At 71.7% G+C, this 44,591-nt stretch carries 40 protein-coding genes and 1 riboswitch (1 of these 41 cut by a window edge); of the genes, 17 read left to right on the top strand and 23 right to left on the bottom strand.

Translation table 11 applies throughout. From position 1 onward, the window contains the following. From HMPREF0063_RS16870 to HMPREF0063_RS15105, 3 genes are all read right to left on the bottom strand, one after another. Positions 1–455, bottom strand: a 455-nt coding sequence (locus HMPREF0063_RS16870; protein WP_007079574.1) for a hypothetical protein, incomplete at its 3' end; no start/stop codon positions are given. Continuing rightward, positions 455–2,053: an S-layer homology domain-containing protein gene (locus tag HMPREF0063_RS16410; RefSeq protein WP_007079573.1), complete on the bottom strand. Its 1,599-nt coding sequence runs from the start codon at positions 2,051–2,053 to the stop codon at positions 455–457. The genes HMPREF0063_RS16410 and HMPREF0063_RS16870, both read right to left, overlap by 1 nt. 72 nt (positions 2,054–2,125) lie before the next feature. After that, a riboswitch (cobalamin riboswitch) is annotated at positions 2,126–2,240 on the bottom strand. Positions 2,241–2,416: 176 nt separating this feature from the next. Further along, positions 2,417–3,670 carry an NADH:flavin oxidoreductase/NADH oxidase family protein gene (locus HMPREF0063_RS15105; RefSeq protein WP_007079572.1) on the bottom strand — a complete coding sequence of 418 codons (1,254 nt, stop codon included), beginning with the start codon at positions 3,668–3,670 and terminating at the stop codon, positions 2,417–2,419. A gap of 91 nt (positions 3,671–3,761) precedes the next feature. On the opposite strand from HMPREF0063_RS15105, the gene HMPREF0063_RS15100 reads away from it, so the two are divergent. Further along, on the top strand, positions 3,762–5,666 hold the full coding sequence (locus HMPREF0063_RS15100; protein WP_007079571.1) for an acyl-CoA dehydrogenase family protein: 1,905 nt from the start codon (positions 3,762–3,764) through the stop codon (positions 5,664–5,666). 97 nt (positions 5,667–5,763) lie between these two features. On the opposite strand, the gene HMPREF0063_RS15095 is transcribed toward HMPREF0063_RS15100, so the two are convergent. Then, positions 5,764–6,264, bottom strand: a complete 501-nt coding sequence (locus tag HMPREF0063_RS15095) for a MarR family transcriptional regulator (protein ID WP_007079570.1) — start codon at positions 6,262–6,264, stop codon at positions 5,764–5,766. Between the two features lie 136 nt (positions 6,265–6,400). Here HMPREF0063_RS15095 and icmF point away from each other — a divergent pair, with 136 nt between their 5' ends. The 6 genes from icmF (at position 6,401) to HMPREF0063_RS15065 (ending at position 13,550) form a co-directional block, all read left to right on the top strand. Then, entirely contained in the window at positions 6,401–9,634 is a 3,234-nt protein-coding gene (gene icmF, locus HMPREF0063_RS15090) for a fused isobutyryl-CoA mutase/GTPase IcmF (RefSeq protein ID WP_007079569.1), read from the top strand. Next, on the top strand, positions 9,631–10,128 hold the full coding sequence (locus HMPREF0063_RS15085) for a thioesterase family protein (RefSeq protein ID WP_007079568.1): 498 nt from the start codon (positions 9,631–9,633) through the stop codon (positions 10,126–10,128). Before icmF ends, HMPREF0063_RS15085 begins: the two co-directional genes overlap by 4 nt. Before the next feature lie 54 nt (positions 10,129–10,182). Continuing rightward, positions 10,183–11,073: a DUF5995 family protein gene (locus HMPREF0063_RS15080; RefSeq protein ID WP_007079567.1), complete on the top strand. Its 891-nt coding sequence runs from the start codon at positions 10,183–10,185 to the stop codon at positions 11,071–11,073. Between the two features lie 427 nt (positions 11,074–11,500). Then, a complete protein-coding gene (locus tag HMPREF0063_RS15075; protein WP_040320337.1) occupies positions 11,501–12,574 on the top strand; it encodes a hypothetical protein in 1,074 nt (357 codons plus the stop codon). Further along, positions 12,571–13,161: a hypothetical protein gene (locus HMPREF0063_RS15070; protein ID WP_007079565.1), complete on the top strand. Its 591-nt coding sequence runs from the start codon at positions 12,571–12,573 to the stop codon at positions 13,159–13,161. Before HMPREF0063_RS15075 ends, HMPREF0063_RS15070 begins: the two co-directional genes overlap by 4 nt. A 56-nt stretch (positions 13,162–13,217) precedes the next feature. Beyond that, positions 13,218–13,550: a nuclear transport factor 2 family protein gene (locus HMPREF0063_RS15065; RefSeq protein WP_007079564.1), complete on the top strand. Its 333-nt coding sequence runs from the start codon at positions 13,218–13,220 to the stop codon at positions 13,548–13,550. Between the two features lie 13 nt (positions 13,551–13,563). Here the strand turns inward: HMPREF0063_RS15065 and HMPREF0063_RS15060 are convergent, their stop codons facing one another. The 12 genes from HMPREF0063_RS15060 to HMPREF0063_RS15005 all read right to left on the bottom strand — a co-directional run bounded on the left by HMPREF0063_RS15060 (position 13,564) and on the right by HMPREF0063_RS15005 (position 27,914). After that, positions 13,564–14,922, bottom strand: a complete 1,359-nt coding sequence (locus HMPREF0063_RS15060) for an NAD(P)/FAD-dependent oxidoreductase (RefSeq protein WP_007079563.1) — start codon at positions 14,920–14,922, stop codon at positions 13,564–13,566. A 77-nt stretch (positions 14,923–14,999) separates the two neighbouring features. Further along, complete coding sequence (locus tag HMPREF0063_RS15055; RefSeq protein WP_007079562.1) at positions 15,000–15,995, bottom strand: hypothetical protein; 996 nt, start codon at positions 15,993–15,995, stop codon at positions 15,000–15,002. Then, positions 15,992–18,610, bottom strand: coding sequence for an ATP-dependent chaperone ClpB (gene clpB, locus HMPREF0063_RS15050; protein ID WP_007079561.1), 2,619 nt, complete (start codon positions 18,608–18,610; stop codon positions 15,992–15,994). The genes HMPREF0063_RS15055 and clpB overlap by 4 nt, the downstream gene beginning before the upstream one ends. Positions 18,611–18,828: 218 nt before the next feature. Beyond that, a complete protein-coding gene (locus HMPREF0063_RS15045; RefSeq protein WP_040320336.1) occupies positions 18,829–19,455 on the bottom strand; it encodes a class I SAM-dependent methyltransferase in 627 nt (208 codons plus the stop codon). 25 nt (positions 19,456–19,480) lie between these two features. Continuing rightward, a complete protein-coding gene (locus HMPREF0063_RS15040) occupies positions 19,481–20,470 on the bottom strand; it encodes a glucosidase family protein (RefSeq protein WP_245527724.1) in 990 nt (329 codons plus the stop codon). Then, positions 20,467–21,180, bottom strand: coding sequence for a class I SAM-dependent methyltransferase (locus HMPREF0063_RS15035; RefSeq protein WP_007079558.1), 714 nt, complete (start codon positions 21,178–21,180; stop codon positions 20,467–20,469). Before HMPREF0063_RS15035 ends, HMPREF0063_RS15040 begins: the two co-directional genes overlap by 4 nt. A 10-nt stretch (positions 21,181–21,190) precedes the next feature. Beyond that, the gene (locus HMPREF0063_RS15030) at positions 21,191–22,420 is read right to left on the bottom strand and encodes a glycosyltransferase family 4 protein (protein ID WP_007079557.1); all 1,230 of its coding nucleotides are present in this window, start codon (positions 22,418–22,420) and stop codon (positions 21,191–21,193) included. A 38-nt stretch (positions 22,421–22,458) separates the two neighbouring features. Then, positions 22,459–24,009: a ferredoxin--NADP reductase gene (locus HMPREF0063_RS15025; RefSeq protein WP_007079556.1), complete on the bottom strand. Its 1,551-nt coding sequence runs from the start codon at positions 24,007–24,009 to the stop codon at positions 22,459–22,461. Continuing rightward, positions 24,006–24,761 carry an FAD:protein FMN transferase gene (locus HMPREF0063_RS15020; protein WP_007079555.1) on the bottom strand — a complete coding sequence of 252 codons (756 nt, stop codon included), beginning with the start codon at positions 24,759–24,761 and terminating at the stop codon, positions 24,006–24,008. The genes HMPREF0063_RS15025 and HMPREF0063_RS15020 overlap by 4 nt, the downstream gene beginning before the upstream one ends. A 76-nt stretch (positions 24,762–24,837) precedes the next feature. After that, positions 24,838–25,317: an FMN-binding protein gene (locus tag HMPREF0063_RS15015; RefSeq protein ID WP_007079554.1), complete on the bottom strand. Its 480-nt coding sequence runs from the start codon at positions 25,315–25,317 to the stop codon at positions 24,838–24,840. Between the two features lie 141 nt (positions 25,318–25,458). Next, positions 25,459–26,859 (bottom strand): phytoene desaturase family protein, encoded by a 1,401-nt coding sequence (locus HMPREF0063_RS15010; RefSeq protein WP_007079553.1) that lies wholly within the window; start codon positions 26,857–26,859, stop codon positions 25,459–25,461. Next, positions 26,856–27,914, bottom strand: coding sequence for an FAD-dependent monooxygenase (locus tag HMPREF0063_RS15005; protein ID WP_007079552.1), 1,059 nt, complete (start codon positions 27,912–27,914; stop codon positions 26,856–26,858). Before HMPREF0063_RS15005 ends, HMPREF0063_RS15010 begins: the two co-directional genes overlap by 4 nt. Before the next feature lie 144 nt (positions 27,915–28,058). On the opposite strand from HMPREF0063_RS15005, the gene HMPREF0063_RS15000 reads away from it, so the two are divergent. The 3 genes from HMPREF0063_RS15000 to HMPREF0063_RS14990 all read left to right on the top strand — a co-directional run bounded on the left by HMPREF0063_RS15000 (position 28,059) and on the right by HMPREF0063_RS14990 (position 31,208). Then, a complete protein-coding gene (locus tag HMPREF0063_RS15000; protein ID WP_007079551.1) occupies positions 28,059–29,429 on the top strand; it encodes an FAD-dependent oxidoreductase in 1,371 nt (456 codons plus the stop codon). A gap of 136 nt (positions 29,430–29,565) precedes the next feature. Further along, positions 29,566–30,591, top strand: coding sequence for an oxygenase MpaB family protein (locus HMPREF0063_RS14995; protein WP_007079550.1), 1,026 nt, complete (start codon positions 29,566–29,568; stop codon positions 30,589–30,591). Then, positions 30,588–31,208, top strand: coding sequence for a TetR/AcrR family transcriptional regulator (locus HMPREF0063_RS14990; RefSeq protein WP_040320334.1), 621 nt, complete (start codon positions 30,588–30,590; stop codon positions 31,206–31,208). Before HMPREF0063_RS14995 ends, HMPREF0063_RS14990 begins: the two co-directional genes overlap by 4 nt. A gap of 132 nt (positions 31,209–31,340) precedes the next feature. On the opposite strand, the gene HMPREF0063_RS14985 is transcribed toward HMPREF0063_RS14990, so the two are convergent. Beyond that, entirely contained in the window at positions 31,341–32,237 is an 897-nt protein-coding gene (locus HMPREF0063_RS14985) for a haloalkane dehalogenase (protein WP_007079549.1), read from the bottom strand. Between the two features lie 49 nt (positions 32,238–32,286). After that, positions 32,287–32,667 (bottom strand): hypothetical protein, encoded by a 381-nt coding sequence (locus tag HMPREF0063_RS14980; protein ID WP_007079548.1) that lies wholly within the window; start codon positions 32,665–32,667, stop codon positions 32,287–32,289. 144 nt (positions 32,668–32,811) lie between these two features. On the opposite strand from HMPREF0063_RS14980, the gene HMPREF0063_RS14975 reads away from it, so the two are divergent. From HMPREF0063_RS14975 to HMPREF0063_RS14950, 6 genes are all read left to right on the top strand, one after another. Then, on the top strand, positions 32,812–33,669 hold the full coding sequence (locus HMPREF0063_RS14975; RefSeq protein WP_007079547.1) for a 3-hydroxybutyryl-CoA dehydrogenase: 858 nt from the start codon (positions 32,812–32,814) through the stop codon (positions 33,667–33,669). 20 nt (positions 33,670–33,689) lie between these two features. Further along, positions 33,690–34,124: a hypothetical protein gene (locus tag HMPREF0063_RS14970; RefSeq protein WP_007079546.1), complete on the top strand. Its 435-nt coding sequence runs from the start codon at positions 33,690–33,692 to the stop codon at positions 34,122–34,124. A gap of 5 nt (positions 34,125–34,129) precedes the next feature. Next, positions 34,130–34,894, top strand: coding sequence for a hypothetical protein (locus HMPREF0063_RS14965; RefSeq protein WP_156794152.1), 765 nt, complete (start codon positions 34,130–34,132; stop codon positions 34,892–34,894). Beyond that, complete coding sequence (locus tag HMPREF0063_RS14960; protein ID WP_007079544.1) at positions 34,887–36,323, top strand: alpha/beta hydrolase family protein; 1,437 nt, start codon at positions 34,887–34,889, stop codon at positions 36,321–36,323. The genes HMPREF0063_RS14965 and HMPREF0063_RS14960 overlap by 8 nt, the downstream gene beginning before the upstream one ends. Beyond that, positions 36,320–36,727 carry a hypothetical protein gene (locus HMPREF0063_RS14955; protein WP_007079543.1) on the top strand — a complete coding sequence of 136 codons (408 nt, stop codon included), beginning with the start codon at positions 36,320–36,322 and terminating at the stop codon, positions 36,725–36,727. The genes HMPREF0063_RS14960 and HMPREF0063_RS14955 overlap by 4 nt, the downstream gene beginning before the upstream one ends. A gap of 198 nt (positions 36,728–36,925) precedes the next feature. Then, positions 36,926–38,446, top strand: a complete 1,521-nt coding sequence (locus tag HMPREF0063_RS14950) for an AMP-binding protein (RefSeq protein ID WP_007079542.1) — start codon at positions 36,926–36,928, stop codon at positions 38,444–38,446. Positions 38,447–38,467: 21 nt separating this feature from the next. Here the strand turns inward: HMPREF0063_RS14950 and HMPREF0063_RS14945 are convergent, their stop codons facing one another. The 3 genes from HMPREF0063_RS14945 to HMPREF0063_RS14935 are packed head-to-tail and all read right to left on the bottom strand — an operon-like array spanning position 38,468 to position 42,642. Then, positions 38,468–39,286, bottom strand: a complete 819-nt coding sequence (locus tag HMPREF0063_RS14945; RefSeq protein ID WP_007079541.1) for an adenylate/guanylate cyclase domain-containing protein — start codon at positions 39,284–39,286, stop codon at positions 38,468–38,470. Between the two features lie 42 nt (positions 39,287–39,328). After that, positions 39,329–42,121, bottom strand: coding sequence for a phosphoenolpyruvate carboxylase (gene ppc, locus HMPREF0063_RS14940; protein ID WP_007079540.1), 2,793 nt, complete (start codon positions 42,119–42,121; stop codon positions 39,329–39,331). Positions 42,122–42,171: 50 nt separating this feature from the next. Then, complete coding sequence (locus tag HMPREF0063_RS14935) at positions 42,172–42,642, bottom strand: RDD family protein (protein WP_007079539.1); 471 nt, start codon at positions 42,640–42,642, stop codon at positions 42,172–42,174. A gap of 219 nt (positions 42,643–42,861) precedes the next feature. Between HMPREF0063_RS14935 and HMPREF0063_RS14930 the strand changes: the two genes are divergently transcribed. Then, positions 42,862–43,869: an alpha/beta hydrolase gene (locus HMPREF0063_RS14930; RefSeq protein WP_007079538.1), complete on the top strand. Its 1,008-nt coding sequence runs from the start codon at positions 42,862–42,864 to the stop codon at positions 43,867–43,869. 97 nt (positions 43,870–43,966) lie between these two features. On the opposite strand, the gene HMPREF0063_RS14925 is transcribed toward HMPREF0063_RS14930, so the two are convergent. After that, positions 43,967–44,341, bottom strand: coding sequence for a heat shock protein transcriptional repressor HspR (locus tag HMPREF0063_RS14925; protein WP_007079537.1), 375 nt, complete (start codon positions 44,339–44,341; stop codon positions 43,967–43,969). A 1-nt stretch (position 44,342) separates the two neighbouring features. Continuing rightward, positions 44,343–44,591 carry the final stretch of a molecular chaperone DnaJ gene (gene dnaJ / locus HMPREF0063_RS14920; protein WP_007079536.1) on the bottom strand. Its footprint extends 882 nt past the window's final position, so only the last 249 of its 1,131 coding nucleotides appear in the window; the start codon falls outside the window, past its right edge; it ends in the stop codon at positions 44,343–44,345.

The raw sequence follows: 44,591 nt of genomic DNA, 5'->3' as shown, positions 1-44,591 counted from the left end.
GGCTGAGGTGCGGGGGCCGGGCCCACCGGCGTCATCGACGGGTTGGTCCGGTTGTCGCTGCCCTGCCACACGAACGCGACCCAGCCGCCAGCCGGGATGCTCAGGCTGTACGCGCCGACGGTGGCGTACTGCCAGCCACCACCGGTGCCGTTGGCGTGGAAGAGCCCCCAGTAGGCGTTGGTCTCGAAGCAGGGCTGACCCGGCGCCGGGAACCCGTTCACCCGGCACACCGCGCCGGGCTGGTTGGGCACGCCGGCGAGCGTGTGGCCCGCCTGTCCGAACTTCGTCGCGGCCGTCCCGCCGCCACCGGACACGCAGCTGACGCTGCCGTTGACGACGACGGTCACCCCGGTCCCCTGCTGGCAGGCGGCGGCCTGCGCCGGAGCCTGCGCGACGACCGTGAGGCCGGCGGCGACCAGGAAGGTCGCCGCCAGCCGCGCGAGGATGCCGTGCATCAGAGGTCGGACTGCTGGTACTGGTCGTAGCGGAACAGGAACGCGGCCATCTGCTCGCGCAGGACGGGCTGGGCGCCGCGGAAGGTGACGGTGTCGCCGGCCTCCTCGTAGCCGGTGGTGATGCCGGTCGTGGCCAGCCACTCGATCTCGTCGAAGAACTCGAACGCCGGGGCCACGTCGGTGAACGTCGCACCGTCGTCGTCGACGAAGTCCTGCTCGTCGAAGCGGTACAGGAACGCGGCCATCTGCTCACGCAGCACCGGCTGGGACGGACGGAACGTGCGGGTGCCGTCGGCCTCGTCGTAGCCGGTGGTGATGCCGGTCGACTCCAGCCAGATGATCTCGTCGTAGAACGTGTCGTCCTCGGACACGTCGGTGAACGGCGACTCCGCCGGACGCTCGACCGTGGGCTCGTCGGCGAACCGGTACAGGAACGCGGCCATCTGCTCACGCAGCACCGGCTCGGCCGGCCGGAACGTCCCGTCCTCGTACCCCGTCGTGATGCCCGTCGCGGAGAGCCAGGTGATCTCGAAGAAGAAGGTCAACGAGGCAGGGACGTCGGTGTACAGGTCCTGGCCCTCGACCAGGTCGAGCGCAGGCGCGGCCTGGGCCGCGGCCCGGATCCACTGGTCACGGGTCGGGACGACGATGCCCTGCTGGAGACCCAGGGCGAACGCTGCCTCGTCGAAGGCGACCGCACCGATCTCGTCGCCCAGTGCGGAATCAGCCAGGTCAGGTCCGACGAACAGCCGGTGCACCCAGGACGACGCAGCGACGGCGGCCCGCTCGCGATCCAGGCTGCTCAGCACGAGCGCCGCCTTGCCGGTGGAGTTGGTGTTGCTGCCGAACGAGCCGTCGGCCGCCTGGACCTCGACGAGGTAGTCGGCCGCCTCGGAGACCACATCCCCGAAGTCACCGACTTCGGCCTGGTCGGCGGCCAGCAGACCCTCCACGGCGAAGGTGGTGGAGTCGACCGAGGACGTGCAGGTCGCGGCGTTGAGGTTGGAGGAGAAGCCGCCGTCGGCGCACTGCTGTGCGGCGAGGTAGCCGGCGGCCTCGTCGGCCAAGTCGCTCTCGGAGCCGACCAGGGCCTTCACGACCCAGGACTGGCCGATGGCGTTGGAGAAGTCGCCGAAGGCGGAGAGGTCGGTGGCACGGCCGGTGTCCTCACCGGCGGTCGCCACGCGCGACTCGATGTCGGCCACCAGATCCCGCCCGCCGAAGGCCCGCGGGTCCGCGCCACTGTCGATGACGGCGGTGCCGAGCTTTCCGGCCGCACCGGCGTACAACTCGCCCGGCGTGTCGAAGGTCAGATAGGTGTCGGCGTTGTCCGCCATCGCCGTGATGATCGAATCCTTCGCCGCACCCTCCACGCCGATGGCGTCGAGCGCGAAGTAGACGTCGAGGCTGAGGCCGAGGTCGTTGGACGTGAACTGCTGGTTGAACACCAGACCATCGGTCAGTTGGTCGGCCAACCAGGAGGCCGCTGCGTCGGACTCGTCGTTGACGGCCTGAGCAGGGGCGGATAGTCCGGCCACCAGCAGAGGCGCGGTGACGGCGGCGACGGTGAGTCGCCGAAAGGGTGCAGTGATCTTCATCAAGGGTCCTTCCCGCTGCTGAGCAGGACGGACCCGATGGATCCATCCGCGCTCGTAGTCCTCGACAGCGTGGAGAGTCAGACGTCCGAGACAGGTGTTCCGGCTCACCGCCACGAGGGCGGCCTACGGTTGCGGGTCAGCGCCGGATTCGGACCGGCTTCCCCTGGACACGGACGTGCATGGAGTTGTCGCCGGAACCGTACCACCGGCCGGCCGCCGCACCCGCATCCCTCTCACCCCCGCCCACCCCCTCCGCGAAGTTACGGAGCCGGCACGGCTCGTTGTCACTGGGCACGGCAGATCTGCCGTGCCCAGTGACAAGTTGCCGTGCCGGCTCCGTAATTTCGCGAGGGGGAGAGGGGGTCAGCCGCGCTTCTGCTTGAGCGAGCCGACGCCGGTGCGGGCGAGCATCGAGCCGACGGTGCGCCACCAGGCACGTCCGGTGTCGGGCTCGCGGCCGGCGCCCATGCGGTGCAGCTGGTCGGTGTGCCACTGCAGGTCCAGCGCTCCGTCCAACGCCCGGAGGTCGGTGACCTTGTCCAGCACCCGGCGCCCCCCGAAGCGCACCGACTGCACCTCGATCCGCTCCACCCCGCCGACGAGCAGATCCCGGGCGGCGTCGGGCGTGGTGCAGGTGCCCCGACCCAGCCCCACCAGGTCGCAGTCCTCGGCCGCGACGGCTGAGTCCATCGCCGCCCGGGTGCGGAACCCGCCGGTGACCGCGATCGGCACGCCGTCCGCGATCGATCGCACGTCGCGGGCGTACTCCAGGAAGTACGCCTCCCGAGCCCTCGTCGACTCCCGCACCGCCGAGCCCATCATGGCCGGCTGCTCGTAGGAGCCGCCGCTCACCTCGATCAGGTCGATGCCCTCGGCGACGAGCGCGCGGACGACCTCGCGCGACTCCTCCTCGGTGAAGCCGCCCCGCTGGAAATCGGCGGAGTTCAGCTTGATGCCGACGGCGAATCCGGGTGCGACCCGGCGACGGACGGCCCGCACGACCTCCAGGACGAAACGGCGACGCCGTTCGGGGTCGCCGCCCCAGTCGTCGTCGCGCCGGTTCGACAGCGGGGACAGGAACTGGGTGACCAGGTAGCCGTGGGCGCCGTGGATCTGCACGCCGTCGAAACCCGCTGCCTCGGCGACGGCCGCCGTGGTCGCGTACCGCTCGACGATGCCCTCGATCTCGTCGGACTCCAGGGCCCGGGGCCGCACGAAGCCCGGCACGTTCGAGGCGATCGCGCTCGGCGCCACCGGCCGGTGGCGGCTGGCCAGCGCCTGGGCCTGACGACCCGGGTGGTTGATCTGCATCCACAGGGGGGTGCCGCCGTCGGCGAAGCCCTTCGCCCAGTGCGCGAGGAGGTCGAGGTGCCGGTCGTCCTCGACGACCACGTTGCCCGGCTCCCCCAGGTGGTGACGGTCGACCATCACGTTGCCGGTGACGACCAGGCCGTAGCCGCCGACGCTCCACCGGGAGTAGAGCCGCTCGAGCTTGGTGGTCGGGGCACCGTCGGGCGCGCCGAGGGCCTCGCTGAGGGCGGACTTCATCAGCCGGTTGGGCAGCAGCTGGCCGCAGGGCAGGGTGACGGTGTCGCCGAGGGTGCGGGACGTGGGCATGGTGGACCTCCGGTTTTCCGGCCGCAGCCTAGCAACCGGGCCGCGCCTGCGGACCGCTGCGCGGCTGCGGCCGCGCGAGTAGCGTGGAGGCATGACGCTGTCCGACGAAGTCCGCATCGCCCTCGACGGCAAGTGGCGCCACATCCGTGAACAGTCCCGGGTCGACCTGGCCCAGATGGACCTGGCGTTCGACCACGACCTCACGATGGACGAGGCGCGCGAGCGCTCGTTCGCCCAGCTCAAGCCGCTGGTCGCCACCGGGATCCCGGCCGCCGGGTTCCGCGCCGAGAACGGTGGCACCGGCGATCCGGGGCTGTCGGTCACCGGCATCGAGATGCTGGCGCAGTTCGACCTCTCCCTCATGGTGAAGGCCGGCGTGCAGTGGGGCCTGTTCGGCGGGGCCGTCGAGAACCTGGGCACCGAGCAGCACCACGCGTTGATCCCCGACATCATCAACCTGGACCTGATCGGCTGCTTCGCGATGTCGGAGTCCGGTCACGGCAGCGACGTGCAGAACCTGGAGACGACCGCCACCTACGACCCGGGCACCCAGGAGTTCGTCATCCACTCGCCCACGGTCTCGTCACGCAAGGACTACATCGGCAACGCCGCGAAGCACGCCACGATCGCGGCGGTGTTCGCGCAGCTGATCACGCGGGGCGAGAGCCACGGCGTGCACTGCTTCCTGGTGCCGCTGCGCGACGAGAAGGGCAACGACCTGCCGGGGGTCACGACCTCCGACGACGGTCACAAGGGCGGGTTGCGCGGCGTCGACAACGGCCGGCTGCAGTTCGACCAGGTGAGGGTCCCGCGCGAGAACCTGCTCAACCGGTACGGGCAGGTCGACGAGGGCGGCGCCTACTCCTCGCCCATCGACGCCACCGGCGCCCGGTTCTTCACGATGCTGGGCACGCTGATCCGCGGTCGGGTGAGCGTGGGTGGCTCCGCCGGGGCCGCCGGCGAGGTGGCTCTCAGCATCGCCGGCCGCTACGCCCTCAAGCGTCGTCAGTTCGGGCCCGAACCGGGCACCGAGATCCTGCTGGCCGACTACCGCATGCACCAGCGGCGGCTGCTGCCGCTCATCGCCCGGTCGTACGCCTACCGGTTCGCGCAGAACCAGCTGACCGCCCGCATGCACCGCCTGCAGACCACCGAGGATCCCGACCCGCAGGAGCAGCGTGAGCTCGAGGGGCGCGCCGCCGGACTCAAGGCCATGAACACGTGGCACGCCTCCCGGGCGGTGCAGGAGTCGCGCGAGATGTGCGGCGGCAACGGCTACCTCGCCGAGAACCGCCTCACGACGCTGCGCGGCGACATCGACGTCTTCACGACCTTCGAGGGCGACAACCACGTGCTGCTGCAGCTGGTCGCCAAGGAGCTGCTCACCGCCTACGCCAAGGAGGTCGGCGGGCTCGACCCGCTGGGCATGGTCCGCTTCGTGGCGAGCACGTTCACCGACACGGTGCGGGAGCGGACGGCGGCGTCCCAGCTGATCCAGCGGCTCATCGACGCCCGCCCCGGCGGCGACGACGAGCACGACCTGCTGGACCGCGGCACGCAGCTGGAGCTGTTCGAGGACCGCGAGCAGCACGTGCTCGAGACCGCGGCCCGGCGGCTGCAGCGGGCGTCGAAGTCCGACAGCGCCGAGGCGTTCATGATCTTCAACAACGCCCAGGACCACGTGATCCGGGCCGGCCGGGTGCACATCGACCGGATCGTGCTCGAGGCGTTCACCGCCGGCATCGCCCGGTGCGAGGACGAGGAGGCGGCCGACCTGCTGCGCGACGTGTGCTCGCTGTACGCGCTGAGCACGGTCGAGGAGGACCTGGCCTGGTTCATGGGCCACAACCGGATCTCCGACCAGCGCGCCAAGGTCGTGACCTCGGAGATCAACGCCCTGCTCGACAAGCTGCGCCCGCACCTGCTCACCCTGATCGAGGGCTTCGGCGTGCCCGAGGAGAGCCTCGGCGCCGCGATGCTGCACGACCTCGACTGACCGCCCGAGCGGTAGGTGAGGTACCGAATCCCGGTGCTGAAGGGTTGCCCACCTACCGCCGCGCGGCGGGAAGGGTTGCCCACCTACCGCCCGGGGGTCAGGCCTCGAAGTCGACGGCGCGCACGGGGCGCAACAGGTCGTACGCCGCCTGCTGGTCGGCCGCGTCGAGCGCACCGACGCCGAAGTCGATCGCCATGATCGCGGCCGTGGCCCCCTCGAGCACCTCGCGACCACGGGGGGTCAGCGACGCCAGGATGCGGCGACGGTCGGCGGTGTCGGCGGCCCGGTCGACCAGGCCGGCCGCCACGAGCCGGTCGATCGCGTTGGTGACCGAGGTGGGGTGCACCATCAGTCGTTCGCCGATCTTGCTGAGCGGCAACGAACCGCTGCGACTGAACGACAGCAGCCGCAGCACCTCGTACCGGGCGAAGGTGATGTCGAAGGGCTTGAGCGTGGCGTCGAGGGTGGCCACGACGATCTGCTGCACCCGCATGATGGTGGTCGCGAGCCGCATCGGACCGGCGGGCCCGACCCGCTCCTCCCACAGCTCTCCCGCACGTTCGATCGGGTCGAACGGCAGTCGACGGGGCGCGGTCACCGCCCTATCGTAGGACGATCGCCGCCTGTGGCCGTGCAGTCGGGACCGGCGGGTTCCATTTACTCGGCCATCCAACTATTGTGGTTCCTAGCAATAGCCGCACGCGCCACCCGGCGCTCCCATCGACAGGGTCGACATGTCCGAGCAGGTCCTCCACACCCCCTCCCACCCCGTACGGATCGTCACGGCCTCCGCCCTGTTCGACGGCCACGACGCGTCGATCAACATCATGCGGCGGATCTTCCAGAGCCAGGGCGCCGAGGTCATCCACCTGGGTCACAACCGGTCGGTCAAGGAGGTCGTCGACGCCGCGATCGAGGAGGACGTGCAGGGCATCGCCGTGTCGTCCTACCAGGGCGGTCACGTCGAGTACTTCGAGTACCTCGTGGAGTCGCTGCGCGAGCAGGGTGCGGGTCACATCCGCGTCGTCGGCGGCGGGGGCGGCGTCATCGTGCCCGAGGAGATCGCCCGCCTGCGCGAGTCCGGCGTCACGATCTTCTCGCCCGAGGACGGCCAGCGGCTCGGCCTCGTCGGCATGGTCAACTCCGTCGTCAAGGACTGTGACGTCGACCTGACCGCCGCCGGCGCCCTCGACGTCGACGCCGTGCTCGCCGGGGACCGGGCCGCGATCGCCCGTGCCATCACCCACGCGGAGGCCGGGTCCCTCAGCGACGACCAGCTGGGCCGGATCCGCGCGGCCGCCGCCGCCCACACGTCCCCGGTGCTCGGCATCACCGGCACCGGCGGGTCGGGCAAGTCCTCGCTCACCGACGAGCTGGTGCGCCGGTTCCGCGTCGACCAGCAGGACAAGCTGCGGGTCGCGGTCGTCGCCGTCGACCCGACCCGGCGTCGTGGCGGGGGCGCCCTGCTGGGCGACCGGATCCGGATGAACTCCCTCGACGGTGAGCGTGCCTACTTCCGCTCGCTGGCCACCCGCGGCTCCCACGAGCTGCCCGACGCCCTCGCCGACGTCATCGACGTCGTGAAGGCTGCCGGGTTCGACCTGGTCGTGGTTGAGACCCCCGGCATCGGCCAGGGTGACGCCGCGATCGTCCCCTTCGTCGACACCTCGCTGTACGTCATGACCCCGGAGTTCGGCGCGGCGTCGCAGCTGGAGAAGATCGACATGCTCGACTTCGCCGACACCGTGGCGATCAACAAGTTCGAGCGCCGCGGCGCCAAGGACGCGCTGCGCGACGTCGGCCGCCAGCTGGTGCGCAACCGCGAGGCGTTCGGCCAGCGCCCCGAGGACATGCCGGTGTTCGGCACCTCCGCCGCGACCTTCAACGACGACGGCGTCACCGCGCTCTACCAGCACCTGCGCGACTCCCTGGCCGAGCGTGGCCTGCCGGTGTCCGAGGGCGTGCTGCCCGCCGTCGACGTCCGGCACTCCAGCGGCATCCGCCAGGTCGTCCCGGCCGACCGGGTGCGCTACCTGTCGGAGATCACGGCGACGGTCCGCGACTTCCACGCCGACACCGAACGCTTCGCCGACGCCGCCGCCCGGGCCCAGCGACTCGAGGCCACGGCCGCCGAGCTGAGCGATGCCGACCTCGACACGACCGGCGTCGAGGAGCTGTTGGCCGCGGCCCGCAAGGCCGTCCCGGCGGAGATCGCCGACCAGGTCCAGGCGTGGCCGGACGTCGTCGAGCAGTACTCCGGCGACGAGATGGTCGTGACCGTCCGCGACCGCGAGATCCGGACCCGCCTCACCCGCGAGTCACTGTCGGGCCTGAAGATCCCCCGTGTCTCGCTGCCCCGGTTCACCGACCACGGCGCCCTCGTGCGGTTCTGGCGCCGCGAGAACCTGCCGGGCCACTACCCGTTCACCTCCGGCGTGTTCGCGTTCAAGCGCGACGGCGAGGACCCGGCCCGCATGTTCGCCGGCGAGGGCGACCCGTTCCGCACCAACCGCCGGTTCAAGCTGCTCTCCGAGGACGGCGACGCCACCCGCCTGTCGACCGCCTTCGACTCCGTCACGCTCTACGGCCGCGACCCCGACCCCCGCCCCGACGTGTACGGCAAGGTCGGTACGTCCGGCGTGTCCGTCGCGACGCTGGACGACATGCGCGCCCTCTACGACGGGTTCGACCTGGTGTCGCCGTCGACCAGCGTGTCCATGACGATCAACGGGCCGGCCCCGACCGTGCTCGCGTTCTTCCTCAACACCGTCATCGACCAGCAGGTCGAGAAGTTCCGCGCCGAGCACGAGCGCGAGCCCGACGAGGCCGAGTTCGCCGAGCTGCGATCGTTCGCGCTGAAGAACGTCCGCGGCACGGTGCAGGCCGACATCCTCAAGGAGGACCAGGGCCAGAACACCTGCCTGTTCTCGACGGAGTTCAGCCTGCGGATGATGGGCGACATCCAGCAGTACTTCATCGACGAGGGCGTGCGGAACTTCTACTCCGTGAGCATCTCGGGCTACCACATCGCCGAGGCCGGGGCGAACCCCATCAGCCAGCTGGCGTTCACGCTGTCCAACGGGTTCACCTACGTGGAGTCGTACCTGGCCCGCGGCATGGACATCGACGACTTCGCTCCCAACCTGTCGTTCTTCTTCAGCAACGGCATGGACCCGGAGTACTCCGTCCTCGGTCGCGTCGCCCGGCGCATCTGGGCGGTCGCGATGAAGGAGAACTACGGCGCCAACGAGCGGTCGCAGAAGATGAAGTACCACGTGCAGACATCGGGCCGGTCCCTGCACGCTCAGGAGATGGACTTCAACGACATCCGCACCACGCTGCAGGCGCTCATCGCGATCTACGACAACGCCAGCAGCCTGCACACCAACGCCTACGACGAGGCCGTCACGACCCCGTCCAGCGAGTCGGTGCGGCGCGCCCTGGCGATCCAGATGATCATCAACCGCGAGTGGGGCGTCGCGATGAACGAGAACCCCACCCAGGGCGCCTTCCTCACCGACGAGCTGACGGACCTGGTCGAGGCGGCCGTGCTGGCCGAGTTCGACGCCATCAGCGAGCGCGGCGGCGTGCTGGGGGCGATGGAGACCGGCTACCAGCGCGGTCGCATCCAGGACGAGTCGATGCTGTACGAGCACCGCAAGCACGACGGGTCGCTGCCGATCATCGGGGTCAACACCTTCCGCAAGCCCGAGTCCGACACCGAGCCCCCCACGGTCGAGCTGGCCCGTGCCACCGAGGCCGAGAAGAAGAGCCAGCTGGACCGCGTCCACACCTACCAGGAGACGCACCGCTCGGAGGCCGACGAGGCCCTCGCCCGTCTCAAGGAGGCGACCATCCGCGGCGACAACGTCTTCGCCGTGCTCATGGACGCCGCCCGGGTGTGCTCGCTGCAGCAGGTGACCGAGGCGTTCTTCGAGGTCGGCGGCCAGTACCGTCGCAACGTGTGAGCACCTTTCCCACCGTCGAGCAGGTCCTCGAGCTCCCGGCCGTCACCGAACGGACGGTCCCGGCCGAGTACCTCGACGAGAACCAGCACATGAACATCGGCCACTACCTCGAGCTGGCCGCCCGGGCTCTCGGTCGGGTCTGTGGCCAGTCGGGCATGGACCAGGCCTACATCGACGACCGGCGCCTGACGATCTTCACCGCCGAGCACCACCTGCGGTACCTCGGCGAGCTGCGACAGGACGACGAGCTGTCGGTGCACGTGCAGCTGGTCGAGCGGTCGTCGAAGGCCCTGCACGCCATGGCGTACATCCTGGACCGCTCGCGCGACCGGCTCGCGTTCACGTTCGAGGCGGTGCTGGTGCACGTCGGCATGGACACCCGCCGGCCCGAGAACTTCCCGGCCGACGTCGCGGCGGCCCTCGACGAGCGTCTGGCCCGGCACGCCACCGGCTGGGCGCCGCCGGTGTGCGGGGCGATGGGCATCCGCCGTTGAGCGACGGCCGCACCGCCCTTCCCCTCCCGGACGGATGACCCTAGGATGCGAGCCATGACTCGTGTCATCGTCGCTGTCGCGGCCTGCGCCCTGGGCCTCGGCCTGCTGACCGCTCCCGCCGCGGCGCGCTCGCCGATCGACCCGGTGATCGACATCCTGCCGCCGGCACCCGTGCCGTACCGGCCCAGCACCGAGACCGCCTGCGCCGACGGTGACCCGGCGTGCATCGACGCCACGATCGAGCAGATGCAGGCGCGCTACGACGACCTGCGATCACGGTGCGACCACGACGCGGTGTTCGCGCTGGCCTACCTGCGGGTCACCGAGAACGTGCGGGACGCCGCTGCCGAGGGTCTCTACCGCGACCCGGCCTGGCTGCACCACCAGGACGCGGTGTTCGCCGAGGACTACTTCGAGGCCTACGACCACTGGCACGCCGGCCGGCGTCACCTCGTGCCCGTGGCGTGGCGGATCGCCCTGCAGGCTGCCGACGACCAGTCGGTCACCGCGCTCGGCAACTTCATGCTCGCGATGAACGCCCACATCAACCGCGACTTCCCGTACCTGCTGGCCGCGGTGGGCCTGACCGGCGCCGACGGCGTCTCGCACAAGGCCGACCACAACGCGTTCAACGCTCGCCTCGACAGCCTGTACCAGCCGGTGTTCGCCGAGCAGGCCGCCGAGCTGGACCCGACCTTCGACGACGCCGACATCGGCGGGCTCGACGACCTCGGCGTGGGTCTGGTCATGCGGGGGTGGCGCGAGATGGTCTGGCGGCACGCCGAGGCGCTCGTCCTCGCCCGCACCCCCCTCGCCCGGCTCCTGGTGCGGGCCCAGATCGAGACGTACGCCGCGACCCAGGCGACCCTCTACCGGACGCTGTTCAGCACCACTCCGGGCGCAGTCCGTGACCGCAACGCCTTCTGCACCGCCCGCCACGGCTGAGCTCCCGAGGTCGCCTGAAGTTCGCCTCGCTCCGCTCACGTCCGCTCGTCCCTCGCGGACTGGCGAACACGGGGTCGCGCATCCTCGGTGGTTGAGGTGCTGCGAGGAACGAGCAGCCTCGAAACCACACCCCCTGCGGTCGCCAGGGAGCGCAGCGACCGTGAGGGCGAAGCCCGAGGCGACCCCCGCGTCAGTTCGCCTCGCTCCGCTCACGTCCGCTCGTCCCTCGCGGACTGGCGAACACGGTTGCGGTCGCCAGGGAGCGCAGCGACCGTGAGGGCGAAGCCCGAGGCGACACTCACGTGGGGTTCGCCTCGCTGCGCTCACGCCCTCGTCCCTCGGGCTGGCGAACGCATGGTCGCGACCGTGAGGGCGAAGCCCGAGGCGACCCCCACGGGTGCTCCGCCGGCCCTCGTAGGCTGACCGGGTGACCATGGTGCCGCACCGCCTCCGCCTGGCCACCCGTGTCCCGGCGCCGCACCGACGGTGGGCCCGACGGGTCGGCCTCCGGGGCGTGCTGGGCGACCTGCACCGCCGCGCCACGCCCACCGACGTGCCGGGCCGGGCGGCAGGCACCGGCCTCACATGGGAGGCCCGCGACAGGGCCAGCACCCGCTGGTACCCGCAGGGCATCACCACCTCGGCGGACGCGTACGGTCCCGACTCCGGCGGACAGGGCACCTTTGACGACCGCTCGGTCGTCGTCACCAGCTGGTACGCCCGCGGCTTCGTCGGCCGGGTGTTCCTGGGTTCGCGTCTGTCGGTCCTCGACGTCACCGACCCCGACGTCCGCTACCGGCACGTGCTGCTCGTCGAGCCACGCCGCCTCGGTCCGGTGCGGTGGCTGCACCCGGTACGGGTCCACGCCGGCGGCATCGTCTGGTACGGCGACCACCTGTTCGTCGCCGGGAGCGCCAGCGGGATCAGGGTGTTCGCGCTCGACGCGGTCGAACGGGCCCGGGTCCCGTGGCGGGGCTACCGGTACCTGCTGCCCCAGGTGACCCGGTACGTCGCGGAGCACGACAGGGGCACCCGTCCGATGACCTACTCCTTCATGTCGCTCGACCGATCGGGTCCGACCGACCACCTCGTCGTCGGCGAGTACGGCCGGGCCGGCGGCAGCCACCGACTGATGCGGTACGCCCTGGACCGCGCCACCCATCTGCTCGCCCACGACGAGGAGGAGCTCGCGCGGCCGGTGGAGCAGTTCGAGCGGCAGGTGCCCCGCATGCAGGGAGCAGCCGTGGTCGACGGCACCTGGGTCGTCACGGCGAGCGCCGGCGAAGGCAACCCCGGCGACCTGTGGGTCGGGCGTCCCGACGCGTTCGTCCGTCACCGAGGGGTCCTGCCCACCGGTCCGGAGGACATCACCTGGTGGCCCCAACGGGGCGAGCTGTGGTCGTTGACCGAATGGCCGGGACGACGCTGGGTCTACCCCGTCGACGCCCGGCGTTGGCTCACCGAGCCGAAGCGGCCCGACGTGCCTACCGTGGAGGAATGATCTCCCGCTATGCGTTGCTGGTCGCCGTCACCGTCCCACCGCTGATCACGGCCGCCACGGGACTCACCCACCCGCCGGTGCTGACGGTCGAGGACGCACCGCACTGGCAGATGATGCACACCGTGCTGCTGCCGATCTTCCCCCTGCTCGCGCTGGGACCCTGGCTCGTCGCGCGCGAGGTCGACCGGGGGCTCGCCGTGCTGGTCGGCGTGCTGGGCTTCGTCTACGCCTGCTTCTACACCTCGCTCGACGTCCTGGCCGGCATCGGCGGTGGCGCGATCAAGGCGGCGGAGGCCGGCGGGCTGGGCATCATCTTCCCCGTCGCAGGCGACCTCGGCGCGATCGGCTCCTACGCCTACTTCGGCGCCGCGGCGATCGCCTGCGGCATGGCCGCCCGGCGCACCGGCTGGTTCCGGGCCGCACCGGGCATCGTCCTGGTGCTCGTCGGCGCCTGGATGTTCTGGCAGGAGCACGTGTACCGGCCGTGGGGCGTCCTGTCGATGGTGCTGCTGGCCGCAGGCTGGGCCTGGCTGGCCCTCGGCGTCACCCGCGACCGTGAGTCGCACCAGGAGCCGGCCACCGTCTGACCGGGGCTACGGTGGGAGCGACACCGGATCAGCACGCCCTCTCGGAAGGCAGCACCATGACCGCACCCGTCCTCCCCGCCCCCGCCCAGCGCTTCGTCGACGCGGTCAACGCCGCCGACACCGACGGCTTCGTGGCGACGTTCACCGACGACGGCCACGTCGACGACTGGGGGCGCGTGCTGCGCGGGCGCGACGGCGTCCGCAGCTGGGCCGACACCGACGCGATCGGTCAGGGCGCGCAGATGGAGGTGCTCGACGCCGAGACCGACGGCGACACCGTGCGCATCCGCTTCTCGTGGACCAGTCGCCGTTTCACCGGCACGTCCGACGGCATCTTCGTGGTCGACGGCGACCACCTGGCGAGCTTCACGATCCCGCCGCACTCCTGACCGGCGGGTACGGTCAGCGGCCGCGCTTGGCCGCGGTCTTGCGCGCCTCGATGACCCGCTCCTTGGCCAGCTTGTCGCTCGGCGAGATGGTCAGCTCGTGCTTGGCCACGACGTAGGGCGTCTCGCCGACGATCGCGTTGTGGGTGCGACGGAACAGGTACTTGCTCGACAGGTTGATCATCGTCGCGAACCGGTTGCGGTTGCCCAGCAGGGTGGCGACGTGCAGCCCGACCCAGATGATCCACGCGGGGAATCCCTTGAGCCGGGGCAGTCCCTTGATCTCGGCGATCGCCGAGGACTTGCCGATCGTGGCCATGGTGCCCTTGTCGGAGTACTTGAAGGGCTTGACGGTGCGGCCCTTGATCTCCGCGCGGATGAACTTGGCGACGTGCTTGCCGCCCTGGATGGCCGGCTGCGCGAGCTGCGGCAGCGGGTCGGGCCCGATCGAGATGTCACCGATCGCGAAGGTGTTCGGCAGACCCTTGACGCGCTGGTGCTCGTCGACCTCCACCCGGCCGCCACGACCCTGCGGCACGTTCCAGTCCAGGACGGTCGGGTGGGCGGTGACGCCGGTGGCCCACACGACGATGCCCGCGGGCAGGAACTCCTCGACACCGTCGCGCTCGACGACGACGCCGTCGGCGCGCACCTCCTTGACGGCCGTCCCGAGCCGCAGGTCGACGTGCCGCTTCTCGAGCGACTTCTTGGCGTAGTCGCGCAGCTTCTCGTGGAACGGGCCCAGCACGTGCGGAGCCATCTCGAGCAGGGTGATGTGGATCCGGCTGCGGTCGAGCTCGGGGTAGGTGGTCGGCATGTCGTCGTTGCGGAACTCCGCGAGGGCACCGGCCGTCTCGACGCCGGTGGCGCCGCCGCCGACGACGACGAGGCGCAGGTCGGAGTCCTGGCCGTTGATGGCGAACTCCTCGAGGTTGGCGAACATCGTGTCGCGGACCTTGAGTGCGTCGGACCGCTTGTACAGCGGGATGCCGAACTCCTCGGCGCCCGGGGTGCCGAAGTAGTTGGTGGTGACGCCGTTGGCCAGGATCAGGTAGTCGTACGACACCGACACGTCACCGTGCAGGCTCAGGACCTTGGACTGGTGGTCGATCGTCGTGACGATGCCCTTGAGGAACCGCACGTTGCGCTGCCCGGCACGGATCGCGCGCAGGAACCAGGTGATGTCGCCGGGGTTCAGGCTGGCGGTCGCCACCTGGTACAGCAGCGGCTGGAAGGTGTTGTAGGTGTGCCGGTCGATCAGGGTGATGTCGACGTCCGCACGCTTGAGCTTGCGGACCGCGGCGAGCCCACCGAACCCTCCGCCGACCACGACGACATGGGGACGCTTCGGGGTGACAGCACTGCTGGAGGACATGTTCGAAAGTCTAGGCCCGCGGGCGGTGGTGCCGCATCCACCCGGTCCTCGCGGTGACTCCGCTCACACCGTGCCGTTCACCGGTGACCCGACCACTCGCGGGACTCCCGACGACGCAGCAGCACGATCGTGACGAGCGCCGCGATCGCGACGGGCAGGGCGAGCGGCACCGTCGTGGCGGCACCCAGCAGACCCACGTACGAGAGCACCAGCGCCGGGACCCGCCAGCGGGGCCGGTTGAGCAGCAGGCCGATCGCCACCAGGAACCCCAGGAGCGAGAGCACCGCCAGCACCGTCGACACCGCGACGACCAGCACGACGGTGCGCTCGGAGTCCCCCAGGGAGTACAGGGTCTCCGCCGGCGGTGGCTGGTCGCCGAAGATCACCGCGTACTCCGACGGGTCGGCCAGCCGCACCAGGTACATCAGGACGTTGACGGCGACGGCCGAGCCCACCAGCAGCGACGACACCAGCATCGTGACGGCCGCCGTCGTCACCGACGACGGCACCGCGCGTCGCTCGGGCCGGTCGAAGCCGTGGGCGGACGCTCCGGGGTAGACCGGCGGCAGCTCCGGCGACGCCCGACGCTCCTCGGCGCGCGTCGCGACCTTGGCGAGCAGCTCGGGCGACGGGGTGCGGTCGTTCGTGACGTCGAACCACACCCGGGACTCCGGCGACCACAGCACGAACGCGCTGCCGGCGAGGAAGATCGCTGGCAGCAGACCCACGAACCCCGACAGCGCGAAGACGACCGCGCCCAGCCCGCACAGCACCGTGAGGACGAGTCGCGCGGCCCGGTCGCCCCGGGCCGTCGCGAAGGCCAGCACGGTGGCGGCGATGGCGACGACCACCAGCACCAGCAGCGCGTAGCGGAGCACCTCCAACGCGGTGGCGAGGCTGAGGTCCTGGTCGCCGAGCAGACCGGAGTCCAGCTCGGACTGCACGGCCTCCTGCAGCTCCAGCGACCCCCAGCTGGTGAGGGCACTGATCAGGTTGACCAGCAGGAGCAGGCCCGAGACGCCGATGAACACGCACGCCAGGGTGACGGCGGGCGGGCGACGTTCGGCACTCATGGGTTCCATCCCACCACGTCACCCCTGGGCGGGACCCCCACGGTCAGGCCGTCCCCGGCGGCGTCACGGTCCACGTGCACGGTGTCGCCGTCGCGGACCTCGCCCGCCAGCAGGGCACGGGCCAGACGGTCCCCGATCGACTGCTGCACCAGCCGCCGCAACGGGCGCGCCCCGTACGCGGGGTCCCATCCGGTCAGCGCCAGCCACTCCTTCGCGGCCGGACTGACCTCGAGCGTGATGCGCCGCGTCGCGAGTCGGCGCTGCAGGGCCTCGACCTGGAGGTCGACGATGTGCGTCAGCTCGGCGGTGCCGAGCGGGTCGAAGGTCACGATCTCGTCGAGCCGGTTGAGGAACTCCGGCTTGAACGCCACCTTCACCAGGTCCATGACGGCGCCCTTGCGGGCCCCGTCGTCGAGCGTGGCGTCGGAGAGGAACGCCGACCCGAGGTTCGAGGTGAGCACGAGGATGACGTGGCGGAAGTCGACCGTACGGCCCTGCCCGTCGGTCAGTCGGCCGTCGTCGAGGACCTGCAGGAGGATGTCGAACACGTCGGCGTGGGCCTTCTCGACCTCGTCGAGCAGCACCACCGAGTAGGGACGGCGGCGGACCGCCTCGGTCAGCTGACCACCCTCGTCGTAGCCGACGTAGCCGGGAGGTGCGCCGACGAGCCGGCTCACGGAGTGTTTCTCGCCGTACTCACTCATGTCGATGCGGATCATGGCGCGCTCGTCGTCGAACAGGAACGCGGCCAGGGTCTTGGCCAGCTCGGTCTTGCCGACGCCCGTGGGACCGAGGAACAGGAACGAGCCGGTCGGTCGGTCGGGGTCGCTGATGCCGGCCCGTGAGCGGCGCACCGCGTCGGAGACCGCCTCGACGGCGCGTCGCTGGCCGATGAGGCGACGACCGAGCTCGTCTTCCATCCGGAGCAGCTTGCCGGTCTCGCCCTCGAGCAGGCGGCCGGTCGGGATGCCGGTCCACGACGCGACCACCTCGGCGATGTCGTCGGGACCGACCTGCTCGTGGACCATCTGGTCGTCCGAGCGATTGGCCTCCGCCTCCTGCGCCTCCGCGAGCTGACGCTCCATGGCGGGAATCTCGGCGTAGACCAGCCGGCTCGCGGTCTCCATGTCGCCCTCGCGCTGGGCCCGCTCGGCGGCGCTGCGCACCTCGTCGATGCGTTCCTTGATCTCGCCGACGGCGTTGAGGCTGGACTTCTCGGCCTCCCACCGCTGCTCGAGCGCCCGCAGGGTCTCGGCCCGGTCGGCCAGCTCGGTGCGCAGGGTGGCGAGCCGGTCGATGCTGGCGTCGTCGGTCTCGTTCTGCAGGTGCAGCTCCTCCATCCGCAGCCGGTCGACGGCGCGGCGCAGCTCGTCGATCTCGACGGGGCTGGAGTCGATCTCCATCCGCAGCCGGCTGCCCGCCTCGTCGACCAGGTCGATCGCCTTGTCCGGTAGCTGGCGGGCGGGGATGTAGCGGTCGGACAGCGTGGCCGCCGCGACGAGGGCGGCGTCGGAGATCTCGACCTTGTGGTGGGCCTCGTACTTCTCCTTGATGCCGCGCAGGATCGCGATGGTGTCCTCGACGGTCGGTTCGCCGACGAGGACCTGCTGGAAGCGACGCTCCAGGGCCGGGTCGGCCTCGATCCGTTCGCGGTATTCGTCCAGGGTCGTGGCGCCGATCATGCGCAGCTCGCCACGGGCCAGCATCGGCTTCAGCATGTTGCCGGCGTCCATGGAGCTGTCGCCGCCGGCACCGGCACCCACGACGGTGTGCAGCTCGTCGATGAAAGTGATGACCTGACCCTCCGAGGCCTTGATCTCGGCGAGCACGGCCTTGAGCCGTTCCTCGAACTCCCCCCGGTACTTGGCGCCGGCGACCATCGCGGCGAGGTCGAGCGAGATGAGTCGGCGGCCGCGCAGCGAGTCGGGCACGTCGCCGGCGACGATGCGCTGGGCCAGCCCCTCGACGACGGCGGTCTTGCCGACCCCCGGCTCACCGATCAGCACGGGGTTGTTCTTGGTGCGACGGCTCAGCACCTGCACCACCCGACGGATCTCGGCGTCGCGCCCGATCACCGGGTCCAGCTTGCCGTCGCGGGCGACGGCGGTGAGGTCGACGCCGTACTTCTCCAGGGACTGGTAGGTGTCCTCGGCGTCGGCGCTGGTGACCTTGGCGGTGCCGCGCACGGACTCGAAGGCGGCCTGCAGCGCCTCGGGCGTGGCCCCGGCGTCGGCCAGGGTCCCGCGCGCCGGGGAGTCGACCGTCGCGATGGCCACGACGAGGTGCTCGGTGGAGGTGAAGTCGTCGCCGGCGCCGGTGGCCAGCTCCTGGGCGCGCTGCAGCACCGCGTGGCTGCTGCGGGACAGCCCCGGGTTGGCGACGGTGCTGCCGGTGGCGCTCGGCAGCCGGTCGAGGTCGGCCTTGAGACCGGCGGCGACCCGGTGGGGGTCGACGCCGGCGGCCTGCAGGAGCGGGCCGGCGGTGCCGCCGTCCTGGCCCAGCAGGGCAGTCAGGAGGTGGGCGGGTTCGACGGTCGGGTGTCCGGCTGCGGCGGCGGCCGAGATGGCTGCGGCGAACGCCTGCTGGCTGCGGGTGGTGAAGCGGTTCAGATCCATCGGGGCTCCCTGGTGGTGCGAGTGACATCATCATCAACTCCGGCAAAGTTGAGTCTATTCCTGTCAACTTTGCGATCACGGCCGCCCCTCCCTCCGGGCGGTGGATTCGCGACCGAATACGCCGTCTTTCGGTCGCGAACTCACCGCCCCGCTCGGATGGTGGATCCGCGACCGAATACAGCCTCATTCGGTCGCGAATCCACCGCCCCGGCGGGAAGTCAGGGGCGGCGCAGCACCCGCAGGCTGCCGGTGCCCGGCTGCTCCACGAAGCCGTCGTCCAGCGCCCGCAGGTAGATGCGGTAGGGAGCCTGTCCGCCGTCGGCCGGGTCGGGGAAGACGTCGTGGATCAGCAACGCACCGCCGGGTCGCACCCACGGCGACCAGCCGGCGTAGTCGTTGCCCGCGTGTTCGTCGGTGTGACCGCCGTCGACGAACACCACGTCGACCGGGGTCCGCCAGAACGCGGCCACGGTCGTCGACCGCGCGACGACCGGCACCACGACGTCCTCGAGCCCGGCGTCGAGCATCGCCCGGCGGAACCGCGGCAGGGTGTCGAACACCCCGGTCTCCGGATCCACCAGCTCGGCGTCGTGGTACTCCCACCCGACCTGGTTCTCCTCCGACCCGCGGTGGTGGTCGACGGTCACCAACGTCGCACCGGCCTCCCGCGCGACGTGACCGAGGTGGATGGTCGACTTGCCGCAGTAGGTCCCGATCTCGACCATCACGCCACCGGGCGTCAGGTGGGTGGCGGCGGCGGACCGCAGCGCGTCGGCCTCGTCGTCGGGCAGGAAGCCCTTGACGGAGCGGGCCAGGCGGAGCAGGTCGTCAGGCAGGTCGGTCACGGCGACACTCTCCCATCCCTGCCCGTCAGGCAGGAAGGCCGTCGCCGCGGAAGATCCCGCTGCCGCCGGATCCGCGGGTGAGCGCGTCATGGGCGAGGATCACCGTCGCGGCCGTCCAGGTGGTGTGCTCGACCGGCCACAGCTGCCGGTCGTCCACCACGAGGCCCGTCCAGTACGAGCCGTCGTCGTCGCGCAGGTGCTGCATCGCCGCCAGCTGGGTGCGGGCGTCGTCGGTGCGGCCGATGGCGTCCAGCGCGAGCGCCAGCTCGCACGTCTCCGCCCCGGTCACCCAGGGGTTCGGCGTGACGCACCGGATGCCGAACCCGTCGACCACGAAGGTGTCCCACCCCTCCTTGATGCGGGCCTCGGCCGCGTCACCCGTGAGCGCACCACCGAGCACCGGGTAGTACCAGTCCATCGAGTGCGGCTTGGGGGTGAAGCCGTCCGGCGAGGTCGCGAAGACCTCGCGGATGGCCCGCGCGGCCTCGTCCCAGGCGGGGCGGCGGGCACCGACGAGCCCCGCGAGGGCTGCACCGCACCGCAGGGACAGGTGGATGCTGCCGTTGCCGGCCACGAGGACCTCGTCGGTGCCACGCGTCCACGCGATCGCGCCGCCCGGTTGCGCACACGTCAGCACGCACGCCAGCGCCGCGTCCACCGCCGGCCACATCCGCTCGACGAACGCGCGGTCCCCGGTGACGAGCCAGTGGTGCCACACCCCGGTGGCGAGGTAGGCGACGAAGTTGGTGTCGAGGTGGTCGTCGTCGACGGCACCGGCCAGGTAGCGCGCCGCCCACGACCCGTCGGGCTGCTGGTTCTCCCGCGACCACGCGTACGCCCGCTCGGCCTCGGTGATCCGGCCGGCGGCGGCCAGGCCCATCGCGGACTGCACGTGGTCCCACGGGTCCAGGTGCTGCTCGGTGCTCCACGGGATCGCCCCCGAGGGGTCCTGCTGCCCGACGATCCAGGCCGCGGAGCTCGCGACCTGCTCGGGAGTGACCGGCGAGGCCGTCACCACGGCTTCGTGAAGTACAGCGCGACGCTCTTGCCGATGACCGGGTTCAGCGCCCGCTCGGCCACCCGGGTGGCCGCGGGGGCCTTCATCATGTCCCAGACCAGCAGGCGGTGGTAGGCGCGCACCGCCGGGTGCTGCTCGGCCTGCACCCCGACCGCGCACTTGATCCACCAGTACGGCGCGTGCAGGGCGTGGGCGTGGTGCGAGTGCTGGAACGTCAGCCCCGCGGCCTCGAGCTTGCCGCGCAGCTCGTCAGCCCGGTAGATGCGGATGTGTCCGCCCTCATTGGCGTGGTACTCGTCCGAGAGCGCCCAGCAGATGCGCTCGGGCAGGTAGCGCGGCACCGTCACGGCCAGGGTCCCGCCGGGCGCGAGGATGCGCACCAGCTCGGAGATCGCCTGCACGTCCTCGGGCACGTGCTCGAGGATCTCCGAGGCCAGGACGACGTCGAACGAGCCGTCGGCGTGCGGCATGTCGAGGATGTCCCCGACCTGCACCATGGCCGAGCCGCCCGGGGGCACCTCGCCCTCGGCGGCCAGCGCCGCGAACATCTCGTCGACGTTCTTCAGCTCGACCTCGTCCATGTCGAACGCGGTCACCTCGGCGCCGCGGCGCAGGGCCTCGTAGGAGTGTCGGCCGGCGCCGGCGCCCACGTCGATGAAGCGGGTCCCACGGCCCACGCGGAGGCGGTCGAAGTCAACGGTCAGCACGGGGGCTCCTTCAGGTCGTGGCCGCGTCGATCGCGGCCCGGTAGGTCTCGGCGGTCGCGCGGGCGACCGAGGTCCAGCTGTAGCGCTCCTCGGCGCGGGCCCGCCCGGCCGACCCGAGTCGCTCGCGTTCGGCGGGGTCGTCGAGCAACCGGCCGATCCCCGCCACCAGCGCCTCGACGTCACCCGGCGGGGTGAGCACGGCGCAGTCGCCGACCACCTCGGGGAGGGCGCCCGCGCGACTGGCGACGATCGGCGTGCCGGAGGCGAGGGCCTCGACGGTGGGCAGCGAGAAACCCTCGTACAGCGACGGCACGCACATGACCTCGGCCGACGCCATGAGGTCGGCCAGCTGCTCGTCGGAGATGCCCGGCATGACCCGCACGATGTCGCCGATGCCGAGCGCCTCGATCTGACGTTCGGTGCGGCCCCCGGCCTCGAGGTTCGACACGAGGCACAGCTCGATGTCGTGGTCGACCCGTAGCTTGGCCACGGCGTCCAGCAGATGACGGATGCCCTTCAGCGGACGGTCGGCGCTGGCCATCGCGACGATCCGGCCGGGCACCCGTGGGGTCTCGCGAGGGGCGAACAGGTCGGTGTCGACACCGAGGGGCACCACCGTGATGCGGTCCCGCTCGATGCCGAAATCGGTCGCCGTGTCGTCGGCCGACACCGACGAGACGCCGATCACGACCGGGAGCCGGCGCGCGACGCGCGCCTGCATGGCGACGAACCGGTACCACTGCCGCACCCCGAGCCGCTTGCGCAGCCCACGGGCCGCGGCGAGGTCCACGCGGAAGTCGCGGCTGATCGGGTGATGGATCGTGGTGACGAGCGGGACGCCGCGACGCAGCATGAGCAGCATCCCGTAGCCGAGGGTCTGGTTGTCGTGCACCACGTCGAACTCGTCGCCGCGTTCACGCAGCAGGCGGGCGGCGCGGAGGCTGAAGGTGAGCGGCTCGGCGAAGCAGCCGGTCTTCATGGTGAGGAACTCCAGCACGTCGATCGCGTCCCGGAACTCGCCCGGCCGCGGCGTGCGGAACGGGTCGTCGTCGCGATAGAGGTCGAGGCTGGCGAGTCGGGTGAGGCGGACCCGGGGGTCCAGGTCCTCGGGATACGGCTGCCCCGAGATGACCTCCACGTCGTGCCCGAGCTCGACGAGACCATGGCTCAGCTGCCGCACGTACACGCCCTGGCCGCCCACGTGCGCCTTGCTGCGGTACGACAGGAGGGCAATGCGCATGCGCTGACCCTACCGCCGAGTACACCGGCCCCGGTGAGTCAGTAGCCGGTGAAGTGGTCGGTGTGGACGGCGGCGCACCGTCGACGCAGTGACTGACGGACCGCGTCGACCATCGCCGGCGGACCGGAGACGAAGGCCGAGCGCGACGCCAGGTCGGGCACGGCGTCGGCGACGGTGTCCCCCGTGACGAAGGGCGCCGGCACGTGCCGCCACCCCTCCGGCAGGTCGGCCGGGGGCGCGGGGGCGACCAGGACCACGCGGGCCCCGACATCCACCAGCTCGTCGCGGTAGGGCACCTCGTCGGCGTCCGGCACGCCGTACACGAGCACCGCGTCGCGATCCCGGTCGGCGCGCAGCTGGCTCAGGAACGGCGTGACGCCGATGCCACCGGCGACGAGCACGACCGGCCGGCCGGCGTCGGGCCACACGAAGTCGCCATGCACCCCGGTGGCCGTCACGACCGTGCCGGGCTCCAGCGCCAGCAGCGCCTGCTTGAAGCTCGAGGACACCTCCGGGACGCGCACCGCCACCGTCACCGTCGCGGCCCCCGGCGGCGACGAGATCGTGAACATCCGCCGGCTCCCGCGACGGTCCGCGCCGGGGTGCGGCAGGTCGAGCTCGAGGTACTGACCCGCCACGAACCGCACCGGACGCTGGGGCTCGAACACGATCTCCCACACGTCCCCGGCGAGCGGGCGGACCTCCCTCACGTCGAGGCGCAGCCCGCCCCGCTGCCCGAGGCCGAAGGCGATCACGTTGGCCACGACCAGCGCCAGCTCGTAGGTGCCCTCGAACGGACCCAGCGCGAACGGGTCGTCCAGCACGCGCTGGGAGAACAGCGGCCAGGTGAAGACCACGGCGGCCACGGCGGCGACCGCCACCTGCTGGCGGCGCCGGGGCGGGAGGGTGAGGGGCTCACTGAGCATGAAGCCGGCGAAGAACACGATCGGCGTGGAGTACACGACGAACGACAGTGCGTCGCCGGTGTCGGAGATGAATCCCGAGACGCCCCAGTAGGTCAGCACCGCCGCGAGCACGGCGAACACGGCCGCCAGCTCGAACCGCCCGGTCCGGTACAGCACGAGCCCGGCGCCCACGAGCACGAACGGGAACAGCGCTTCACTCGCGGCCCACCAGGTGGTGAGCGGCACCGAGTCGAGGACCTCCCCGGCCAGCACCAGCAGCGCCGCGCCGGCCGCCGCCGGGTTCAGCACGTGGCGCCCGCGCCACGCGATGACGTACTTGGAGAGGTGGGCGAGGGCCGCGGCCGCGGCCAACCACGCCAGGGTCGTCGGGTCGGTGCTCGGCCAGTAGAGGAACCACAGCAGCAGCGCCGTGATGACCGCCGACTCCAGGTGCGGGGTCGTCCGCCAGATGGTCGCGCACAGCCGGCTGGCCGCCAGCGACGCGACCATCAGCACCAGCAGCGTCAGCATCATCGCGCCGGGCTCGAAGATCGTGGGGTCGAGCCGTTCGGTGGAGGCCAGCACCACCGCGACGGCGGCGATGAAGCCGAGGACCACCGACACGAGGCGGTACATCGTGGCGCGACCCAGCAGGTCGTCGAGCCGGTTCTTGACGGTGATCATGCGAACAGCTCCCCGGGGAAGTCGTCGGAGGCCCGCAGGCCCTCGGCATCGATGGTCACGTGACGGTACGCGAAGGCGGCAGCGATCCGCTCGGGTGCCGCGTGGAAGAGCGCGGTGCTGACCGCGTCGGCCGTCATGGCGGTGTCGGCCACGGCCCAGGTGGCGACGACGCCGTCGACCGGCGCACCCGTCCGCGCGTCGAGCACGTGGTGCAGACCCTCGCCCCAGGCCCGGCGGTTGACCGCGGACCCGCACAGGGCCTGCCCCGGGGACACGACCGCGACGCCCACGGCACGCGACGGATCGCCGGGGTGCTCCAGCGCGACCCGCAGTGCCTCGCTGCCGAGGTTGAGGATGTCGCCGCCGGCGTCGACGACGCACGGCACTCCCGTGGCCGCGGCCACGAGGTCGACCAGTCGCCCCTTGCCCGCCGCGCCCACGTCCAGGGTGCTCCCGCGAGGCACCGTCAGCCGATCCCCCTGTCGCTGCGCCGCCGACCAGGGCGCCGCGGGCACGGGCACACCACGGGCCCGCAGCGTGTAGTCGGCGTCGTAGCCGAGGTGCTCCAGACTGCCGCCGACCAGGGGGTTGACCGCGCCGTCGGTGACCGCGTCGAGCCGGTCGTAGACCTCGAGCAGCTCAGCCGCGCCGGGCCCGAGGTCGACGGTCGCCCCGGCGCGGAGCCGGCCGACCGAGCCGTCGTCACGGAACCTCGACCAGGTGAGGTCGAACGCCTCGACCAGACCGAGCACGCGCGACCGGACCGGCTCGCCGAGCGGTTCGTCGGTGTCGATCTGCCAGCCGGTGCCGATCGCCTCGAACCGCCACTCAGGCAGCGGCCTGGGCCTTGATCTCGTCGATCGCCTTGTTGAAGCCGCCGCTGGTCAGCGACGAGCCCGAGACCTTCGAGACGTCGAGGTCGTCGATGCTGACCCCTTCGACCTCGTCGGCGATGCCGCCGGCGAACCGACCCTGGAACTGTTCGGAGTTGCCGCCGTCGGCCTGGGGGATGACCTCGACGGAGGTGATCGTGCCGGTGGCGTCGAGGGACAGCTCGACGACGACGCTCTGGGTGCCACCGGGCGTCTGGTAGCTGCCCTCGGCGGAGTAGTCGCCTGCGGCGTAGCCGCCGGACGAGGCCGCGGAGGGATCGGCGTCGGCGGAGTCGGCGCTCCCACCGGCGGCAGCCGGGGCGGTCGCCGCCGAGGAGTCGTCGTCCGTGGCCTCGCTCCCGCAGGCTGCGGTGAGCAGCAGGGCCGACGCCGCAGCGGCGGTCAGGAAGGTGTTCTTGTAGCGGGGCAGGGTCACCGGTCTGGTCTCCTGGGTCGGTGGCGGGGGTGTCGGGCGGGGGCCCGGGGTACTTCTGGGTCGTTCCTCGGGGGTTCAACGGACACGCACCGACTTCGGTTCCGGTCCGGCGCACCTCTCAGGCACGTCACAGCAAGGATCTCATCGCAACGACCGGACTGCTCGGGTCGCGGCGTGGAACCCGGCCATCCCGTGCACGCCCCCGCCCGGCGGGGTCGAGGACGAGCAGAGCCAGAGCCCGGGGCCCAACCGGTAGGGGTCCAGACCGGGCCGCGGACGCAGCACCGTCTGCACCACCGTGCTCGCGCCGCCGGTGATGTCGCCCCCCACGTAGTTGGGGTTGTCGGCGGCGAGATCGGCCGGGGTGCGCACGGCGACGTCGACGATCCTCTCCCGCGCGCCCGGCGCGAACCGCTCGATCTGGGCGAGGACGGCCTCGGTCGCGTCGCCGGTCCAGCCGTACGGCACGTGCGCGTAGGCCCACACGGGGTGCAGGTCGCCGACCGACCGGGACGGATCGGCCAGGTACTGCTGGCACAGCAGCACGAACGGCCGCTCCGGCATGCGTCCGGCCTGCACCGCCACCTCGGCCGCGTGCACCTGCTCGAAGGTGCCGCCGAGGTGCAGGGTGCCGGCCCGGCGCGCATCCGGGTGGGTCCAGGGGATCCCCCCGTCGACGGCGAGGTCGACCTTGAAGGCAGCCGGGCCGTGCTTCCAGCGGGACAACGCCCGCCGCACGTGGCCGCTCACCCGGGAGCCGGCGACGGCGATCGCCTCGGCCGGGTCGGTGTCGAACAGCACGAGGTCGGCGTCGGGCAGCGAGCGGACACGGTGCCCGGTCTCGATGCGTCCTCCCAGGTCGCCCAGCACCCCGGCCAGGGCCGTCGTGATCGCCGCGGATCCGCCGACGGCCACGGGCCACCCACCGGCGTGACCGAGCATCCCGAACAGCATGGCGATGCCGCCAGTGGTGGGGCGGTCGAGCGGGGTGACCGGGTGGGCCGCGAACGCCGCCATCAGCGAGCGGGCCTCGTCGGACCGCCAGCGCCGGGTCAGCACCGACACCGGGAGCACGGCCCGGGGCGCGAACCGGACGAGGTCCGTCGGGTGGCTCGGCACGCCGAGGATCGGTCCGAGGACGTCCTCGGCGATGCGGTCCTCCCGGCCGACCAGCGGTCCGAACAGTCGGCGCCACCGGTCGGCGTCGGGCCCCATCCCCGCGGCCGTGGCCTCCAGGTCGCGGTGCAGGACGCCGGCACGACCGCCGTCGAGCAGGTGGACGGCCTCGACCTCGGCGTGTGCCCAGCGCAACCCGTGGTCGGCCAGCGGCAACGACCGGAAGTACGGCGACACCTGGGCGGTCGGGTGCGCGGCGGAGCAGACGTCGTGCAGCAGCCCCGGACGGGTCAGCTGCTCGGTGCGGGTGCCCCCGCCGATCGTCTCCGCCGCCTCGACGACGGTGACGTCGAGTCCGGCCTGGGCCAGGACGATCGCCGCAGAGAGCCCGTTGGGCCCGGACCCGACGACCACGGCGGTGCTCATGCTGCCGCCTCCCAGGCCGACCGGCCGGCCACACGGCGCAGGGCGGCGAGCACGAGGGGCTGGGGCACGCGGCGGGCCACCGGGGCGAGCAGCCGGCCGCGGCTGGAGTGCAGCGTGTCGCCCGCCGTCCGGGCCGCGCGCACGATCGGCGCGACCCGTCGCCGGCGGCGGCGCTCGAACTGCGTGAACGCGGTGACGGGATCGGTGGCGGCGAGCAGGTCGGCGAGCACCACGGCGTCCTCGATCGCGGTGCACCCGCCCTGGCCGAGACCGGGCTGCATGGCGTGGGCGGCGTCGCCGATGACGACGCACCGGCCGTCGTGCCAGCGCCTGGGCATGGTCCGGTCGTACATGGGGTGGCGCAGGATCGCCTCACGGCCGGTCGCGGCGACCAGGTCCGGGAGGGGGTCCGGCCAGTGGGCCGCCGGTGGCCCGATCTGGTCCTCGGCGCCGGCGCTGGTGACGAACCAGTAGGTCCGCCCGCCCCGCATGGGCATCACGCCCGCCTCCCCGCGCTCGCCCCACACCACGCCGGCGAGCGCCGGGTCGACCGCCAGCGGCGCGACTCCTCGCCAGGCGACGTACCCCGCGTAGGTCTCCGACATCGACGGATCGAGGTGCCGGGCGACCACCGAGCGGTAGCCGTCGGCCCCGACGACGAGATCACCCTCGGGGGACTGGGCGCGGACACCGAGCCGCACCCGGTCGCGCCCGACGGCGGCCAGCAGCAGCGACTGCAGCTCGCCCCGGTCGACGACCCGGAGGGGCTCACCCAGGGCACGGACGGTGGCCGAGGGGTCGAGCCGGCGCACCCAGGCACCGTCGGCCCGGCGCACCCCGCCGCCGGCCACGGGCTCGCCCAGGTCACGCACGGCGTCACCCCACCCGACGTGGTCGAGCGCCGCCAGGGCGTTCGGCCACAGCGTCAGGGCCGCCCCACCTCCGAGCTCGGCCCGCTCGTCCTGGACGGTCACCTCGAGGTCGTGCCGCAGGGCCGCGAGCGCGAAGGTCAGACCGGCGAGACCTGCTCCGACGACGACCGGCGCGGGGGGCATGCGACCACGCTAGTCCGTGGCCCCTCGAGCGGGCCGGTATGATCCACATCACAAAGCAAGCGTTCGCTTGGTGGACGGATGTCCACCACTGGTGTCGACGCCTTAGGATTGCCTCGTACAGCACCGTTGTCAGGAGAACTCTGCATGAGCCGGAAACTGCGCGTCGCCGTGGTCGGAGGTGGCCCCGCCGGGGTCTACGCCGCCGACATCCTCACCAAGTCCGAGGTGCCGTCCGTCGACTCCGTCACGGTCGACATCATCGACCGCGACCCCACGCCGTTCGGGCTGATCCGCTACGGGGTCGCGCCGGACCACCCCCGGATCAAGGAGATCATCAAGGCCCTCAAGCGGGTCATGAGCAACCCCGACATCCGGTTCTTCGGCAACGTCAACTTCGGCACCGACCTCAAGCTCGAGGACCTGCGGCAGTTCTACGACGCGGTCATCTTCGCGACCGGCGCCCGCCGCGACCGCGACCTGCAGATCCCCGGCATCGACCTGCACGGGTCGTTCGGCGCGGCGGACTTCGTCTACTGGTACGACGGCCACCCCGACGTCGACCGCGACTGGGACTTCCAGCCGCACGCCACCCAGGTGGCCGTGCTCGGGGTGGGCAACGTCGGGCTCGACGTCGCCCGGATCCTGGCGAAGACCGCCGACGAGCTGCTGGTCACCGAGATCCCCGACAACGTCCACGCCGGGCTGTCCCGCAACGCCACGACCGACGTGCACGTGTTCGCGCGCCGCGGGCCCGCGCAGGTCAAGTTCACCCCCATGGAGCTCCGCGAGCTGTCGCACAGCCCCAACATCGACGTCATCGTGCACCCGGAGGGCTTCGAGCTCGACGAGGGCTCCATGGAGGCCCTGAAGGCCGCCAAGAGCCAGAAGCTGGTCGTCGACGTGCTGCAGAACTACCTGGCCAAGGAGCCGACCGGCGCCGCGCACCGCATCCACATCCACTTCTGCCAGAACCCGGTCGAGATCCTCGGCGAGGACGGCAAGGTCGTGGGGCTGCGGACCGAGGTCACCGAGCTCGACGGCACGGGCAACGTGCGCGGCACCGGGGAGTTCGTCGACTGGCCGGTGCAGGCGGTGTACCGCGCGATCGGCTACTACTCCGACAACCTCGTGGGCCTGCCGTTCGACAGCGTGTCCGGTGTCGTCCCGAACGACGGCGGCCACGTGATCGACATCGACGGCACCCCGTTGCCCGGCGTGTACGCGACCGGCTGGATCAAGCGCGGCCCGGTGGGGCTCATCGGCCACACCAAGTCCGACGCCGCCGAGACCGTCGGCATGCTGGTCGAGGACGTCGACGACCTCATCGCCCCGGAGCATCCCGAGCGCGAGGCGTTCGACCGTCACCTCGACAGCCGCGGCATCGCCTACACCACGTGGGACGGCTGGGAGAAGCTCGAGGCGCACGAGCAGATGCTCGGCGAGACCCACGCGCACGCCCGCGAGCGGGTCAAGGTCGTCGAGCGCGACGAGATGGTGCGCGTCTCCCGCTCCTGACCCACCCCGACCCAGATGTGCTCCCACATCAACCTTTTCCGTGCAGGATTCCGTTGATTCAGGAGCACATCTCGGAGGTCTTGCTACGCATGCGTAGTTACGCTAGCGTAGCGAATCCGTCACGAAGGAGACCTCCATGCCGTCCACCGCGCCTGCCCGCCGCCGTCCCGTCCGCCCGCGGGAGGACCACGGCTTCTTCGGTCCCGGATCGATCGTCTGGCAGCTCTGGGGCTATCCGACGTCGGTCACCGTCGGGTTCCAGCGCTCGGTCGTGATCGAGGAGCTCGATCCGTTCCTGCTCGCCGCCGTCGCCGGCACCGACAAGGTGCGGTACGCGCCGGCGGCCCGCTACGACAACACGCTCGTGTACTTCGCGACGATGGCGCTGGGCGACAGCCGGTCGGCCATCGAGGCCTCCGAGATCCTGTACCGCGTGCACGGAGCCGTCACCGGGACCGAGCCGGTGAGCGGTCTGCCCTACAGCCCCAACGACCCCGAGACCCAGCTGTGGATCCACGTCACCGCGTGGCACTCCATCCAGTACACCTACGAGACGTTCGGGCCCGGACGGATCACCGAGACCGAGGACCAGCAGTGGTGGGCGGCCTGCCGCGTGGCCGCCGAGCTGCAGACGATCGACGTCGAGCGCGTGCCGTCGTCCCGGGCCGAGGCGAGCGCCTACCTGCAGGAGGTCCGCGCCCGGCTCTGCGTCACCGAGGAGACCCGCGCGATGATGCTGCACCTGCTCGAGGCGGCCACCATGATCGGACCGCGCACCCCCGTGCTGCGGCTGCCGAGCTCGATCGCGGGCCGGATCGTCCGCCGGGCCACGATCTCGACGTTCCCGCGGTGGATGCGCGACCTGACCGGCATCCGGCAGACCCGCCTCACCGATGCGCTCGTCTGGGTCCTCTACTCGGTCGCGATGCGCGCTGCCGCGCCGATGCCCGTGCGGACGCGACTGCTGAGGATCGTGTCGCCCGCCACCGCTGCTGTCGCCCTCCCGGCGCTGCGGCACGACGAGGTGCTCGACCCGGTCGTGGTCACCCCGGCGGAGGCCCGCGAGCGCTGGGGCCGGCTCGCCGCACCGGCCGAGCTGCAGCGCCAGGCGGCCGGGTCGGCTGCACCGGCCGCACCGACGTCGGTCCCGGTGTCGGTGTGACCGACCGGACCGCTGCGACCCGGCAGCCGCGACGCAGCATCGAGGTCCGGCGCGTCGAGGCGCTCGACGCCGCGCTCGAGCTGATCCTCGAGCACGGCTATTCCGGGGTCACCATGGAGGCCGTCGCGCGACGGATGGGCATCGCCAAGCCCGTCGTGTACAAGGCCTACCCGGACCTGTCGGCCCTCCTCATGGCACTGCTCGACCGCGAGGAGCACCGGACGTTCGAACAGCTGGCCGAGGCGCTGCCGTCGACGTCACCCGGCGCCGACGTCACCCGCACCCTGCTGGCCTGGGTCGAACGGCTGGCGACCCTCGTCCACGAGGAACCGGCCACGTGGCGACTCATGCTGCTCCCGCCCCAGGGCACCCCAGGCGCGGTGCGCGAGCGGGTGGAGGCCGGGCGGACCGTCGTGCGCCAGCAGCTCCGGTCCATGGTCGAGCGTGCCGTGCCGGACGGGCGCATCGACGCCGCCCTGACGAGCGAGGCACTGCTCGCGGCCGCCGAGCGGCTCGGGACGTTGATGCTCGACGACCCGGCGGCGTACCCCGCCGAGCGGCTGGTGCGGTTCGCCCGGGCCGCCCTCGGCGCGACCCTCGAACCCCCGCGCTCCTGATCCCCCACCTCCCGCCGCGCGAAGTTACGGAGCCGGCACGGGAGGTTCGCACATGGCACGGCAGATCTGCCGTGCCATGTGACAGGACGCCGTGCCGGCTCCGAAATTTCGCGGGGCGCGGGGGGCGGGGGGTCAGGGCAGCTGGTCGAGCCAGGCCGCGATGCTGCGGCCGATCTGAGGACCTGCATCCTCCTGGAGGAAGTGCCCGGCACCCTCGACCACCTGCAGCGGCTGGTCCAGCGGCAGCAGCTGCTCCATCTGCCGACCCGTCGCCTCCAGCGGCAGCACGACGTCGCTGTCGGCCCACATCAGCAGCATCGGCCGGGTGTCGACGGCCAACCGCTCGACCGCAGCCCTGCCCTCGGCGGCACCGGGGGCGTCCGGGCTCTGCGGGATCAGTCCCGGCAGGGTGCGCGCTCCACCCTTGGCGTCGACGGAGTCGAACGGTGCCTCGTAGGCGGCGAGCACCTCGTCGGCCATCGGCGTGGCCACCGCTCCGCCGATCAGCATCCCGATCGGCAGGTCCGGCGTCGCCTGCACGAACTCGTGGAAGGCCTGCCACGCCGCGCCCATTCGCTGCTGCCCGGTGAACAGACCCGAGTCCATCACGACGATCCGTGCGATGCGGTCCGGGATCTCGGTGGTCGCGACCCGCAGACCCACCGGCCCACCCCAGTCGTGCACCACGAGGGTCACGTCACGCAGGTCCAGGTCCTCGAACAGCGACACCACCGACGCCACCAGGCGGTCGTAGGTGAACCACTCGTCGGCCGGCTTGTCGGACCGGCCGAAACCGGGCAGGTCCGGGGCGATGCACCGGTGGCCGGCCTCCACGAGCTCGGCCATGACGTGTCGCCACAGGAACGACCAGGTCGGCTCCCCGTGCAGCAGCACGACGGTCGAGCCCTCACCGGCCTCGACGTGGGCCAGGCGAAGACCGTCCCACTCGCGGTAGTGCGGCTCGTACGGGAAGTCGGGCAGGTCGGCGAAGCGCTCGTCCGGGGTGCGGTGCACGGTCGGGGTGGTCATGCGGCACCTTCGCACACCGGGCGTGCCGATGTCAGGGGTTCGAGCGGGGTCACTCCAGCCGGAGGACCTGCACGTGGCACACCGGCCCCTCACCGTGGGCCGGGATGCCCGTCACCTCGAACGGGGCCGCCCCCTCGGGCTGGATCGCCTCCAGCTCGGTGCTCACCGCCGCCCGCGGCAGTCCGTCGGCCGGGCCCACGTAGGCCGTGACGCGGTAGGTGGCGGGCTCGGGCTCCAGATGGGTGATGACGCCCGTCGCCGTCCACGTGCCCTGGTCGGTGGGAGCGCACTGCAGGCCCGACATCGTCTCGGGCGCGGGCACGCCCTCCTCCGCCGGAGCAGCGGTCGTCGGAGCAGGATCGGGGGTCGTGGAACCGCCACACCCGGCCAGCACGACCGCCGCCGTCAACGCCACGCACCACCCACGCATGGCGTCATCCCATCACGTCCCCACGCCGCGACGGCGGCACCACTCCTGGAGGAGCCAGAGGCGAAACATGAGGCCGCCTCATCTTTTCCGACGACGACCCTCTACGATGGCACCAATCCTCGGACGTCCTACGAATGGAACCAGATGAGCATCGAACGTGTCGGCGTGATCGGCGGGGGCCTGATGGGGTCCGGCATCGTGGAGGTCAACGCCCGTGCCGGTCTCGACGTGGTCCTGGTGGAGGTCTCCGACGAGGCCGCGAAGTCTGCGCACGACCGCATCGTCGCCTCGTTGGAGCGGGCGGCGGACCGGGGCAAGATCAGCCCGCAGGACCTCGCGGCCGCCCTCGAACGGATCAGCGTCACCGACGACCTGGAACGCCTGGCCGACCGCCAGCTCGTGGTCGAGGCCGCGAGCGAGGTCGAGCAGGTCAAGCTCGACCTGTTCCGCCGGGTCGGCCGGATCCTCATCGATGAGGACGCGATCCTGACCTCCAACACCTCGTCGATCCCGATCGTGAAGCTCGGCGCGGTGTCGGGACGCGCCGACCACGTCATGGGCGTGCACTTCTTCAACCCCGCGCCCGTGATGAAGCTCGTCGAGCTCATCCCGTCACTGACCACCGCCCCGACCACGATGGACCGCATGCGCGCCTACGTGACCGACGGCCTCGGCAAGGAGCCGATCGAGGCGACCGACCGCGCCGGGTTCGTCGTCAACAGCCTGCTGGTGCCGTACCTGCTGTCCGCGATCCGCATGTACGAGGCCGGCTACGCCTCGGCCGCCGACATTGACCGCGGGATGGTGCTGGGCTGCGGCCACCCCATGGGTCCGCTGGCCCTGTCGGACCTCATCGGGCTCGACACGATCCGCGCCATCGGCATCTCGATGTACGACGAGTTCAAGGAGCCGCTCTACTCGCCCCCGCCGCTGCTCGACCGCATGGTCGACGCCGGACTGCTGGGCAAGAAGTCCGGACACGGGTTCTACCCCTACGGCTGACCGGCGTCTACGCTGGCCGCATGAGGCTCGGGGGCGATCCGCAGGACCTGCGCGCCGACGCGCAGCGCGTCCGGGCCTGGGCCGACGCCGTCGACGACGCCGCGGCGCACGTGCTGCGCACGGCCGGCGTCGAGTGGCGAAGCAGCGCCGCCGACCGGTTCCGCGACCAGCTGGCCGAGCGTCGCCGCACCGCGATGGCCGTCGCCGACGACGTCCGACGGGTGGCCGACGAGATCGAGGCCCTGGCCACCACCCTCGAGGAACGGCAACGGACCCTGCAGAATCTGCTCGACCAGGCCGGTCGCACGATCGAGGAGGTCCAGCAGGCGGTGGCCGACGGCGCCGTCGACGTCATGGACGCCGCTCAGGGCTTCGCGAACGACGCGGTGGAGAAGGGCCAGGAGCTCGTCGGCCAGGCCCGTGACCTCGCCGGCGGACTGGGCCGGCTGCTGTGACCGTCGTGCTGGAACCCTCCGGCACCGCACTGCGGGCCCGGGTGGACGAGCCCGACTGGGCGGCGATCGTCGGTGACCACACCACCTCGTCACTGGCCCCCCTGCCCGGCACGCCCGCCTCCACGGTCGCGGCCGACCCCGCCGTGGCCGAGGCCGCCCTGCTGGCGGTCGACATGGGCGTCGTGGGGATCACCCTCGTCTCGGGCCGGGGTGACCGCGGCGTGCTCGCCCAGGTGGGGTGCGACCTGCGGTCCGTCGGCATCGCGGTCCGCGCGCTCGTCCCGGCCGACGACGGCTCCGGTCCGGTCGCGGTGCCCGGCATCGAGATCAGCGCCACCGTGCCGGAACACCTGGTCGCCGAGATCCTGCGGCTCCTGCCGGCCGCGGGACTGCAGCGACACACCCCGGCCGACCCGGTCACCCTGCCGTACGAGGCCTCGCTGTCGCTGTTCCTTGCCCTGACGACCGGCGACCACGCGCTCGCGCAGCACGTCGCGCAGCAGGCCGGATTCGCCGAGCCGCCGGAGGTTCTCGTCGCCCTCGCGGCCGGCACCACGGCCAGCGCCTCCCTCACGGTCCACGTGGCCGGGCACCGGGAGCAGAAGCTGCGGCAGTGGCTGCTCGCCGACGTGGGCTGGGTGGCGGTGTCCACCCAGGGCTCCCGCGTGACGCACACCGTCCGCAGCCGCGCCGAGATCGGTCATGACCTCGTCGACCTGCTCGCCGGGGCCTTCGAGGCAGCCGCGCGGGACGGTGACCACGATGGGTGACGGCCTGTCGATCAGCGGCGGGGCGGGCGGCATCACCGCGAACTACGAGGACATGGTCAGCTACGCGAACCTGCTGGACGAGGCGGGCGACGAGCTGCGCTCGGTCAGCGGAAGCCTCGCCGGTCTGCTCGTGGACGGCGACCTTTTACAGGCCACCGCGCTGTGCCCCGGGGAGGTGGCCGGGGTCCTGGCGACGATCGACTCGGCCGCGACCGGCCACCGGGGCGCCCTGTGGACCAGCGTCGAGCTGGAGGTCGCGGCCCGCTACCTGCGCACCAGCGTCGACGTCCTGCAGTTCACCGACGAGCAGCTCGCCCGGGCCGAGGAGCTGTGGTGGGACGCTGCCGGATTCACCGCCGGGGCGGTGCTCCCCGCGGCCGCGCTCGCGCTGCTCGTCGCGGCCGCCCAGAACCCGGCGCTCGCCGCCCAGCTGTACCTGAACCGTGACGCCCTCCTGGCCGACGTCCAAGAGACGTTGTACGACAACCCCTGGCTCATGGAGGCGTTGAGCCGGATGGCGCCGGGCCTGGTGCAGGGAGGCGCGTTCTCGCTGGCGGCCCTGTTGCCCGGCGGCCCGCTGCTCCTGGCCACCCTGAGCGACGGCAACTGGCCCACCGGCGACTACGCCTCGTCGGTCGCCGGCCTGCTGGCCCTCGCTCGGCTGGCGGGACACTTCGAGGACACCGGCGACTTCCGCGTGGATCGTGTCGGTGAGGCCGAGGAGATCCCGATCAGCCCCGACTCCGCGATCAGGACGATCTTTCAACAGCAGGGCCTGCTGTCGTCCGATCCCGGTCAGGTGCAGGTCATCGCGGTCGGCCATCCGCCCTCCTACATCGTTCAGATCCCAGGCACCCAGGTCCTCGACACCCAGCGCGGCGACAACCCGATCGACAACACCACCAACCTGACCCTGAGCGCGGGACAGGAGGCGATCATCACCGATCTGGTCGCCGAGGCCATGCGCAGGGCCGACATTCCCGCCGGCGCACCGGTGATGCTCACCGGACACAGCCAAGGTGGCATCACCGCGATGACGATGGCCTCCGATCCGGGCCTGCGCCGCGAGTTCAACGTGACCAGTGTCGTGACGGGCGGATCACCGGTGGGCCGATTCGACGTACCCGACCACGTCTCGGTGGTGTCGCTGGAGCACACCCAGGACTTCGTCCCGATGCTCGACGGGACGGCGAACCCCGACCGCTCCAACTGGACCACCGTACGGCGCGCACTCAGCGACTCCGAGGGGACAGACCGCGGCGCCAGGGGTCCGGTCACTGCGCACTCGACCGGCAACTACGCGAGCACCGGCTCCGACGTCGACGCGTCGACCGACCCCGGCATCGAGGCCTGGCGTCGACAGAACGAGCACTTCTTCGCTGGAACCGGCACCAGCACCCGCTACCAGATCACCCCGGAGCAGCCATGAGAATGCACTGGACCTTCATGATCGTCGCCGCGCTCCTCGCGGCCGGAGGCTGCACGCCGGGCCGCGACGACCCGACGCCCGCGTACACGCCGATCCCCGACGAGCAGCTCTACGCCCAGATCCTGGCGGTGCCGGGCATCCAGTCCGTCGACATCGCGTATGTGGACACGCTCGAGAATCTCTACGCGGGGAAGGTCGCCATCGCTCCCGACGCCGACGCCCAGGAAGTCTTGGACCGGGCCCACGCCATACTCCGGCAGGGCCGGGCCGACGCCGACATCAACCTGGTCGGCGTCCAGGACGGTCGCCAGGTCCGCTTCGAAGATCTTGACGTGGGGACCCGCGCCGAGCTGGAGCAGCGCTACGGCCCCCAGCCCGGCGACGGCACCCCGCCCGGCGACTGACTCCGGCGGTGGGTAGGCAACCGAATCGCGGGCCCAGGCGGTTGCTCACCCACCGACGGGAGCAGGGAAAGGTTGCTCACCCACCGCCCGTTCAGCGCGACCAGGGTGCCGCCGGGCGATCCGGGCTCGGGCCACGGTGGTGCCGCGACCGGGCGAGGGGCAGGATGGCCGTGACCCCCGCCACACCCGAGGAGCAGCATGCAGGTTGCGTTCAGCGTCGGCGACTTCCTCGCCCGCGCCCACACCGTCTACCCCGAGCGGGTCGCCGTCGTCGACGAGCCGCAGCAGACCGCACCGTCGTGGGGCGAGCTGACCTACGCCGACGTCATGCGCCTCGCACGGTCGCAGGCGGCGACGCTGGACGAGCTCGGCATCGAACCGGGTGCACGGGTCGCGATGATCTCGCACAACGCCGCCCGGATGCTGGTGTCGTTCTTCGGCGTCTCGGCCTGGGGTCGGGTGTTCGTGCCGATCAACTTCCGTCTCGCGGCCGCCGAGGTCGAGTACATCGTCGACCACTGCGGCGCCGAGGTCGTCATGCTGGATCCCGACCTGGCCCACCTGGCCGACGTGATCGACGCGCCGCACGTGTTCGTCCTGGGCCGCGACGACGACCGGATCTGGTCGAGCCGCGCCGAGCCCCGCCCGTGGGAGCCCGACGAGAACGCCACTGCGACGATCAACTACACCTCCGGCACCACCGCGCGGCCCAAGGGCGTGGAGCAGACCCACCGCGCGCTGTGGACCAACGCGACGGTCTTCGGCTGGCAGGCGTCGGTCAGCGACCGCGACGTGTACCTGCACACCCTGCCGATGTTCCACTGCAACGGGTGGGGCCAGGTCTACGGCGTCACGGGCATGGGCGGCCGGCACATCGTGCTGAGGCAGGTCGACGGCGCCGAGATCCTGCGCCGCATCGCCGAGCACGGCGTCACCTACCTGTGCTGCGCACCCGCGGTGCTGGCGATGGTCCTCGACGCCCTCGAGACGTGGGAGGGCGAGGTGCCCGGCCGTGACCGGGTCCGGTGCGTGGTCGCCGGTGCGCCGCCGCCGACCCGCACGATCGAGCGGGTCCGTGCAGAACTCGGTTGGGAGTTCATCCAGATCTACGGCCTGACCGAGACCGCGCCGCTGCTGACGATGAGCCGCATGCGCGAGGAGTGGGACGACCTCGAGGCGCCCGAGCAGGCCCGGCTCCTGGGTCGCGCCGGGGCGCCGGCGCTCAGCACCAGCATCATGCTCGACGACTCCGGAGAGATCCTGGCGCGCAGCAACACGGTGCTGCAGGGCTACTGGGACAACCCGGACGCCACCACCGAGGCGCTGGCCGGCGACTGGTTCCACACCGGCGACGGCGGGTCGTACGAGGACGGCTACGTCACCATCGCCGACCGCAAGAAGGACGTCATCATCAGCGGCGGCGAGAACGTCTCGTCGATCGAGGTCGAGGATGCACTGGCGTCGCACGACGCCGTGCGGGAGGTCGCCGTCATCGGCACGCCGGACGAACGGTGGGGCGAGCTGGTCACGGCGCTGGTCGTGGCCGACGGGGTGACCGCGGACGAGCTGATCGCGCACTGCCGGGAACGGCTGGCCGGCTACAAGTGCCCGAAGCGGATCGAGTTCCGCGACGAGCTCGCCCGCACCGCCACGGGCAAGCTGCAGAAGTTCAAGCTGCGGCAGGAGTTCTGGGCCGGCCACGACCGCCAGGTCAACTGACGGCCACGCCGGGCCGCTGCGTCAGCCCACGAGCCAGAGCCGCTGCAGCCCGGTGAAACCCTTCAGCTCGACCTCACGCACCTCGTCGAACACGAACTCGGTCGCGTCCAGCAGCGACTCGCGCAGCTCGTCGCTCACCAGCACCTCACCGCCGGCGGCCTCGGCCGCCACCCGGGCGGCGAGGGCCACGTTGCGGCCGAAGTAGTCGCCGTCCCGCGCGACCACGGCACCGCGGTGCAGACCGATCCGAACCGCGATGTCGTGGGACCGCAGCCGTCCGCGCTCGCGGCCGAGCCGCTCCTGGATCTCCAGGGCCGCGCGGACCCCGTCGGCGGACTGCCGGAAGACCACCATGAAGCCGTCGCCCTGGGTCTTGACCACGTGGCCGTCGTGGTTGGCCAGGGAGGTGCGGACCAGCTCGTCGTGGCGGGCGAGCACCTTGACGAACGCCCGGTCGCCCAGCCGTTCGTTCAGCGCGGTGGAGCCCTCGATGTCGGAGAAGAACACCGTCACCGTCCCGTCGGGCGCGGCGAACCTCTCGACCGCCGCCCGGTCCTCACGGACCCACTCGGTCAGGTCCTCGATCGACGACGCGACCAGGCCGCTGACCCCGCGCGTCCGCAGGATGTCGGCCGACTCGGTGACCGCCTTGACGGCCTTCTCGGCCCGGCGCACCACCAGCGGCGCCGAACGCCGCCGACGTCGCGGGTCACGGGCAGCCCGCTCGGCCTCCAGCCGTTTGACCAGCACCCGCGACCGGGTCAGCTGGGACCGCAGGACGACCGCGTACACAGACACGCCGCCCAGCAGCGCGACCAGGACGATCTCCAGCACGGACACCCCCGCATCCTCGCACCCCGGCGGGGCGCCGCCCCACGGGGATCAGCCGGTGTTGCGCAGGCCCGCCGCGATGCCGTTGACGGTGAGCAGCAGGGCGCGCCGCAGGTGCTCGTCGGTGGAGTCCGGGTCCTGACGCGACCGGGCCAGCAGGTCGACCTGGGCGTAGGAGATCGGCTGCAGGTACGTGTCGCGGATCTCCAGGGTGCGGCGCAGGGCCGGCTGGTGGTCGAGGAGCCGCTGCTCACCGGTGACGCGCAGCACCTCCTCGACCGTGATCGCGTGCTCGGCCCGGATCAGGTCGAACACGTGCTGCAGGTCGTCCGGCACCAGGGCGGAGACGTAGTGCGACGCGACCGCGAGGTCGGTCTTGGCCAGGGTCATCTCGACGTTGGAGATGAAGGTGCCGAAGAAGTGCCACTGCTCCAGCATCTGGGCGAGCGCGGCCTCGTGACCGGCCTCCCGCGCTGCGCGCAGGCCGCTGCCGACCCCGAACCAGCCCGGCACGATCTGGCGGGACTGCGTCCAGCCGAACACCCACGGGATCGCGCGCAGCCCGGAGATGTCACCACCGGAGTCGGGGCGCCGCGCCGGTCGCGACCCGATGTTGAGCCCACCCAGCTGGTCGACCGGTGTCGAGGCGAGGAAGTAGTCGAACAGCGACGGGTCCTCGACCAGCTCGCGGTAGGCGGCGTAGGCGCGACCGCTCACCAGCTCCATCGTGGTGTCCCAGTCGGTGAGGGTCTCGGCGGGTTGACGCGACTCGGTGTGCAGCGACGACGCCGTGAGGACCGCGGCCATCGACAGCTCGAGGTTCTCGCGCGCGAGCACCGGCAACGCGTACTTGTCGCTGATGACCTCGCCCTGCTCGGTGAACTTGATGTCGCCGGCCAGCACCCCCCACGGCTGGGCGAGGATCGCGTCGTAGGTGGGACCGCCGCCACGACCCACCGTGCCGCCACGACCGTGGAAGAGCCGCAAGGTCACGCCGTGCCGGGCCGCGACGTCCCGCAGACTGCGCTGGGCCTGGTGCAGCTCCCACTGGCTGGTGGTGATGCCGCCCTCCTTGTTGGAGTCGGAGTAGCCCAGCATGATCTCCTGCACCTCGCCGCGCAGGCTGACGATGCGCCGGTACACCGGGTCACCCAGCAGGTCGTCGAGCACGTCACCGGCCCGGCGGATCTCCTCGATGGTCTCCAGCAGCGGCACGAAGCCGATGCGGGCGACCGGCTCCGGGGAGTGCAGGTCGACCAGCCCGACCTCGCGCGCCAGGACGGCCGCCGCCAGCACGTCGTCGGCGCCCTGACTCATCGACACGATGTAGGACTCCACGACCTCCGGCCCGAACACACCGTGCATCTCGCGGATGACCTCGAACACGCCGTACGTGCGGGCGGCGGCCTCGTCGAGAGCGGGCGGCTGCGGGCTGAGCGGCCGGCGCGACCCCAGCTCGACGGACAGCAGACGGTGCCGGGCCGCCCGGTCGAGGTCGGCGTAGGCGACCGGCTGCTCACCGACCCGGTCGACGAGCAGCCCGACGGCGTGGTGGTGGGCGTCGGCGTGCTCCCGCACGTCCAGGGTGGCCAGGTGCAGTCCCACGAGCGAGGCCGTGCGGATCGTGTCGGCCACCATCCGGTCGGCGACGATCTCGCCGCCGTGGGCGCGCAGCGACCCGTCCACCAGGGCGAGGTCGGCGAGCAGCTCGGAGCGGTCGGCGTAGTCGTGGCCCGGGACGTGCGCGGCCCCGGCGGCGATGCGGTCGGCGGTGTGCTCGAGCTTCAGCCGCATGCACGACAGCTTGAGCCGGTAGGGCTCGGCGGCGTTGACGCTGAGCAGGCGCGGATCGAGGTCCGTGAGGACCTCGAGATCGACCTCGAGCGACGCGAGCAGGTCGTCGCCGACCCCGACCAGGTCGACCGAGGTCGACAGCTCACGGATCAGCACGTCGAGGCTGGCGGTGACGACGCGGTTGGCGATCCGGTGCTGCAGCCGCAGGACCTCACGGGTGATCTCGGGGGTCACGTTCGGATTGCCGTCGCGGTCGCCGCCGATCCACGACCCGAAGCTCAGCGGTCGGGCCGTGGCGGCGGGCCGGATGCCGTGGACGGCGAGCGTGTCGGCCAGATCGGCCGACAGGGTCGGCATGGTCTCGTCGAGGATGTCCTGCAGGTAGTAGACAGCATGCCGGGCCTCGTCGAGTGGGGTGGGCCGGTTGCGGCGCACCGGATCGGTCTGCCAGATGAGGTCGATCAGCTGGGCGAGGTTCGCGTCCTGCCGACGACGCAGCACCGTGTCGTCGTCCGACGGTTCGCCGAGGATGTCGGCGATCCGGCGGATCTTGGTGAGGGTGGACCGCCGGCTGACCTCGGTGGGGTGGGCGGTGAACACCGTCCGGATGTCGAGCGACGCGAAGGCCTCCGCGAGCGCACCCGGGCCCTGGTCCTCCACGATCTCGGCCACGGCCCGGTCGAGCCACCCCGTGCCGTACGGCCGGTCGACGACCTCCCGGACCCGCGCCACCTGCTCGGCCACGTTGGCCAGGTTGAAGTACACGCTGAACGCCCGCACGAGCGAGGCGACGGTGTCGGTGGGCAGCTCGTCGAGCAGGGCGTGTACCGTCGCCCGGTCCTCGGCCGCGCCCTCGTCGTCGCGGCGGCGGGACAGCACCCGCACCCGCTCGACCAGGTCGAACAGCTCCTGACCCTCCTGTCGGACGAGGGTCTGGCCGAGCAGGTCGGCGACCCGCCGCACGTCGCTGCGCAGGACCTCCTCCTGCGGGACGTCCGCAGGGAGGTTCTGCTCGGGCAGGCGGTCGGCGTGGGAGATCTCGGGCGTCACCCGACCAACCTACGTCGGTCAGGTGACGGCGAGGTTTCGCCGCGAGGGCGTCAGACCCGGTGCACCCGGGTCGACATGATCATGTCGGCGAAGGTCCGGCGCTCGCCGTCGAACAGCGGCACGAGGTAGCCGATGAGGCACGGCAGCGAGTCGAGGATGTGGGCCAGCTGGCGGACGAAGGTCAGGCCCGGCCCGATCGGCTCGCGGGTGCCGGCCCGGTGCACGCCGATGCCGAGGGCCTTCTTGCCCACGGTCTGACCCGTCGTGCCCTGCAGGTACAGCCAGTTGTAGCCGAACCACGCGAAGGCCAGCAGGTAGTACAGGACGGCCCCGACGCCGGCCAGCTGGAAGGAGAAGCTCCCGTCCCCGGTCTCGGACTCCCCGAAGAGCACCGCGCACACGACGAACACGACCAGCTGCGGGATGATGTCGATGATGAGGGCGCCGACCCGCTGCCCCCACGAGGCGAACGTGGTCGGGCTCTGCTCCGGCGGCGGCGGGGGCATCGATGGCTGGGTCATGGCGTCCTCCTGGTCTGCGGACCGCCAGACTAGGGGCCGCCCGGACCACCTGTCTGCGTTTCCGCGGGTGCCCGGCTCGCGCCGGTCCGTGAGCGGGGGACGGGCGGACCGGATCGATCACCCGCGGCGACCGGACGATCGTCGTGGTCCTGTCGGGGCGGCCCGGTGCAGCCGAGGATGGTCAGGTCCGTCGCACCTGCGCCTCCCGGGGGAACCACCATGAAGCACCACTCGTCCGTCCGGCGGCTCGCCGTCGGCGTCCTCGCCGCCCTGACCTTCTCGGTCGCCGTGGCTGGTCCGGCCGCGGCCGTCGACCCGACGCCCCGACCCCTCCTGTTCGGCTCCTTCGGCGGCGACAACTCGTTCCCCGCAGCGCTGGCGACGTCGATCGTCCGGCCGGCCGCGGACCCGGCCGGCGCGAACGACTGGTCCTGCCGGCCGTCGGCCCAGCACCCCCGGCCGGTCGTGCTGGTGCACGGGACGCTGGAGAACGCGTACAACAACTGGAACGGCCTGTCGCCGATCATCGAGGACCAGGGCTACTGCGTGTTCGCCCTCAACTTCGGCAACAGCACGGGCATCCCGTTCGTCAACGGCACCGGCGACCTGGTCGACAACGCCACCGAGGTCGGCGTGTTCGTCGACCGGGTGCTCGCCGCGACCGGCGCGACCCAGGTGGACCTGATCGGCCACTCGCAGGGCGGCATGATCTCGCGGTACTACACCAACGTGCTGGGCGGCGCGGACCACGTCGCGAACGTGGTCGGACTCGCCTCGTCCAACCGGCCGACGAACCTGTTCGGGATCACGCGGCTCGGGAGCACCCTGGGGCTGCTGGCACCGGTGTTCCTGGGCCTGGAGCTGCTCCAGCTGCCCGCCCTGGCCCAGCAGGTCGATCCGAGCCCCGCACCGCAGACACCGTTCTACCAGCGCCTCAACGGCAACGGGCAGACCGTCCCGGGCGTGACCTACACCAACATCGCCACCCGCAAGGACGAGGTCGTGACCCCCTACACCGCGGCCTTCATCGAGGCCGGCCCCGGCGCGACGGTCCACAACATCACGATCCAGGACGTGTGCCTGCTCGACCGGTCCGAGCACCTCAGCCTGTCGTACAGCAAGAACGTCGCCCAGATCATCCTCAACACCCTCGACCCGAGCGACGTCCACCGGGTGCGGTGCTTCGCCCAGCTCCCGCTGTTCGGCAACACCCAGCTCTTCGGCTGACCCCCTCGGCGCTGATTCCCAGGAAATCCCAGAAAACTGTCACGTCACCCCTGTTGCAACAGGGGACAGGTGACAGTTTTCTGGGATTTCCTGGGAATCAGCGGGGGGTGCGGCGCCAGACCGTGACGTGCTGCGACGCGAAGGGGACCGGCAGGTTCTGCACCTGGTCCGCCGCGGCCAGCTGTTGCTGCAGCTCGGCCACCTTCTCCTGCAGGGCCAGCACCTGGTTCTGCAGCTCGATGACGCGTTTCACGCCCTCCAGACCCAGGCCTTCGGCGGTCAGCCGGGCGATGGTCTGCAGCAGCTCGATGTCGCGCACCGAGTAACGGCGCCCGCCGCCGCCCGTGCGACCCGGCTCGACCAGTCCGAGCCGGTCGTAGGTGCGCAGGGTCTGCGGGTGCAGACCCGAGAGCTCGGCCGCCACGCTGATGACGAACACCTTCGCCTCGGGGCCCGGGGGTTGGAACTGCATGTCAGGTCACCGCCTCGAAGAGTCCGTCGCGGGGGGTCGTGCTGCCGCGCGCAGCGCGCAACGCCTCGAGCGCGGCTCGCTGCTCGTCGGTGAGGTCGTGCGGCACCTGCACCTCGACGGTGACCAGCAGGTCGCCGCGGGTGCCGTTCCTGCCGGGTGCGCCCTTGCCCTTGGCGCGGAAGGTGCGCCCTGCCGGGGTGCCCGCGGGCACCCGCAGACGGACCGGCGGGCCGTCGAGGGTCGGGACACT

The sequence above is a fragment of the Aeromicrobium marinum DSM 15272 genome (assembly GCF_000160775.2).
GTDB lineage: Bacteria > Actinomycetota > Actinomycetes > Propionibacteriales > Nocardioidaceae > Aeromicrobium > Aeromicrobium marinum.
Note: the sequence above shows the minus strand (reverse complement) of the source record. Positions and strands in the feature narration are given on the sequence as shown.

Excerpts from the sequence above, each read along its gene's own strand:
- HMPREF0063_RS14980 (WP_007079548.1), bottom strand. The coding sequence starts at position 32,667 with ATGCGTGGGTGGTGCGTGGCGTTGACGGCGGCGGTCGTGCTGGCCGGG.
- HMPREF0063_RS15060 (WP_007079563.1), bottom strand. The coding sequence starts at position 14,922 with ATGTCCTCCAGCAGTGCTGTCACCCCGAAGCGTCCCCATGTCGTCGTG.
- HMPREF0063_RS14935 (WP_007079539.1), bottom strand. The coding sequence starts at position 42,642 with ATGACCCAGCCATCGATGCCCCCGCCGCCGCCGGAGCAGAGCCCGACC.
- HMPREF0063_RS14985 (WP_007079549.1), bottom strand. The coding sequence starts at position 32,237 with ATGACCACCCCGACCGTGCACCGCACCCCGGACGAGCGCTTCGCCGAC.
- HMPREF0063_RS14955 (WP_007079543.1), top strand. The coding sequence starts at position 36,320 with ATGAGAATGCACTGGACCTTCATGATCGTCGCCGCGCTCCTCGCGGCC.
- HMPREF0063_RS14995 (WP_007079550.1), top strand. The coding sequence starts at position 29,566 with ATGCCGTCCACCGCGCCTGCCCGCCGCCGTCCCGTCCGCCCGCGGGAG.
- HMPREF0063_RS14950 (WP_007079542.1), top strand. The coding sequence starts at position 36,926 with ATGCAGGTTGCGTTCAGCGTCGGCGACTTCCTCGCCCGCGCCCACACC.
- HMPREF0063_RS14970 (WP_007079546.1), top strand. The coding sequence starts at position 33,690 with ATGAGGCTCGGGGGCGATCCGCAGGACCTGCGCGCCGACGCGCAGCGC.
- HMPREF0063_RS14930 (WP_007079538.1), top strand. The coding sequence starts at position 42,862 with ATGAAGCACCACTCGTCCGTCCGGCGGCTCGCCGTCGGCGTCCTCGCC.
- HMPREF0063_RS16410 (WP_007079573.1), bottom strand. The coding sequence starts at position 2,053 with ATGAAGATCACTGCACCCTTTCGGCGACTCACCGTCGCCGCCGTCACC.
- HMPREF0063_RS14925 (WP_007079537.1), bottom strand. The coding sequence starts at position 44,341 with ATGCAGTTCCAACCCCCGGGCCCCGAGGCGAAGGTGTTCGTCATCAGC.
- HMPREF0063_RS15065 (WP_007079564.1), top strand. The coding sequence starts at position 13,218 with ATGACCGCACCCGTCCTCCCCGCCCCCGCCCAGCGCTTCGTCGACGCG.
- HMPREF0063_RS14975 (WP_007079547.1), top strand. The coding sequence starts at position 32,812 with ATGAGCATCGAACGTGTCGGCGTGATCGGCGGGGGCCTGATGGGGTCC.
- HMPREF0063_RS15105 (WP_007079572.1), bottom strand. The coding sequence starts at position 3,670 with ATGCCCACGTCCCGCACCCTCGGCGACACCGTCACCCTGCCCTGCGGC.
- HMPREF0063_RS14960 (WP_007079544.1), top strand. The coding sequence starts at position 34,887 with ATGGGTGACGGCCTGTCGATCAGCGGCGGGGCGGGCGGCATCACCGCG.
- HMPREF0063_RS15000 (WP_007079551.1), top strand. The coding sequence starts at position 28,059 with ATGAGCCGGAAACTGCGCGTCGCCGTGGTCGGAGGTGGCCCCGCCGGG.
- HMPREF0063_RS15055 (WP_007079562.1), bottom strand. The coding sequence starts at position 15,995 with ATGAGTGCCGAACGTCGCCCGCCCGCCGTCACCCTGGCGTGCGTGTTC.
- icmF (WP_007079569.1), top strand. The coding sequence starts at position 6,401 with ATGTCCGAGCAGGTCCTCCACACCCCCTCCCACCCCGTACGGATCGTC.
- clpB (WP_007079561.1), bottom strand. The coding sequence starts at position 18,610 with ATGGATCTGAACCGCTTCACCACCCGCAGCCAGCAGGCGTTCGCCGCA.
- HMPREF0063_RS15080 (WP_007079567.1), top strand. The coding sequence starts at position 10,183 with ATGACTCGTGTCATCGTCGCTGTCGCGGCCTGCGCCCTGGGCCTCGGC.
- HMPREF0063_RS15010 (WP_007079553.1), bottom strand. The coding sequence starts at position 26,859 with ATGAGCACCGCCGTGGTCGTCGGGTCCGGGCCCAACGGGCTCTCTGCG.
- HMPREF0063_RS15005 (WP_007079552.1), bottom strand. The coding sequence starts at position 27,914 with ATGCCCCCCGCGCCGGTCGTCGTCGGAGCAGGTCTCGCCGGTCTGACC.
- HMPREF0063_RS15070 (WP_007079565.1), top strand. The coding sequence starts at position 12,571 with ATGATCTCCCGCTATGCGTTGCTGGTCGCCGTCACCGTCCCACCGCTG.
- HMPREF0063_RS15030 (WP_007079557.1), bottom strand. The coding sequence starts at position 22,420 with ATGCGCATTGCCCTCCTGTCGTACCGCAGCAAGGCGCACGTGGGCGGC.
- HMPREF0063_RS15025 (WP_007079556.1), bottom strand. The coding sequence starts at position 24,009 with ATGATCACCGTCAAGAACCGGCTCGACGACCTGCTGGGTCGCGCCACG.
- HMPREF0063_RS15100 (WP_007079571.1), top strand. The coding sequence starts at position 3,762 with ATGACGCTGTCCGACGAAGTCCGCATCGCCCTCGACGGCAAGTGGCGC.